This window comes from Mycobacterium sp. (assembly GCF_025965855.1).
Lineage (GTDB): Bacteria > Actinomycetota > Actinomycetes > Mycobacteriales > Mycobacteriaceae > Mycobacterium.
This window is the reverse complement of record NZ_JAOPWB010000338.1, coordinates 1-47385: the sequence shown is the minus strand read 5'-3', so window position 1 is coordinate 47385 and position 47385 is coordinate 1. Positions and strand designations below refer to the sequence as shown.

The following is a 47385-nucleotide window of genomic DNA, read 5'->3' as shown; positions in this document are numbered from 1 at the left end:
TGGCATGCTGCGCTGAGCGACCGCGCCACCCATGTCAATAACCACCGGATGCCTGTCAGAGAACAGTGACGGCAGCTCACGCCTGCGGGCCAAGTCGTGGCCCGATTGGTGGGTCAGGGTGTTTTTTTGTCGGCCTGGAACCGTGCCTGTCAGAAGTTCCCGAGATCCAGCTTTTTCGCCTCGTCGGCGGCGCGCTGGGTCGCGGTTGCTTTGGTGTAGCGGTCGATCATTTCGCGCCGTGACCATCCGGCGACCGACATGAGGCCGCCTTCGGTTCCGCCGGCCCGCAGCCATCGGGTTGCGTATGTGTGGCGAAAGCGGTGTGGGTGGCAGTCGGTGATTCCGGCGAGGCGCGCGCGGTAGGCGATGGCACGGTAAAGCGCGGTGTAGCCGAACGTCGTGTCTTTGCGGCCGCCCAGCCACAGCGCCGGTCTATCGGCCAGGGTGTGTTCGCGGCGTGCACGTAGGTATCGGTCGAGGGCTGCGGCGGTTTGTTTCCCGAACGGTACTTCGCGGCCTTTGGCACCTTTGCCACGGCGGACGATGGCCTTGCCGTGTATCAGGTCCACGTCTTGGGTTGTGAGGGCGGCGCATTCACCGGCGCGCATGCCGGTCTCGGCCATGAGCCTGATGATGGCTTGGTCTCGGCGGTCCCGAAAAGTGTTGCCGTCGCACACTTTGATCAGGTCGTGCAGCTCGGCGTCGGTGAGTGGGTTGGTGATCTTCACGTCGAGTTTGGGCGGTGTCATGTCCTTGAAGATGTCGGCGGGTAGCTCGCCCTGTTTGTGCAGCCAAGCCGAGAACCGCCGCAGCGCAGCATATCTGGCCCGCGCCGTACCGGGTTGCGCACCATTGGCCAGCAGCTCGGCCATCCATGTTTGGATGTTTAGCTTGGTCAATTCCGGTGTGACGCCGTTGGTTTCACACCAGCGGATGAACATTCTGCTGCCTTCGACGTAGTGCTTGATGGTTTTGGGTGATTTGTTTTGGGCGTCGAGGTCGAGCTGCCAGGAGGTGAGGAGGGCGGCAAGGTCAGGGGCCTTTCCCTTTACCTTCGTTTTGGTGGTCATGGTGTCCGGTCCTCTCACGTTGGGGAATTTTCCCCAACGTTCAGCTAACTTGGCCGGGTAACTCGCGCCACCGAGAAGTTTACGCTTTTGCATCGCACTCGGCGCGGAGCTGGTATTATCGCAGGTGATCGGGCTAAATGGCCTGGTCAGCTAGGGAAGATAATGTCCGAGAAGCTGCCGCAGACAGCATGGGGACCCTGATCGCCGACAGGTCGGGAGCCAGCGAGCGCCAGAAGTCGTCGCGCAGTGGATGCTCGTCTTGCATCGGCCCGAGGGTGTAGCTCTGGCGGGTGTCGCGACCGATGTTCCTCGACCACAGCCGGGTGAAGCCGGTCTCCCGGATTCCGCCCGGAAAGGTGAGGTCGCGATACGCGTCGGTGAACCCTTCCCACGGGCAGATCGCGCGTAGCGCCGGCGGCTGCAGGGCGGCGACGGCGTACTGGCTGATGGCAAGGTACGACACCCCGAGCATGACCACGTTGCCGTCGCACCATGGCTGGCCGGCGATCCACTGCACGAGGTCGTAGGTGTCCTCGGCCTCCTGGCGCGACAGCAGTTTTCCGGTGCCCTCGGAATGACCGCAGCCGCGCGCGTCGGCATTCACCACGGTGAAGCCCTGCGCCGTCCACCACACCGGATCCGGTGCCTCCCACCCGGTCAGGGCCGAGAAGGTCACCGCGTGCGGCTGACGCAGGAGGCGGTATTGCACCGAGAACGTCCACTTCTTGCCGCGCCGCACCGGCAGCTTGTCCTTGCCGTAGGGATGGATGCTCAGGATGACCGGCCGCGCGGCGCCCCGGTCCTTCTGGAAGACGTTGATGCGCAACACCGTTCCGTCGCGGGTGGCGACGCTGACATCGCGATCGACGACGATGCCGGCCGGCGGATCGGTGACGGTTACCGGCGGTTTGGCGATGGCGCGAATCCGTTTCTAGCGCGTATCGAACAGCGCCGGGACGTCGCCACGGCCGGTCCAGGGCAGGTGCCGGATCGCTGGCCACGCCGATACCCTAAGCCGTGTCGGCTCGCTGTCACCACACGTAGGGCATCAACCGGTAGCGCACCCGCTGGCCGTACGCGGAGTACCCGGCCAATTCCTCGGCGAGCAGCTTCTCCTCGTCGAGGATGCGGAAGACGAGCACCAGGATGCCCGGGATGAGACCCAGTAGCCCCCAGTAGGAACCCAGTGCCAGGGGTATGCCCACCATCAAGATCACGTCCCCGGAGTACATCGGGTGTCGCACCAGCTTGTACAAACCGCGGGAGGCCAGTTTCTGACCTTCCTCGACCCTGACGGTGGCGGCCGCATAGCTATTCTGGATGACCACCAGCATGGCGGTGCTCAGCCCGGCCACCACCAGGACGTCGCCGATCACGCACACCACCGCGGGAACCGACGACCAGCCGAACCGATGGTCGAGCACGCTCAAGACCATCATCCCGAAGATCCCCAGAAAGGCCCCGATGATGATGAACTTTTGCGCGGTTCTGCCTTCAGCCAGCGGCCCGCTGCGCATGCGCCGCCGCAGAGCGGCCGGATTCGTCCGGGCCAGATAGAGACTCGGGACGATCGTCGCGACCGTGAAGCTCGCGATGAAAACCCATGCCTGCCAATAATTGAACGTGCCGGCTGGATAGAACAGGATGAAGCCGAGGAAGCCAAGCCCAATAATGCTCGATGCCACCAACTTAACGGCGGTTTTCATCATCGTGCCCTGCCTAGCAACGTAGATCACGCCGTCGAAAAGCCATGGCTCCCACAATGATCAGCGCCGCGTCGATGGCCAGCAGCCACAGCAGCGGCGTGGCGGTGAAGTCGGTGCCGACGCGGGGAATGTGCGCGAACGGTTCCAGGTCTTGCACCCACTGCGGGAACCGGGCCAGCGAACCGATCAGATATACGGCGACAAACCCGACCAGCACGCCCCAAGCCACGGGGGAAAACCGCGGGGCCAGACCGAACACCGCGACGGTGACGGCGGCGAGCAGCCAGACGGCGGGGAGCTGGACGGCCGCGGTGCCGACGACGACGGCCAGCTTGCCGCGGACGTCACCGGCCGCGATGCCGTAGACGAGGCCGCCGGCCGCGCCGCTGGCCAGCATCGCGACCGCGGACCCGACGAGTGCGGCCGCCAAATGGCTTGCCAGCCAGTGTGTTCGGGAGACCGCGCCGGCCAGCGTCGTCTCGGCGCGTTGGCCGGATTCCTCCTGATGCAGGCGCAGGGTGAGCGAGATGGCGAACGCGCCGGCCACCATGCCCATCATGGCGAACGCGACCGCGATGAACGCCTCCTCCAGAGCGCTGGTGCCGCCCATCCGCGCGACGATGTCGCGCGCGACCGTGCTGTCGCCGAGCTCGTCGCCGATGCCGTGCACCACGCTGCCCATCAGCAGGCCGTACAGACACAGGCCCACGGTCCACAGCAGCAGCGCGCCACGGTCGAGCCGCCACGTGAGGCCGTCGACGCCGCCCAGCCGCGGACCGGCCCGGCCGGGACCGGGGCGTTCGGCGATCAGTCCGGCGCCCACGTCGCGGCCGGCGAGCAGTCGGTAGGCCACCAGGGTGAGCGCGGCCGTCGTCGCCAGATGCAGCAGCAGCACCCACCAGCGATCGCCCGCGTACGGCCGGACCTGCAGCGACCACCCCAGCGGCGAGAGCCACGACAGCGTGCCGTCACCGGCGTCACCGATGGCGCGCAGCGTAAACGCGGTCCCCAACACGGCGAACGCGGTGCCGCGGGCGAACCTGGCGCTCGGCGACAGCTGCGCGGCCACCGCGGCAACCGCGGTGAAGACCAGGCCGGAGCATGCCAGCGCCGCCCCGAAGGCGAGCGACCCGCCGGGCGGGATGTCGGTGGTGAGCAATCCCGCCGCGCCGATCGCGCCGGTGGCGATCGACGCCCCGAACGACAACAGCAGCGCCGCGCTCAGGCTCGCGTACCGGCCGACCGCGGTCGAGTCCACCAATTCGGTCCGGCCGGCCTCCTCCTCGGCGCGGGTGTGCCGGATCACCGTGAGGATGACGGCCACCGCGATCAGCAAATGGAACATCCCGGCCTTCCAAATGCCGACGGCGCCAACGCTGTGGTTGTAGACCTGCCCGTAGAGCGCACGCTGGGCCGGGCTGGCCATGATGGAGGCCGCGAGCCCGGCGCGGGCGGCCTCGGTGGGGTAGACCTTCAGGACGCTGCCGACGTAGACACTGGCCAGCGGCACCGACAGCAGCAGTACCCACAGCGGCAACGAGACCCGGTCTCGGCGCAGGTAGAGCCGCAGCATCCCAAGCGTCCCGGAGAAATTCGAACCGGCCCGAGGCGCCGGGTGCGCCGGGTGGCGGGGCCGATCCAGGGTCGCGGTGCTCATCACGCCGAAACCTTCCTCTTACCGTCCGTGGTGTCGTAGTGGCGCAGGAAGAGTTCCTCAAGGGTCGGGGGCTGGCTGACGAGGCTGCGCACGCCGGCGTCGCCGAGGGCCCGGATGAATTCTCCCAGGCTTTCGCTGTCGACCTGGGCGCGCAGCGTGTTGCCGTCGATGCTGACGTCCTCGACACCCTTGATTCGCCTGAGATCGCCCGGATCGCCGATCATTTCGGCCTTGATCGAGGTGCGGCTGAGATGCCGCATCGACTCCAGCGAGCCGCTCTCGATGGTCTGGCCGGCGCGGATGATGGTCACCCTTTCACACAGCGCTTCCGTTTCGGCCAGGATGTGGCTGGACAGCAGGACGGTCGTACCGCGGTCGCGCGCCTCGCGGACACACTGCTGAAACACGTGCTCCATCAACGGGTCCAGGCCGCTGCTCGGCTCGTCCAACAGGAGCAGCGTGGCGCGCGACGAGAAGGCGGAGATCAGGGAGACCTTCTGCCGGTTGCCCTTCGAGTAGGTACGCGCCTTCTTGTGCGGGTCGAGATCGAAGCGCTCGATCAGCTCGGCGCGACGGCCTTCGTCGATGCCCCCTCGCATGCGGGCCAGCAGGTCGATGGTCTCGCCGCCGGTCAGTGAGGGCCACAGCGTCACGTCGCCCGGCACGTAGGCAATTTGGCGGTGCAGCTCGACCGCGTCGGTCCACGGGTCGCCGCCCAGCAACCGGACGCTTCCGCTGTCGGCCTTCGCCAGGCCCAGCAGGACGCGGATGGTCGTTGACTTCCCGGCCCCGTTCGGCCCGAGGAACCCGTGCACCTCTCCCTCACACACCGTCAGGTCGAGGCCGTCAAGCGCGCGCACCGCGCCGAAGTTCTTGGTCAGGCCGCGGATTTCGATGGGTGCGACATTGTCAGCCGGCATGGGATTCTCCTTGATCTTCTGCTGCCAGGAATGCGTCGTACATCGTGCGGTCCGCCATCAGGCCCTCGGTGTAGATCTCGAGGGCGGGCAGAACCATGTCCCGGGCGTAATCGCGCAGGACGGCACGCAGATCGGTTGGCGTGTCATGCATTTGCAGGTACAGCAGGAAGCCCCCGCCGCCGGTGATGCCGAGATATTTGGCCCTGGCCTGCGGATCGCGGCTGGGCTTTATCGTCCCGGCCCGCACGCCTTCTTCCATGTACTCCGCGGCGTTGTCAATCATCCTCTGCCACAACATCTTCGCCAGGTCGCCGCCGGCCTGCATGCTGCGCACCAGGTAGGCCATCAGCGGTGCGTATTCCTCGATCTCGGCCATCTGCGCGAACCAGGTGGCGGGGTCGTTGGACTTCAGCGCCTCCGACTTGCTGCTGCGGATCTCTTCGGCGATGTTGTCGTCGCAGGCCTTGCGCAGGCCGTCCTTGGATCCGAAATGGTGGATGACCAGCGCGGCGCTCACCCCCGCCGCCTCGGCGATCGCTCGCAGCCCGACGTCAAAGCCGTGTTCACCGAATTGCTCGATGGCCGCGTCACGGATCCGGGCGGCGGCGGTCAGGTCGGCTGAACGCATGTTCAGTACACTAAACGCGCGTTCAGCCGGGCGTCAAGGAGGCTCCCCGTCAGGAATACGTAAAGGTTTTGTCCCGGTCCCGAACTAGTCCCGGACCGCGGCCAGCAGCCCGTCGCCGAGCGGCACCAGCGCGGGGGTGAGCCGCTCGTCCTCGGCGATGAGCCGGGCCGCCTCGCGCACCGCGGTCACCTCGGCGTCCCGGGCCGCGGGATCGCCCGCCCGGCCGCCCAGTGCGGCGCGGTGCACCACGATGACGCCACCGGACCGCAGCAGCCGCACACCCTCGACGACGTAGTCCGGCTGGTCGATCGGGTCGGCGTCGATGAACACCAGGTCATAGGACTCGTCGGCCAGCCGGGTCAGCACCTCCTGGGCACGGCCGCCGATCAGCCTGGTGCGCGACGGTCCGACGCCGGCGTCGGAGAACGCCTGCTTGGCGATCCGCAGGTATTCGGGTTCGATATCGATCGTCGTCAACACGCCGTCGTCGCTCATGCCCGACAACAACCAGAGGCCGCTCACCCCTGCGCCGGTGCCCACCTCCGCGACGGCCTTGCCGCCGCTGAGCTTTGCCAGCAGGCTCAACAGCGCCCCCACCGCGGGCGTCACCGCCCCGGCGCCGATCTCCACGGAGCGTTCGCGGGCGGCCGCCAGAAGCGCATCCTCCGATATCGACCCCTCGGCGTGCGCGCACAGCGATTCGGCTCGACTGGGGGCCGCCTGGGCGGGGGTTGCCGGGGTTTTGGTGTCGCTGGCTTCCATGCCCCGCAGCGTATTCCAATTTGCGGCGCGGTCGGGCAGGCGCGCCTTAGCCGGACCGCCAGGACACGCCCGGCACGCGCGGGGCGACGAAGCTCACGCACGGACGGATCCGCGCTGTTCAACGCTTGTAACGATCTGGTTTCTCAGCCAAACCTCAGATTGCTCCTATGCCGCGCATACTCCGATGGGCGACGGTATGCCTATGGAACGCGGGGTGAGGGGCACCGGGAATCGAAATGCCCGGAATGGGACTGCCCGGAATAGGACTGCCCGGAATGGGAATACACCGTGGCAGCTCCGCGTTGACGCGGTCGACGAAATGCCGAACTTAGACGGCAAGCCAAACCTGGAGGATCCAATCACCTCAGCGCTTTTGAGCCCGAGCACCATGTCTCACGCCCAAGAATGCCGCGACGACGAATGGGCGGAAACGACGGACGCGTTGCATGGCACCGCAGTGTTCGACGCGACGGGGGACAAGGCGACGATGCCGTCGTGGGACGAACTCGTGCGGCAGCACGCCGACCGCGTGTACCGGCTGGCCTACCGGCTGTCCGGCAACCAGCAGGACGCTGAGGATCTGACCCAGGAGACCTTCATCCGGGTTTTCCGCTCGGTGCAGAACTACCAGCCCGGAACCTTCGAGGGCTGGCTGCACCGCATCACCACCAACCTGTTCCTCGACATGGTGCGCCGGCGCGCCCGCATCCGCATGGAGGCGCTCCCCGAGGATTACGACCGGGTGCCCGCCGACGAGCCCAACCCGGAGCAGATCTATCACGATTCGCGGCTCGGGCCCGACCTGCAGGCCGCGCTGGATTCGCTGCCCCCGGAGTTCCGCGCCGCGGTCGTGCTGTGCGACATCGAGGGCCTGTCCTACGAGGAGATCGGCGCCACCCTGGGCGTCAAGCTGGGCACCGTGCGCAGCCGCATCCACCGCGGGCGTCAGGCGCTGCGCGACTACCTGGCCGCGCACCCGGAGCACGGCCTGCGCGCCGACGCGCTGCGCACCAAATCGGCATAGCACTGCCCGACCGCTGAACGGCTTGATTCACAACCTAATAACACCGTTGGAGCGAAAATCCAACGGTGTTTTCGCGCTGTGGGCGCGGTGTCAGGCCCACCTCGCGCTACATTCGAGGATGGGCGACAAAGAAAGGGACTGGTGATGGCCGACCGCGGAGAGGTGTTTCGCCGCGCGTTCTCCTGGCTGCCCGCACAGTTCGCCTCCCAAAGCGACGAACCCGTCGGCGCTCCGCGCCGGTTCCGTTCCACCGAGCACCTGTCCATCGAGGCGATCGCGGCGTTCGTCGACGGTGAGCTGCGGATGAATGCTCACCTGCGGGCCGCGCACCACCTGTCGCTGTGCCCGGAATGCGCGGCCGAGGTCGAGGATCAGAGCCGGGCGCGTGCCGCGCTGCGTGATTCCCACCCGATCCGTATCCCCAGCAACCTGCTCGGGCTGCTGTCCGAAATCCCGCACCATCCGTCGGACGACGACACATCCGAGCGCGATACGCGCGACCAGCGTAAGCGCCGGTAGCTTGACGGCTCCGCTGCTGCGCGTCGGCCGCGCGCGCGTTCATGCCGACCACACCGCACTGTGGATACTAGGGTGGACACGGACAACGCCGGCGCGGCGCAAATCGCCCGGTAAGCGGCCTGTCTCGAGCGCTCAAGAAGAGGATCCAAAGGGGTAACGTGACCTCCGACGACGGTAAAGACGGCGGCAACACTGGCGGCAACCGCCTGGCGCCGCGTCCCATCTCACGGCCACCGGTCGACCCCGCGTCGCGTCAGTTGTTCGGCCGTCCCGCCGGGCAGCAGGGCTCTTTCGTGGCCGAGCGCGTCCGCCCGCCGAAGTACCGCGACCAGTCCGGATTCGCGCCGCACGATCAACCGGCCGACCCTGTCCTCGAGGAGGCCTTCGGCAAGCCCGTCGGAACCGCGGACACGCTGCAGCGCCACCCGATCGATGCCGGCGCGCTGGCGGCCGAGCACGACGGCGCCGAGGCGGAAGGACCCGAAGACCCCTGGCGCGATCCCGCCGCGGGTGCCGCCCTGGGCACCCCGGCGGTGGCCCCGGAACCGCCGCGGGGTGTACCCGGCTACGGCGGCAAGCTCGGGGTCCGCGACGTGCTGTTCGGGGGCAAGGTGTCCTACCTGGCACTGACCGTCCTGCTGCTGATCGCGCTGGTCGTCGGCGTGATCGGCGGTGTGATCGGGCGCAAGACGGCCGAGGTCGTCGAAGCGTTCACCACCTCGAAGGTGACCCTGGCGACGAATGGCAACGGTGAATCGCCGGCGGGCCGGTTCGCCAAGGTGGCGGCCGCGACCGCCAACGCGGTGGTGACCATCGAGTCGAAGAGCGACCAGGAGGGCATGCAGGGCTCCGGCGTCGTCATCGACGGCCGCGGGTACATCGTGACCAACAACCACGTGATCTCGGAGGCCGCCAACAACCCGAGCCAGTTCAAGACGACCGTGGTGTTCAACGACGGCAAGGAAGTGCCCGCCAACCTGGTGGGTCGCGACCCGAAAACCGACCTGGCCGTGCTCAAGATCGACAACGTCGACAACCTGACCGTCGCCCGGCTCGGTGATTCCGACAAGGTGCGTGTCGGTGACGAGGTGCTTGCCGCGGGTGCGCCGCTGGGGCTGCGCAGCACCGTGACCCACGGCAGCATCAGCGCGCTGCACCGCCCCGTCCCGTTGTCGGGTGAGGGCTCGGACACCGACACCGTCATCGATGCGCTGCAGACCGACGCCTCGATCAACCACGGCAACTCCGGCGGCCCGCTGATCGACATGGATTCCCAGGTGATCGGCATCGACACCGCGGGTAAATCGTTGTCCGACAGCGCGAGCGGACTGGGCTTCGCGATCCCGATCGACGAGGCGAAGCAGGTTGCGCAGACCCTGATCAAGGACGGAAAGATCGTGCACCCGACGCTCGGGGTCAGCACCCGGTCGGTGAGCAACGCGATCGCCTCCGGCGCCCAGGTCGCCAACGTCAAGGCCGGAAGCCCCGCGCAAAAGGGCGGGATCCTGGAAAACGACGTGATCGTCAAGGTCGGCAACCGCAAGGTCGCCGACGCCGACGAGTTCGTCGTCGCCGTCAGGCAGCTGACCATCGGCCAGGACGCCCCGGTGGAGGTGGTCCGCGACGGCCGGCACGTCACGCTGACGGTGAAACCGGATCCGGATGGCGGTTAGATGTTCGCGAACCTGAGCTGGGAGCACATCCTGGTCCTCGTCGTGGTGGGGCTGGTGATCCTTGGGCCCGAGCGCCTACCCGGTGCCATCCGCTGGACGTCCACCGCGCTGCGGCAGGCGCGCGACTACCTCAGCGGCATGACCAACCAGCTGCGCGAGGACATCGGACCCGAGTTCGACGACCTGCGCGCCCCGCTCGGTGAGCTGCAGAAGCTGCGCGGCATGACGCCGCGCGCCGCGCTGACCAAGCACCTGCTGGACGGCGACGACTCGTTCCTCACGGGGAATTTCGACAGGCCCGACAGGTCCCTTAATGGGGCTGCGGCGAAGCCGGTGGAGTCGGCCGCGCCCGCGGCCGAGCAGCACGCTTCCGGCCCGGCGCCGTTCGACACCGACGCGACCTAGTACGTCGCGCCGAGACTGCAACCAGGCAGAGGATCCCCGGCGCGTCGTCGCCGTAGTTTCAGTGTCGAAGAAGATGTCGAAGGAGATTCAGCGGCGCGTTGGGTCCAGCCCCAGCGACACGCCCGCCAGCCCCCGCCGTCGCGACGACAGGCTGTCGGCGATGCCGCGCAGTTCCTTACCGACCGGCGAGTCCGGCGCGCTCAGCACGATCGGGATGCCGGAATCGCCGGCCGCCACCAGCGCCGGATCCAGCGGGATCTGACCCAGCAGCGGCACGTCGGCGCCGACCGCCCGGGACAACCGCTCGGCGACCTGCTGGCCGCCGCCCTCGCCGAACACCTGCATCTTCGTGCCGTCGGGCAGCGTCAGCCCGGACATGTTCTCCACCACGCCGACGATGCGCTGGCGGGTTTGCAGCGCGATGCTGCCGGCCCGTTCGGCGACCTCGGCCGCGGCCAGCTGTGGCGTGGTCACCACCAGGATCTCCGCGTTGGGGATCAGCTGCGCCACCGAGATCGCGACGTCGCCGGTGCCGGGGGGCAGATCGAGCAGCAGGACGTCCAGATCGCCCCAGTACACGTCGGCCAGGAACTGCTGCAGCGCCCGGTGCAGCATCGGCCCGCGCCACACCACCGGGGTGTTGCCCTTGGTGAACTGGGCGATCGAGATGACCTTCACCTCGTGGGCGATGGGCGGCAGGATCATCGACTCGACCTGGGTGGGCCGGTCGGTGCTGCCCATCATCCGCGGGATGGAATGGCCGTGAATGTCGGCGTCCAGCACGCCGACCGACAGCCCACGGGCGGCCATCGCCGCGGCCAGGTTCACCGTGACCGTGGACTTCCCGACCCCGCCCTTGCCGGACGCGACGGCGTATACCCGGGTCAGGGAGCTGGGCTGGGCGAAGGGGATGACGGGCTCGCCCGCGTCCCCGCGCAACTGCTTGCGCAGCTCGGTGCGCTGCTCGTCGTTCATCACGTCCAGGGTGACCTTGACGGCCCCGGTGCCGGGAACGTCGGCGACCGCGCTGCTGACCCGCTCGGTGATTTCGGTCTTCTTGGGGCAGGCGGCGGTGGTCAGGTAGATCGCCACGTGCACGCCGCCGTCGGCGTCGACGTCGACGCTCTTGACCATCCCGAGTTCGGTGATGGGACGGCGCAATTCGGGGTCGATCACCTTCCCCAGTGCGGTGCGGATGGCGGCGCTGAGGTCGGCGGTCTCATGACTGGACATCACCGCCGAGTGTAGGCGTGCGCGATTGGCTGCCGGTCAGCCGGCCGGGCCGGGCTTGGGCGACCCTGACGCCCGGGGCCCGGCGGCGGGCCCAGCCGGCGGGCCGGCGTCGGCGGGAGACGGGCCAAACGCCGGCTGCCCGAAGGGCGGGGGCACCGGGTTCTGGGAACCGATGCAGATCACCGTGCAGCCGGGCAGTTGCGTCGGGGCCTGCTGTGGCGTGGCTCCCATCCACGGGTACATCGGCTGCGAACCGACGGGCGGGGTTCCGCTCAAGTCGATCAGCGGTGTCCGCGAGAACGGGTCATCCGTCGGGAGGCCGATGGCGTTCATCGGCAGCCCGGGCCCGAGTCCCTCCGGATTCTCGTCGTGCGCGTTGCCGAGCGGCGGCGGCGGTCCGGTCATCGGCGGGAGGTCGACCGGGACCACGCCGGTGGCGTACGCCGCGGCCCAACCCAGCACGTTCTGCGCGTAAGCCACCGAGTTGTTGTACCGCAGGATCGCGGACATGACCTGCGACGGGTCGCGCAGGTTGAGCCCGCCGCTGCACAAGTACCGCGCGGCGGCCAGCGCGGAGTCGAACAGGTTCTGCGGATCGGCCGTTCCGTCGCCCTTGCCGTCGGCGGCGTATCGCGCCCAGGTTCCCGGCAAGAACTGCATCGGCCCCATTGCGCGCGCGTACGTGGGCCGATTGCCGACCCGGCTTTGCAGGATGACCTCGTTGCCGGGCAGCGTGCCGTCCAGCGACGGGCCGTAGATCGGGACGACCGCGGTGCCGCGCGCATCGACGGCCCCGCCGCCCGCGTGGCCTGACTCGATGCGCCCGATCCCGGCCAGCAGGTTCCAGCTGACCCCGCAACCCGGGACGGCGGCGGCCATCTTCTCTTCGGCGCTGCGGTATGCGGCCAGCGCGATCGACGGAATGCCAAGCGCGCCAGGCGCACTCACGACCATCGGGGGCGGGGGCGCGGAAGGAGCGGCCTCGGCGATGTGGAACGCGGTCGGCGCCCGGTCGATGGAGATGACCACCGGCCCGGAGGTGTCGGGGACGGTCGGCGAGACCGCTGCCACCGGAAAAATCGCGGCGCCGCGCACCGGCACGACCTGGCTGTGCACCGGTGGGGCATGCCCGGGAAATATGGGAGCCGCGCCCCCGACCGCTCCGGCGAATACCAGGGGAGTGATGACGGCGACGCCGAATGCCGGCGATTTCGTCAGGCGTGCTCGCGGCCGCACGGCCGCGTCGGCCGGGCGTGCACCCCAGCGTCCCCCAATGCGCACTCGACCGTCCTAAGGTCGGGAAACTACCTGCTTAGCTTCGTGAACCAGATCACAATACATAACCCCCGTGACGGGAGCGGCGCAATGGTGGATTTGGTAATTACCGCGATTTCTTAGCGGTCCGCTCCCAGTCGTCACTCGCCCCCACGGCCTCCCCGTCCGCACCTTCCGGCTGCAACCGGGCCAGCATAGTGCGCAGGTCTTCCAGCTCGTGACGGAGGTACTCACGCGTCACGACCTCGCCCACGGCCAGCCGCAACGCCGCCAGCTCGCGGGCCAGGTACTCGGTGTCGGCCTTGGTCTGGGCGGCGCGGCGACGATCCTCTTCGAGGGTGACGCGGTCCCGGTTCTCCTGGCGGTTCTGGGCCAGCAGGATCAGCGGCGCCGCGTAGGCGGCCTGCGTCGAGAAGGCCAGATTGAGCAGGATGAACGGGTAGGGGTCCCAGCGCAGCGCGGCCGCGAACACGTTCACCGAGATCCACACCAGCACGAGGATGGTCTGAATCAGCAGGTAGCGGCCGGTGCCGAAGAAGCGCGCGACGGATTCGGTGATCTGCCCGACGGACTCGGGGTCGACGCGGGGTGAATACCGGCGCGACGTTCGGGGGGTGTAGAGCCGTCGCGGTGCCGTGGATTTGCTCACCCGGAGCCTCCCAGTCGTCGTTCGATTCGGCCGGTGGTGTCCAGCTGCTGCACGTCCACGCGCCAGTCGTGCGGGAGCAGGTGATCGAGGAGGTCGTCCACGGTCACCGCTCCCAACAGGTGGTTCTGGTCGTCGAGCACGGGTCCGCACACCAGGTTGTAGGCGGCGAGGTAGCGGGTGACCGCGCCGAGCGGTGTCTCCGGCGTCAGGGTGAGCAGGTCACTGTCGACGATCCCGCCGACCAGCTCGGCCGGCGCTTCGCGCAGCAGCCGCTGCAGCGGAATGCAGCCCAGGTAGCGCCCGGTGGGGGTGGCCGTCGGCGGGCGGGCCACGAACACCATGGACGACAGCGCGGCGGTCAGGTCGGGGTCGCGGACCCGGGCCAGGGCCTCGGCGACCGACGTGTCCGGGGTGAGCACCACCGGGTCCGAGGTCATCAGCCCGCCCGCGGTGTCGGGTGAATGGGTCAACAGCCGGCGCACCGGTTCGGATTCGTCGGGGTCCATCCGGGTCAGCAGCATCTCGGCGTCCGTCGGATTCAGCACGCCGAGCAGGTCGGCGGCGTCGTCGGGATCCATCTCCTCGAGTACATCGGCCGATCGGTCGGTGCCCAGCTGCGAGAGCACGTCGGCCTGATCCAACTCGGGCAGCTCCTGCAAAACATCGGCCAGCCGGTCGTCGTCGAGCGCCTTGAGCACCTCGTAGCGCCGCTTGGGCGGCAGCCCGCGGATGACGTCGGCGACGTCGACCGCCCTGCGGCCGTCGAACTGGGCGAGCAGCTGCGCCACCCCCTGGCCCGGCAACGCCAGCGCCGACGGGGTCAGTCCCTGCACGTTCTGCCAGTCCACGACGTGCACGGGGCCGCGCCGTCCCAGCCTTCGCTGCGGGCGGACGGCGACCCTGGTGACCAACCAGTCTCGTGTCCGGATCTGTTCGATCCCCAGGTCGGTGACCACGACCTCGAGGCCGGCCAGCTCCGGTAGTTCGGGATCGTGGACCTTGACGGCGGTGTCGAGCACCTGGCCCATCGCCAGCACCTCGCCGGGCCGCTGCTCGAAGCGGCGCAACGACACGCTGCCGGTGTTGAGCGTCACCGCGTTGGGCTCGATCGCGGCGACCCGCAGCATCGGGATGAAAATGCTGCGGCGCGTGGCCAAATCGACGACCAGTCCCAGGACGCGGGGCTGTTGGCTGACGATGCTGATGCTGATCACGACATCACGGACGCGGCCGAAGTTTTCGCCGAGGGGACCCAACACCAACATTCGTGGGAGCCGCGCGACGTAGACCCTGTTGACCGATCCCATGCAAGAGAGCCTATTCAGCCGCCGCCCGGATGGCAGGCTGCGATGCCCGCCTTTCTGGTCAGTCGCCCTAATGCGAACGGATGCTGAAGATCGCGATGATCAAAAACACCAGCAGGGTGCCGACGCCGATCACGATGCCGGTGACCGCCAGGCCGTAGCCCTCCTGGCGAGTCTCCTTGATCTGGTTCATCGCGATCACGCCCAGCACGATGGCCACGATCGAGCCGATGACGCAGCAGAAAAAGCCGGTGAACGACGAAACGAGCGACGCGATCGCCAGGCCGTTGGTCCCGGCCTTCACCTGGTAATCCGGCGTCGCGTGGTAGCCACCGGGATATCCGGTGGGACCGGTGGGATAGACAGGCGGCACGTAGCCGGGCGGCGGGGCTCCGTATTGCGGCGTCCCCGGCGGGTAGGGCGGGCCGCCATAGCCCCGCGGCGGCCCGTATCCGGGCGGTGGAATCGGCGGTGGGTATTCGGCCGGATAGCCGGGCGGGTAGCCGGGCGGCGAATACGCCGGATACCCGGCCTCCGGCGGATCCCAGGGCGGCGTCCAATCATCCCGGCCGCCGGCTTGCGGCGGGTGGGCCTCGTCGCCGTGGGCACCCTCGCCGAAACCACCGGCGTCTGACATGGAATTCAACGTAACCTATGCGCCCCGGCCGGGCCGCCGCGAATCGACGGCCCGCGAGGCGGGCAAAACGGCGCGTCCGGACCCCGAGCCTGGGCGCCCGGGAAGGCCCGAGATGAGAGGATGGCCGAGGCGGAGGAGAATGAGCACCGATGACTAGTCCTTTCCAGCCCGGACAGGTTCCCGGCACCACGCCCACAGGCGCGGCGGCCGCTCGGCGCGGTGTGCCCTCGCTACCGACACCGCCCAAGGGCTGGCCGGTCGGCTCCTATCCCACCTACGCCGAGGCGCAGCGCGCCGTGGACTACCTGTCCGATCAGCAGTTCCCGGTGCAGCAGGTGACGATCGTCGGCGTCGACCTCATGCAGGTCGAACGGGTGACCGGCCGGCTGTCGTGGCCAAAAGTGCTCGGGGGCGGCGTCATCAGCGGGGCCTGGCTTGGCCTGTTCATCGGGTTGGTGCTCGGCTTCTTCAGCCCCAATCCGTGGGCCGCGCTGGTCACCGGCCTGGTCGCCGGGGTGTTCTTTGGCTTGATCACCTCCGCGGTCCCGTACGCAATGGCCCGTGGCACAAGGGATTTCAGCTCGACTATGCAATTGGTGGCGGGCCGCTACGACGTGCTCTGCGATCCGCAAAACGCCGAGAAGGCGCGGGATCTGCTGGCGCGCCTGGCGATCTGAATTGGTGGTGAGTCGTCGTGGGCGCGCACGCCGAACAGGCGCAATCGTCCTGGCGACGGTCATCCTCGCATCGGCGTTGTCGGCCTGCGGGGCGGCCGACAGGGGGCTGGCGGTCAGCTTCTACACGCCGGCCACCGACGCGGCCACGTTCACCGCGGTCGCGCAGGAGTGCACCAGGCAAATGGGGGGCCGGTTCGCCATCCGGCACGTGAGCCTGCCAAGGGGCCCCGGCGAGCAGCTGGCCCGGCGGCTGAGCGCTCACGACCGCGGCCTGGACGTGATGGCGCTGGACGTGGTGTGGACCGCGGAGTTCGCCGAGGCCGGCTGGGCGCTGCCGCTATCCGACGACCCGGCGGGGCAGGCCGATGCCGACGCCACCGTCGATACCCTGCCGGGCCCGCTCGCGACGGCCCGTTGGAAGCAGCGGCTGTATGGCGCACCCCTGACGACCAACACGCAATTGCTTTGGTACCGACCGGATTTGGTGAACCCACCGCCGGCGACATGGGACGGCATGGTGGCCGAGGCCGCCAGGCTGCACGCCGCGGGCCGGCCCGCGTCGATCGCCGTGCAGGCCAACGAGGGCGAGGGCCTGGTGGTGTGGTTCAACACGCTGCTGGTGAGCGCGGGCGGTCAGGTGCTCTCCGACGACGGCCGGCGGGTCACGTTGACCGACACGCCCGCGCACCGGGCCGCCACCGTCGACGCGCTGCGGGTCCTCAAGTCGGTGGCCACCGCGCCCGGGGCCGACCCGTCGATCAGCCGGACCGACGAGGGCACCGCGCGGTTGGCGGTCGAGCAGGGCAACGCCGCACTCGAAGTCAACTGGCCGTATGTGCTGGTGTCGCTGCTCGAGAACGCCGTGAAGGGCGGCGTGCGCTTCCTGCCGCTGAACCGCGACCCGGCGCTGGCCGGCAGCGTCAACGACGTCGGGACGTTCGTGCCCACCGATGAGCAATTCCGCATCGCCTACGACGCCAGCCAGAAGGTCTTCGGTTTCGCGCCCTACCCCCGGGTGGCGCCGGGCCGCCCGGCCAAGGTGACGATCGGCGGCCTGAACCTGGCCGTGGCCAGCACCACCCGCCACCGCGCGGAGGCGTTCGAAGCCGTGCGCTGCCTGCGCAGTCTGCAGAGTCAGAAGTACGTATCGATCGAAGGCGGCTTGCCCGCGGTACGCACCTCGCTGTATTCCGATCCGCAATTTCAGACCAAGTATCCGATGTACACCGTGATCCGCCGGCAGCTCACCGATGCGGCCGTGCGTCCGGCAACGCCGGTGTATCAAGCGTTGTCGCTGCGGCTGTCGGCGGCGCTGAGCCCGATCACCCAGATCGACCCGGAGCGCACGGCCGACGAGCTCGCCGCGCAGGCGAAGAAGGCCATCGACGGGAAGGGGCTGCTGCCGTGACCCGCGCCGGCGACGATGCGCTGCGGGTACCGCCCACTTGCGGGGGACGAAGCGATGGGGAGGCGCGGCGCTCATGACCGTAGCGGCTCCCGAACGGCGGCAAGCCTCGGTCGCGCAGCGCCCGCGCACCCGAAACCGGCTGTCAGAACAGCGACTCGCCTTCATGCTGGTGGCACCGGCGGCGATCCTGATGCTCGCGGTGACGGCGTATCCGATCGGCTACGCGGTGTGGCTTAGCCTGCAGCGCAACAACCTTGCCACGCCCAACGACACCGCGTTCATCGGGCTGGGCAATTACCAGACGATATTGACCGACCGGTACTGGTGGACGGCGCTGGCGGTGACGCTGGGAACCACGGTGGTTTCGGTGTCGATCGAGTTCGTGGTGGGCCTGGCGCTGGCGCTGGTCATGCACCGCACGCTCGTCGGCAAGGGCCTGGTGCGCACTGCGGTGCTGATCCCCTACGGCATCGTCACCGTCGTCGCGTCGTACAGCTGGTACTACGCGTGGACGCCGGGGACCGGCTACCTGGCCAACCTGTTGCCGCAGGGCAGCGCGCCGCTGACGCAACAGATTCCGTCGCTGGGCATCGTCGTCCTCGCCGAGGTCTGGAAGACCACGCCGTTCATGTCGCTGCTGCTGCTGGCTGGGTTGGCGCTGGTGCCCGAGGACTTGCTGAAAGCCGCGCAGGTCGACGGGGCCGGCGCGTGGCGGCGGCTGACCAGGATCATCTTGCCGATCATCAAGCCGGCGGTGGTGGTCGCGCTGCTGTTCCGGACGCTGGACGCCTTCCGCATCTTCGACAACATCTACGTGCTGACCGACGGCGCCAACAACACCGACTCGGTGTCAATCCTGGGCTACGACAACCTGTTCAAGGGCTTCAACGTGGGCCTGGGCTCGGCGATCAGCGTGCTGATCTTCTGTTGCGTGGGCATCATTGCGCTCCTTTACATCAAGGTTTTCGGCGCGGCGGCCCCCGGTGGTGACGGCGATGGCCGCTGACGCGGTGGGCGCGCGGCGCGCCACGCTCTGGGCCGTGATCGACACGCTGGTCGTGATGTACGCGCTCGTCCCGGTGTTGTGGATTCTGTCCCTGTCACTCAAGCCGTCGTCAACGGTCAAGGACGGCAGGCTGTTTCCGTCGTCGGTGACCTTCGAGAACTATCGTGGCATCTTCCGGGGCGAGCTGTTCAGCTCGGCGCTGATCAACTCCATCGGGATCGGGTTGATCACCACCGCGATCGCCGTGGTGCTGGGCGCGATGGCGGCCTACGCGATCGCCCGGCTGAACTTTCCCGGCAAGCGGCTGCTGATCGGTGCGACGCTGTTGATCACCATGTTCCCGGCCATCTCGCTGGTCACCCCGTTGTTCAACATCGAACGCTGGCTCGGCCTGTTCGACACCTGGCCGGGCTTGATCCTGCCCTACATCACTTTCGCACTGCCCCTTGCCATTTACACGCTGTCGGCGTTCTTCCGGGAGATCCCATGGGATCTGGAGAAGGCGGCCAAGATGGACGGCGCGACGCCGGGTCAGGCCTTCCGCAGGGTGATCGTTCCGCTGGCGGCGCCCGGCCTGGTGACCGCGGCGATCCTGGTCTTCATCTTCGCGTGGAACGACCTGCTGCTGGCGCTGTCCCTGACCGCCACGAAGGCGGCCATCACCGCGCCGGTGGCGATCGCGAATTACAGCGGCAGCTCGCAGTTCGAGGAACCTACCGGATCGATTGCCGCCGGTGCCGTCGTGATTACCGTCCCCATCATCGTATTTGTTCTAATTTCCCAACGACGAATTGTCGCCGGGTTGACCTCTGGCGCTGTGAAGGGATAGCGCGATGGCCGAGATTGTGTTGGAGAACGTCAACAAGAGTTACGCCGACGGCGCCGCGGCGGTCAAAGACCTGAACATCACCATCGCCGACGGGGAATTCCTGATCCTGGTCGGGCCTTCCGGCTGCGGCAAGACCACGACGCTGAACATGATTGCCGGGCTTGAGGATATCTCCTCTGGCGAGCTGCGCATCGACGGCGAACGGATGAACGAGAAGGCGCCCAAGGACCGCGACATCGCCATGGTGTTCCAATCTTATGCGCTCTACCCGCACATGACCGTGCGGCAGAACATCGCGTTTCCGCTGACGCTTGCCAAGATGAAGAAGGCCGAGATCGCGCAGAAGGTGGAGGAGACCGCCAAAACCCTTGACCTGACCGAGCTGTTGGACCGCAAACCCTCCCAACTTTCCGGTGGGCAGCGGCAGCGGGTCGCGATGGGCCGGGCGATCGTGCGCCATCCCAAGGCGTTTTTGATGGACGAGCCGCTGTCCAACCTCGATGCCAAGCTGCGGGTGCAGGTGCGCGGCGAGATCGCCCGGCTGCAGCGCAGATTGGGCACCACCACCGTCTACGTCACCCACGACCAAACCGAGGCCATGACGCTGGGGGACCGCGTGGTGGTGATGCACGGCGGCGTGGCGCAGCAGATCGGCACCCCCGACGAGCTTTACGAGCGTCCCGCCAACCTCTTCGTCGCGGGGTTCATCGGCTCGCCGGCGATGAATTTCTTCCCCGCGGACCTGACGACGACCGGGCTGACCCTGTCGTTCGGCGAGGTGATGCTGGCGCCGGAGGTTCAGCGGGTGATCGAGCAGCACAAGAAGCCGGAGAACGTCATCGTCGGGGTGCGGCCCGAGCACCTGGCCGACGCCGCATTGATCGACGGGTATCAGCGCATCAGGGCGCTGACCTTCGAGGTGAAGGTCGACCTGGTCGAATCGCTGGGTGCCGACAAATACGTGTACTTCACCACCGCGGGCCCGGCCGTGCACTCCGCTCAGCTGGACGAGCTGGAGGCCGAGGGCGAGGTGCACGAAAACCAGTTCGTGGCAAGGGTTCCCGCGGAGTCGAAGGCGACCATCGGGCAGTCGATCGAGCTGGCACTCGACACGGCGAAGGTGGCCGTTTTCGACGCCGACTCCGGGGCGAACCTGACCATCGCGCCGGCTGCCGCCGAGTGACACAGACCCTGGACCTCGTGCGCGCGCATCTGCGCGGCCGCTTCGGAGGCGACGAGCCCGATTCGGCGAGCGTCACTTTCCTGGGCACCGAACCGATCGAGGTGCTGCGATTTCGCGGCGGCGGATTGGTTCATTACGTGTCCCTGGGCTGCTCGCGCCACCCGATGACCGATCCGACGGAGGTCGTCGCCGACCCGTTGCGCGGCCCGCGCGCCGAAATCGTCTTGCGCCTGCGAGATCCCGGGCCCGCCACCGGCATCGTCCGCAGCCTGGCGGTACTGGCCGCGACGCCGGCCGTCGACGGTGTGGTGCTGGTCCCCGACGCGCTGATCGACCTCGGCTCGCCGCTGTGGGCGTGGCCGACGGGGCGGGTGCCGTTCACCGCGGTGTTGTTGGGCGACAGCGACATCCCGGATCTGCCGCTGGACCCGCCCCGCGACCCGGTGAAGTTCCTGTCGGCGACGCCGACCACCGCGACCGAGGCGGCCTGGGTGCGGCTCAAGGGCGCCGAGGCGATGCGGCAGGCCTGGATCAACGACGGCGTCGACGTGCTGGACCCCAAACGCCCCGCGGCGCAACCCCGCTGACTGCCAACGTGTGCACCCGTTGTTGAGTGTGTGCCCAGGGCGGGCGAATCGCGTCAAATTCCCGCCCTCGATGCACGCCCGAAGCCGTCAGCGCACACTCGGCGCGAAGCGCGCTACACCGCTAGCGCTTGGCGCAGCACCGCGATCTTCTCGGCCTGCTCGCGCTTCGAGATCGCCGCGTCTTGGATCAGCATCGAGCCGTGGAAGGTCCCGGGGAACAAATGCAATTCGACGCTCACGCCCGCGGCAAGCATGGCCAGCCGCTGAGTGCGCGTCCTGGGCTTTGAGTGTGCGCCAACGGCTTTGAGTGTGCGGCAACGGCGGGCGAAACGCGAATTCCCGCCCTGGATGCACACGCAAAGCCGTCAGCGCACACTGATGCGTCTAAAGCCAGTTGTTGCGCCGGAATTGGAAGTACAGGACCAGGCAGAAGAGGGCCATAAAGGCCATGATCCCCGGGTAACCCCACGTCCAGTTCAGCTCGGGCATGAAATGGAAGTTCATGCCGTAGATGGCGGCGACCATCGTGGGCACGGCCAAGATACCGGCCCAGGCCGCCATCTTGCGCATGTCGTTGTTCTGCTGCATGCCCACGCGGGCCAATGCCGCTTGGATGAGCGAATTGAGCATGTCGTCGTAGCTGTTGATATGGTCCGCGGCCTCGGACTGGTGGTCGGCGACGTCGCGCAGGTAGCGCCGCACCTCTTTGGAGATGACGTCTTTGTTTTCGACCTGCATGCGATGGAATGCGCCGGACAGCGGGCTGACGCACCGGCGCAGTTCGACGACCTCGCGCTTGAGCAGGTAGATCGGTTCGACGTCGAGCTTGCGCCCCGGGGCGAACGCCACTTCCTCGATGCTGTCGATATCGGATTCGACCAGGCGGCTCACCTCGAGGTAATGGTCGACCACGTTGTCGGCGATGGCGTGCATCACCGCGAACGGTCCAAGGCGCGTCTGCTCGGGGTCGGCTTCCAGGCCCTTGCGCACCTCGGACAGCCCGCCGTGTTCACCGTGGCGGACGGTGACCACGAAATCCTTGCCGACGAAAACCATGATCTCGCCGGTCTCGACGATCTGGCGGGCCGCCGTCAGCGATTCGTGCGGAACGTAATTGACGGTCTTCAGGACGAGGAACACCGTGTCGTCGTATCGCTCCAGCTTGGGCCGCTGGTGCGCGCACACGGCGTCTTCGACGGGCAGCGGGTGCAGCCCAAAGACGTCCGCCACGTCCTGCATCTCGGCCGGATTGGGCTCGCGCAAGCCGACCCAGACGAATGCCTCGTGCCCGAGCAGTTCGATCTGCCGCACTCTATTGAGGGCGGCAGCGTAGGTGAACTTCCCAGGCAGCCGCTGGCCTTCGGCGTAGACGGCGCAGTCGACCAGGGTCTCGTTGGGCGACTGCTGGACGGGGTCCGCCTGCGGCTCGTGCGGCTCGTGCGCGAGCGGTCGCAGCACTTCGGGCAATGCGTCAGGTCCGGGAAACACCGTCACCTCCGATCGCGGCGCAGGTCAGGCAAGCGGTGCTCAATGCTACGCGTCCTGGTGAAACGCGACGTGACGACTCCGCGGGGCCGTGGACCGGAGGTTTCGGGCCGATCGGGGTGCGCTAGTTTCGAGCACGACACAAAATCCCGATCTTCTCCATAAGGAGCACACCGAAGTGAGCGCAAGTCCTGTCAAGGTCGCCGTCACCGGCGCCGCCGGCCAGATCGGCTACAGCCTGTTGTTCCGCCTGGCAAGCGGGGCGCTGCTGGGGCCCGATCGCCCGATCGAGCTGCGTCTGCTGGAGATCGAGCCGGCGCTCAAGGCGCTCGAGGGTGTCGTGATGGAGCTCGACGACTGTGCCTTCCCGCTGCTGGCGGGCGTCCAAATCGGCGCCGACGCCAACAAGATCTTCGACGGCGTGAACCTGGCCCTGCTCGTCGGCGCCCGCCCGCGCGGCCCGGGCATGGAGCGCGGCGACCTGCTGGAGGCCAACGGCGCGATCTTCACCGCGCAGGGCAAGGCGCTCAACTCGGTGGCCGCCGATGACGTGCGCGTCGGCGTGACCGGCAACCCGGCCAACACCAACGCGCTGATCGCGATGAGCAACGCGCCCGACATCCCGCGGGAGCGGTTCTCCGCGCTCACCCGCCTCGACCACAACCGGGCGATTTCGCAGCTGGCCAAGAAGACCGGCGCCGTCGTCACCGACATCAAGAAGATGACGATCTGGGGCAACCACTCGGCCACCCAGTACCCCGACGTCTTCCACGCCGAGGTCGGTGGCAAGAATGCTGCGGAGGTCGTGGGCGACCAGGCGTGGATCGAGAACGACTTCATCCCGACAGTCGCCAAGCGCGGCGCGGCGATCAGCGACGCGCGCGGCGCCTCGTCGGCCGCCTCCGCCGCCTCGGCGACCATCGACGCCGCCCGCGACTGGCTGCTCGGCAGCCCGGAGGGCAACTGGGTTTCGATGGCGGTCCTCTCCGACGGTTCCTACGGCGTGCCGGAGGGCCTGATCTCCTCGTTCCCGGTGATCACGAAGGACGGCAACTGGACGATCGTCACCGGCCTGGAGATCGACGAGTTCTCCCGCGGACGGATCGACAAGTCGACCGCGGAGCTGGCCGACGAGCGGAACGCGGTCACGGAGCTCGGGCTGATCTGAGGGCTGGTCAGTATTTCACTGGCACAGAGACATGTGGCCGTCGCCGCGCGGAGGAAGAACAACAGGGTATCCGTTAGAACGGAGGGGGCTGGCCCACACGCGTGGCGCCCGTGCTGGCCGCCACCCAGATTCCTGTCGACAGGGGCTAATTGAAGATCTGAGCGATGTGTCGACCGCAGTTCACATCACCCGACGTTTGCGTTGTCCGTTCCGGCAACCCGACTGGCTCGAGCCGGTCGGCGCCGCCATTGGCGCACCGCTGCTGTCGCTGTCTTGAGCCCACGGTGGCGCCCTGTCACCAGATCGGTCATGGCGAAACCGGGCTCCAATTCGGCGAACATCCGCTCGCTGCGGGTTTCCGGCGCGTCGTCCGCGGTGTCGCGTAGATACTTGTTCGGCAGCGACAGTTTGGCGATGGTGCGCCACGTCTTGCCATACTGCATCAGGAAAGAGCCTGTGGTATAAGGCAAATCGTACTTGTCGCACAGCGCCCGTACCCGCACCGAAATCTCGTGCAACCGGTTGCTCGGCAGATCGGGAAACAGGTGATGCTCGATCTGATGGCACAGGTTGCCGCTCATGAACCGCAGCACCGGCCCGCCCTCGAAGTTGGCGCTGCCCAGCATCTGGCGCAGATACCACTCACCCTTCGTTTCGCCGATCATGTCGGTCTTGGTGAATTTCTCTGCGCCATCAGGGAAATGCCCGCAGAAGATCACCGCGTTGGCCCAGAGGTTGCGGATAACGTTGGCCACCACGTTGGCCTTCAGCGTCGATTTGAAGGTCGCCGCCGGCGACAGCGAGGTGAGCGCCGGGAACGCGACGTAGTCCTTGACCACCTGCCTGCCGGCCTTGATCGAGAACTCGCGCGCCTGCTGAATGGTGAAGTCGCGCTCCGGGCCGGCCTTCAAGATCTTCTCGAAATCGATGGTCTGCAAGCCAATTCCCCACTCGAATCCAAGCGCGAGGACGGCATTGAACAACAGGTTGCCGATGTTGAAGCGCTCCCAGGGCTGGTCACGCGTGACTCGCAGGATGTAATAGCCCACATCGTCGTCCATGCCGAGGATGTTGGTGTACTTGTGGTGCTGAAAATTGTGGGCGGAAATCCAGTGTTTTGACGCCGCAGTCATGTCCCACTCCCACGTCGTGGAGTGAATCTCGGGATCGTTCATCCAGTTCCACTGACCGTGCATGACGTTGTGGCCGATCTCCATGTTCTCGATGATCTTGGCCAGACTGAGGGTCACGGTTCCCGCCCACCAGGCCGAGCGTTTCGAGCTAGCGGCCAGCAGGAGCCGGCCGGCTACGTCGAGGGCACGTTGCGCGGCGATGGTGCGGCGGATGTAGCGGGCATCGCGCTCGCCAAGGGAATCCTCGATGTCCAGCCGGATCGCGTCCAGCTCGACGGCAAGATTCTCGATGTCGGCGTCGGTTAAGTGGGCGAAGGCCGGAACGTCAGTGACCGCCATGGTTTCCTTCCTTGGACTGCTATGTCGGGACCTCGGCGTTCACATGCCATTGGCAGGTGCCCGATCGACGGATCAGGCCGCTCCCTCGATCGTTTAACGCGGCTAAAGGTTCTGCGGTTCCTTCTGGGTGGCGGGCTTACGTGTTTCTCATGTCTGCAGGTGCAGCCGGCTCGTTTGCGCGTCGACACGCTCTGGATGCTCCGGGCCGCCCCTGGTGTCACCACCCGGCCAGGGTTATATCTGTCGGTGATAAGAGGTCGCCGGCGCTAGTCCACCGGTGGGCCGCTGAGTCCGGTGAACGGTAGCACGGTCTGGTGCTCGAGCCCGCGGGAGGGCGCCGCGATCGGCGACTGACACCATCGCGCCCGTGTCGCAAACCGTTCAGTACCCTGATGCGGTGCCTGACAACGTGCATCCGCAGATGGCCATCGCAGACGACGAGATCTTCGAGGCGCACGCGAGCGGCAAGCTTTCCGTAGCGCTGGACGCCGGGGCCCGCCGGATCACCGAAAAGATGATGGCGGCCGCGGCCGAGGCGATCTTCTCGGTCGTCAGCGACGACCTCGCGGTCGACCGGATCGTCCCGAGCCCGCTGGACGCGCGTGTCGGGGACGCCGTGGCCGCCGCCGTCGCGATCGCTTCCGACGACTGCGTGTGATCCGGCTGGCCGCGCTGCTGCTGGCCGCGCTGCTCGCGCTGGCGGGCTGTGGCGACCGCCGTCCCGCTCCGGAATTGGTGGTCGGATCCCGGCCCGACCGCGAGTCGATGCTGCTAACCGGCGTCTACGCGGCGGCGCTGCGGTCCTACGGTTTCGCCGCGCGAGCCGAAACCGCCGCCGACCCGATGGCGAAGCTGGACTCGGGCGCGTTCACCGTCTTCCCCGCCTTCACCGGCCAGACATTGCAGCTCTTGCAGCCCGGTGCGGTGGCGATGTCCGACGCCCAGGTCTACCGCGCGATGATCGCGGCGCTGCCCGAGGGCGTCCTGGCCGGCGACTACACCACCGCGGCCGAAGACAAGCCCGCGCTGCTGGTCACGCAGGCCACCGCCAAGGCCTGGGGCGGCCATGACCTCACCGCGGACCTGAGCACGCTGCCGGCGCACTGCGACGGGCTGGTGACCGGGGCCGTCACCGGGTTTCAGGCACCCGCGGCGGTGGGATCCTGCCGGTTGCCCGCGCCGCGCCAATTCCCGGACGAGGCAGCGCTTTTCGCGGCGCTGCGGGCCGGGCAGCTGACGGCGGGATGGACCACTACCGCCGATCCCGGCAGCCCCGGCGACCTGGTCGCGCTGGCCGATCGCAAACCCGCGCTGATACAGGCGGAGAACGTGGTGCCGTTGTATCGCCGCAACGCGCTGAGCGATCGGCAGCTGCTGGCGATCAACGAAGTGGCCGGCGTGCTGGACACCGCGGCGCTGGCCGACATGCGCCGGCAGGTGGCCGGCGGCGCCGACCCGCAGGCGGTCGCGGGCGGTTGGCTCGCGGAACGCCCGCTGGGCCGCTGACGGTCTTTCGTCGGCCGTCGAGCCTGCGCTCAGCGCGAGCTTCGGCGAGGATTGGGCGCGCTGAGCGCAGTCTCGGCGCGGCGTCAGGGTTTGGGCATCAACCGGCCCATCACGGGGCCGAACAGCTGCTGGTAATACGGGCCGGCCACCCGAACCATCAGGTCCATGACCTTGGCGTCCGTGCCGACCAGCACCCGGGCCTTCTTCTTGCGAACCGCGTCCAGGATGACCTGGGCCGCACGCTCCGGGCTGGTCCTGGCGAGCCGCTTGTCGAACAGCTTGGCCAGCTCGTCGCGGTCGAGGCCCTCGGCGGCGGTGGCGTTGCGGGCGATCGCGGTCTGGATACCGCCGGGGTGCACCGTGGTCACCGCCACCGGGTGACGGGCCAGGACCATCTCCTGTCGCAGCGCCTCGGTGAAGCCGCGGACGGCGAACTTGGCCGCGTTGTACGCCGCCTGCCCCGGCACCGAGAACAGCCCGAACACGCTCGAGACGTTGATGACGTGGCCGTCGCCGGAGGCGATCACGTGCGGGAGAAACGCCTTGGTGCCGTTCACGACGCCCCAAAAGTCGACGTCCATTACCCGCTCGATGTCCTTGAACTGGCTGACTTCGACGTCACCGGTGAAGGCGATGCCGGCGTTGTTGTAGATCTGGTTGACCTTGCCGAAGTGCTCGTTGACGGCGTCGGCGTAGGCCAGGAAGGCCTCGCGCTCGGTGACGTCGAGGCGGTCCGCTTTGACCGGCGCACCGATCCTCTTCAGCTGTTCCTCGGTCTGCGCCAGGCCTTCGAGGTCGACGTCGCTGATGGCCACCTTGGCGCCCGAGCGGGCGAGCTCGACGGCCAGCGCCTGCCCGATGCCCGAACCGGCACCGGTCACCACGGCGACCTTCCCCGCGAATCCCTGCATGAGCACCCTCCCTGTCGGTTGGCTCGTTGGGTCGAGGCTAACCGGTACCGCCGGTCCGGGTTGCACAGGGTTCGAGCCAGCGATATGCGCGCAATCCGCCGTCGATGTGTGCGGGTCCGGGATATTCTCGGCCCCTAGCGATCCGCGATCCCGGATCGCGGGCCGACGTCAAGGAGCCACCATGAACGACGATCCGGGCACCGACGTCGTCACTCGACAATACGAGCGGTGGAAGTATCCGCGTCCGATCGAGGACCTCGAGGGATGGATCGACGGCAATTGGGAATGGTTCGACCCGGTCCACGCTCATCGCATTTTATGGCCCGACCGGGATTACAAACCTGACCTCGACATCTTGATTGCGGGCTGCGGCACCAACCAGGCGGCGATTTTTGCGTTCAACAATCCCGCCGCCCGAGTAGTGGCGATCGATATCAGCCAACCGTCGCTGGACCATGAGCAATACCTGAAGGACAAGCACGGGCTGTGGAATCTAGAGCTGCACCGGCTGCCGATCGCGGAAGTGTCGACGCTCGGGCTCGAGTTCGACCTCATCGTGTCGACTGGCGTCTTGCATCACCTCGCCGACCCGCTGGCGGGCATGGAAGCGCTGGCCGGGTGCCTGCGCAACGACGGCGTCATTGCCGTCATGCTGTACGCGAAGTACGGCCGAATCGGAGTGGAACTGCTGGAATCTGTCTTTCGCGACCTGGAGCTGCAACAGGACAGCGCGTCGGTCCAAGTGGTCAAGGACACGATCTCGGTGCTGTCCCAGGACCACCCCGTGCAGAGCTACCGCCGCATCGCGCGGGATCTCGAGTCCTCCGAGGCCGCCCTGGTGGATACGTTCCTGCACGGTCAGCAGCGCAGCTACACCATCGAGGAGTGCCTCGAACTGGTCGCCTCGGCCGGGCTCGAATTCCAGGGGCTACTGCTGAAGGCGCCGTATTACGCGCACGATCTGTTCACCCCGTTCAACGAGTTCTATCGAGCCGTCAAAGACATGCCCGAACACACGCTGTGGTCGGTGATGGAACGAGTCCAGCCGTTGAACGGCTGCCACTTTTTCATGGCCAGCCGCCCCGAACGCCCCAAAGACAGTTACAGCATTGATTTTTCGATGCCCGCCTGCCTCGACTACGTTCCGATGATGCGCATGCGTTGCGGTCTGTCCGGCAACGAGATTTTGCGGCCGGACTGGCGCGCGACGCTCAACGCGGCCCAGTTGCCTTTTGTGCAGCAGGTCGATGGTCGTCGCACGATTCGCGAGATCGCCGCGTGCGTGGCGGAGAGTGGGCGGTCACCGCGGGCGGGCGCGACCGACCTCGAGGAATTCGGCCGCAAGCTTTTTCAGTCGCTGTGGCGTCTTGATTTCCTTGCGATGGCGCTGAACGCGAACGGAGGCAGCGCGCAAATATGATGGGTCGACGCGAACACCAGATCTGCTGGGTCGTCGTCGAAACGATCTGCCCGGAAGCTGCTCGAAGTGATTTTCGCAGGATGACTCGGTTGGGAGGCCTGCGATGTCGTTTGTGATGGCGGCGCCGGAGGCGCTGGCGCTGGCGCTGGCGCTGGCGCTGGCGGCGATGCCGCTGGAAGTGCCAACTCCTTCGCTGAAAATGTGGCCATCGGGGACAACGGCGCCACCGGCGGCACCGGCGGCACCGGCGCTACGGGTGGTTCCGGCGCAAACGGCTGATTGCCCGGCTCCTCAATCGCGCCGTTCCGGCAGGCCCGCGCCGTTCCGGCGTGCCGTCGCCGGGCTAGCCGAACGCCGTGTCGAGGATCTCCTGCTGCTCGACGGCGTGCACCTTCGACGACCCCGACGACGGCGCCGACATGGCCCGGCGCGAGATGCGCTTGAGCCCGGTCAGCTTGTCGGGCAACAGTTCGGGCAGCTCCAGCCCAAATCGCGGCCACGCGCCCTGGTTGGCCGGCTCCTCCTGCACCCAGAAGAATTCCTCGGCGGCCGGGTAGCGGTCCAGCGTCTCGTTGAGCCGGCGCTTCGGCAGCGGCGCGAGCTGTTCGATGCGCACGATCGCGACGTCGTCGCGGTTGTCCTTGGCCTTGCGCGCCACCAGCTCGTAGTAGATCTTCCCGCTGGTCAGCAGGATCCGCCTCACCTTGCTGCGATCGCCGATGCCGTCCTCGTAGGTGGGTTCCTCCAGCACCGAGCGGAACTTGATCTCGGTGAAGTCCCGGACATCACTGACCGCAGCCTTGTTGCGCAACATCGACTTCGGCGTGAACACGATCAGCGGGCGCTGGATGCCGTCGAGGGCGTGGCGCCGCAACAGGTGGAAGTAGTTGGACGGTGTCGAGGGCATCGCGATGGTCATCGAACCCTCGGCCCACAGCTGCAGGAAGCGCTCGATGCGGCCGGAGGTGTGGTCGGGGCCCTGCCCCTCGTGCCCGTGCGGCAGCAGCAGCACCACGTTGGACCGCTGGCCCCACTTGGCCTCACCGGAGCTGATGAACTCGTCGATGATCGACTGCGCGCCGTTGACGAAGTCGCCGAACTGCGCTTCCCACAGCACGAGCGCGTCCGGGTTGCCCACGGTGTAGCCGTACTCGAAGCCCACGGCGGCGTACTCCGACAGCGGTGAGTCGTAGACCAGGAACTTGCCGCCGCTCGGGGTGCCGTCGAGGTTCGTCGCCAGCAATTGCAACGGCGTGAACTCCTCGCCGGTGTTGCGGTCGATGATCACCGAATGCCGCTGGGAGAAGGTGCCGCGCCGGGTGTCCTGCCCGGACAGCCGCACCAGCTTGCCCTCGGACACCAGCGAACCCAGCGCCAGCAGCTCGCCGAACGCCCAGTCGATCTTGCCCTCGTAGGCCATCTCGCGGCGCCTTTCCAGCACCGGCTGCACGCGGGGGTGCGCGGTGAAGCCGTCGGGGACGGCCAGGAACGCGTCGCCGATGCGGGCCAACAGTGACTTGTCCACCGCGGTGGACAGCCCCGCGGGAACCGGTTGGTCGGCCTCCACCGACTCGCTGGGCTGCACGCCGTGCTTCTCCAGGTCGCGGACCTCGTTGAACACCCGCTCCAGCTGGCCCTGGTAGTCGCGCAGCGCGTCCTCGGCTTCCTTCAGCGAGATGTCACCGCGGCCGATCAGGGCTTCGGTGTAGCTCTTGCGGGCCCCGCGCTTGGTGTCGACGACGTCGTACATGGACGGGTTGGTCATCGACGGGTCGTCGCCCTCGTTGTGGCCGCGGCGCCGGTAGCACAGCATATCGATGACGACGTCCTTCTTGAACCTCTGGCGGAAGTCGACGGCCAGCTTGGCCACCCACACGCAGGCTTCCGGGTCGTCGCCGTTGACGTGAAAGATGGGCGCCCCCACCATCTTTGCCACGTCGGTGCAGTATTCGCTGGACCTGGAGTACTCGGGCGGGGTGGTGAAGCCGATCTGGTTGTTGACGATGATGTGGATCGTGCCGCCGACGCGGTAGCCGGGCAGGTTGGCCAGGTTCAGCGTCTCGGCGACGATTCCCTGCCCGGCGAATGCGGCGTCGCCGTGCATCATCATGGGCACCACGGAGAAGGCCTTTTCGTCGCCGTGGTCCTCGGCGCCCCGGTCCAGCAGGTCCTGCTTGGCCCGGACCAGGCCCTCGAGCACCGGGTCCACGGCCTCCAGGTGCGACGGGTTGGCCGTCAGCGAAACCTGAATGTCGTTGTCGCCGAACATCTGCAGGTACACTCCGGTGGCGCCCAAGTGGTACTTGACGTCGCCGGAGCCGTGCGCCTGCGACGGGTTGAGGTTGCCCTCGAACTCGGAAAAGATCTGCGAGTAAGGCTTGCCGACAATGTTGGCCAGCACGTTGAGCCGACCGCGGTGCGGCATCGCGATGACCACCTCGTCGAGGCCGTGCTCGGCGCACTGGTCGATCGCCGCGTCCATCATCGGGATCACGCTTTCCGCGCCCTCAAGCGAAAACCGTTTCTGTCCAACGTATTTGGTCTGCAGGAACGTCTCGAAGGCCTCGGCGGCGTTCAGCTTGCTCAGGATGAACTTCTGTTCGGCCACGGTGGGTTTGACGTGCTTGGTCTCGACCCGTTCTTCCAGCCACCGCTGCTGTTCGGGTTCGAGGATGTGCGTGTACTCCACACCGATGTGGCGGCAGTAGGCGTCGCGCAGCAGGCCCAACACGTCGCGCAGCTTCTTGTATTCGCAGCCGGCGAAGCCGTTGACCTTGAAGACCCGGTCGAGGTCCCACAGCGTCAGGCCGTGGGTCAGCACCTCGAGGTCGGGGTGGCTGCGGAACCTGGCGCCGTCCAAGCGCAGCGGATCGATGTCGGCCATCAGGTGCCCGCGGTTGCGGTAGGCCGCGATCAGCTCCATCACCCGGGCGTTCTTGTCGACGATCGAATCCGGGTTGTCGGTGCTCCAGCGCACCGGCAGGTACGGGTTGCCCAGCTCGCGGAAGATCTCGTCCCAGAAACCGTCCGAGAGCAGCATTTCGTGGATGGTGCGCAGGAAGTCGCCGGATTCCGCGCCCTGAATGATGCGGTGGTCGTAGGTCGACGTCAGGGTGATCAGCTTGCCGATGCCCAGGTCGGCGATGCGCTCCTCGCTGGCCCCCTGGAACTCGGCGGGGTATTCCATGGCGCCGACACCGATGATGGCGCCCTGGCCGGCCATCAGCCGCGGCACCGAGTGCACGGTGCCGATGGTGCCGGGGTTGGTCAGCGAAATCGTCACGCCGGCGAAGTCTTCGGCGGTCAGCTTGCCGTCGCGCGCCCGGCGGACGATGTCCTCGTAGGCGGTGACGAACTGCGCGAACCGCATGCTTTCGCAACGCTTGATGCCGGCCACCACCAACGAGCGCTTGCCGTCCTTGCCCTGCAGGTCGATCGCCAGGCCAAGGTTGGTGTGCGCCGGGGTGACCGCGGTCGGCTTGCCGTCGACCTCGGCGTAGTGCCGGTTCATGTTCGGGAATTGCTTGATCGCCTGCACCAGCGCGTAGCCCAGGATGTGGGTGAAGGAGATCTTGCCACCGCGGGTGCGCTTGAGCTGGTTGTTGATGACGGTCCGGTTGTCGATCAGCAGCTTGGCCGGAACGGCCCGGACGCTGGTCGCCGTCGGCACCTCCAACGACGCGGACATGTTCCTGACGACGGCGGCAGCCGCGCCGCGCAGCACCTGCACCTCGTCACCCTCGGCCGGCGGGGGAGCGGCGGACTTGGCCGGTGCCGCCGGGGCCGGCACCGAGGCGCCGTTGCCTCCGGTGGGCGCGGGCGCCGGCTTCGTCTCCGGGGCGGCGGGCTTTGCTTCCGGGGCGGGGGAGGCCTGTCCGTCGGGCGAGGCCGCCGGGGCGCTGGGGGCCGCCTCGGCGGTGGGCTCGGGGTTGTAGTCGACCAGGAACTCGTGCCAGCTCGGGTCGACCGAGGAGGGGTCATCGCGGAATTTGCGGTACATCTCCTCGACCAGCCATTCGTTTTGACCGAATGGTGAAATGTTGCTCACGGCCGCTGTTCGCCTCAATTCTCTTGTCCTGCAGGCGCTGTAGGCGCTGTTGCGCGGCGCCTGCCACTTTCCGTGCCCCGATGGGTGGGGCACCTCACACCCGCGTCGGTCCTGGAACGTTTCCGCCCCAATAAAGGCTATCCTTTTGCCAGCAATACGCGAGCGTGACCGGGTGAGGTGGCCGCTAGCCGGCTTCGTGGATCGACGGCAATACCCGCAACGTGCTCGGCCAGCCGGTGGGCGGGGCGCCGAACGCGTCGCGGGCGTTGCGGACGATCTTTTTGCCCACCATCCGGTTGCCGGCGCCGCCGACCACGGCTCCGATGCCGACCGGCAGCATCTTGCCGAACATCAGGGCGCCCTTCCGCAGCGTGTAGCGCTTGACGAAGTAGCTGAGCATCCGGGTGTTCAACCGCGACAGCGTCGGCAACGGGAGCGAGGCCATGCCCTCGGCCAGCCAGCCGCCGTTGGTGCGGCCCGGCCCGATCAGCTCGCCGATGGCGCGCTTGCTGTCGTTCCCGACCAGGACGGAAAGCACCAGCGCGCGGCGCCGCTCCCGGTGGTCGGCCGGGATGTTGTAGACCACGGCCTTCGCCAGCACGAACAGGGCGGTGGCCTCGATGAAGAAGACGGTTTCCCCGGCGCCCGCGGATACCGCCGTCAACGTCCCGACCCCGGGCAACGTCGCGGCCGACCCGACCGCGGCGCCGCTGGCCGTCAGCGCGGCCAGGTAGCGCTTCTCCAGCTTGGCGTCGATTTCGGCGGGGCCCGCGCCCGGATGAGCGCGCCGCAACCTCGCCACATAGGCCTGCGCTGCGGGGCCGTGTACGCGCGTGCTGCGCTCGATGACCTGCGCCAATGCCCGCGCCGACGCCTTGGGCCGGCCGCCGGCGCCGGGCGCCGCCTGTTCCGCCTTTGACATGTGTGACGCTCTGTTTCGTCGGGCCCGCATACCGCTCATCCTGGTGGTGCTCCTGCCAATGTTCCTTTCAGGCTAACGCGCGGTCACCGATCCGCGGCCGCGCGGCGCATTTGCCGAATCGGAATAATGCAGGTTGGGTGACGATCAGGCCGTTGGCGCGAGGGTGTGAGGGGGCAAGCCACATGAACACGGCGACGCCCCGGTCGCCGGGGGGGACCCGGCGCGCGGGGCCGAGCGACCTGGTGAAGCGCTGGAACTCCTTGCTCGTGTCCGGCCCACGGAATCCCTGGAACGCGCTCGCGGCGATGATGGTCGGCTTCTTCATGATCATGGTCGACTCGACCATCGTGGTCATCGCCAACCCGACCATCAAGATCGACCTGCACACCGGATACTCCACCGTGGTCTGGGTGACCAGCGCCTACCTGCTGGGGAACGCGGTGGTGCTGCTGGTGGCCGGGCGGCTCGGCGACCGGTTCGGCACCAAAAACCTCTACCTGATCGGCCTGGGCGTGTTCACCGCCGCGTCGATCTGGTGCGGGCTGTCGGGCAGCGCCGCCATGCTGATCGCCGCCCGCGTGGTCCAGGGCGTCGGCGCCGGCGTGCTCACCCCGCAGACCCTGTCGACGATCACCCGGATCTTCCCGCCCGAGCGGCGCGGTGTCGCGGTGAGCCTGTGGGGCGCCACCGCCGGCGTGGCCACCCTGGTGGGGCCGCTGGCCGGCGGCGCGCTGGTCGACGGGCTGGGCTGGCAGTGGATTTTCTTCGTCAACGTCCCCATCGGCGTGGTCGGGCTGGCCCTGGCGGTGTGGCTGGTGCCGGTGCTCCCCACCCAGGCGCAGCGCTTCGACCTGGTGGGCGTCGGGTTGTCCGGGGCGGGCATCTTCCTCATCGTCTTCGGGCTGCAGGAGGGCCAGGCCGGCCACTGGCAGCCCTGGGTCTGGGCGATGATCGTCGCGGGTGCCGGATGCATGTCGGTGTTCGTCTACTGGCAGGCCGTCAACACCCGCGAGCCGCTGATCCCGCTGCGCATCTTCGCCGACCGCGACTTCAGCCTGTGCAACGCCGGGGTCGCCGTTACCGCGTTCGCGACGACAGCGATGATGCTGCCGCTGCCGTTCTTCTTGCAGGCCGGGTGCGGGCTGTCGCCGACGCGCTCGGCCCTGGTGATCGCGCCGATGGCGGTCGCCAACGGCGTGCTTGCGCCGTTCGTGGGCGTGATCGTCGACAGGTACCACCCGCGCCCGGTGCTCGGTTTCGGCTTCTCGATCATGGCGATCGGGTTGACCTGGCTGTCGTTCGAGATGTCGCCGTCGACGCCGATCTGGCGGCTGCTGTTGCCGTTCGCCGTGATCGGCGTCGGGAGCGCGTTCGTGTGGTCGCCCCTGACGGCCACCGCGACGCGTAACCTGCCCGCGGATCTGGCCGGGGCGGGCTCCGCGGTGTACAACTCGATCCGGCAGCTCGGGGCGGTTCTCGGGAGCGCGGGCATTGCCGCGTTCATGACGTGGCGGATCGGTGCCGAGATGCCGTCGCCCGCGCCGTCGGCGGAGGACACCACCGCCCTGCAACTGCCCGCGTTCCTGCGCGAGCCGTTTGCGGCCGCGATGGCGCAGTCGGTGCTGTTGCCCGCGTTCATCGTCTTGTTCGGCATCGTCGCGGCACTGTTCGTGCTCGGGTTCGTGCCTTCGGCGCGCGCGGGCCGCGACCTGCCGGATGATGGCGACGTCGTCGACGACGGCTATGACGACGACGACTACGTCGAGTTCGTCCTGGTCCGTGAACCCGCCGCCAAGCCCCCGCCGCGCCCCGAGCCGCGGCCGGCGCAGGCCGGACCGACCGGCTTCGCGTACAACGGGTCTCGCGTCGACGGCGGCAAGCGGCTGCGCCCGATGGCGTCACCGGGCCGCCGCTACCGTCCGGATCCGGACGACGATCCCACCGGCTACGGCCGGCACTCGTCGGGCGCGTAGCCCTGCGTCAGCGCGAGGAATGCGCCCAGGTCGATCAGGCCGGCGGGCGTGCCGGGGAGGTATTCGGTCAGCAGTTGCGAGCGCACGATCACCACCGCGTACTGCGCCCTACTGATGGCGACGTTGAGCCGATTCCTGTTGAGCAGGAACGACATTCCGCGGGGCACCACGTCGGCCGACGAGGCCGTCATCGACATGAAGACCACCGGAGCCTGCCCGCCCTGGAACTTGTCGACGGTTCCGACCCGGACCGCGCCGAGCCCGGCCGAGCCCAGCCACCGACGGATCAGCGTCACCTGGGCGTTGTAGGGCGCCAGCACCAACACGTCGGAGGCGGCCAGCGGCCGGGTGCCGCGCTCGTCGGTCCACGCCCGGCCGAGCAGCTTCCCGATCTGCGCGGCGATCGCGTCGGCCTCCTCGGGGCTCTCCGTCGAATTGCCTTGGTGTGCTACGGCGCTGACGTGCACGCCGGGCTCTTGTCCGTCGAGGTGCCGCGCTTCGGTGCACTCGTGGGACTGCAGCCTGCCCTCGTAGGCCAGCGCTGAGACCGCGGCGCAGACCGCCGGATGCATGCGGTAGGAGCGGCCCAGGAAGTAGCCGCGTTGGTCGGGCAGCGTGCGCCGGCCGTCCACCAGCCAATCCAGCGCCGACGTGTCGACCGGTTCCGGGTGGGTTCCCTGGCTGACCTGGGGCAGCTGCTGGGGGTCGCCGAGCAGCAACACGTTGGCGGCCGCAGGTGCCACGGCGATGGTGTTGGCCAAACAGAACTGGCCCGCCTCGTCGATCACCAGCAGGTCCAGGCTGCCCGGCGGTACCCGGTTGGCGTTGGCGAAATCCCAAGCGGTGCCGCCGATCACGCAGCCGGCGGTACCGGCAATGAAGGCCGCGTACTCGCTGGATTCGATCTCCTGCCAGCGCGGCGCGTCATGGTCGTAGCGCTTCTTGGCGACTCGGCCCGGATCCAGTCCGGCGTCGATCACGCAGCCCAGCAGGTTCTCCACCGTGGCGTGGGATTGCGCCACCACGCCGACGCGCCAGTCATGGTCGACGACCAAGCTTTTGATCACCCGGGCGGCGGTGTGCGTCTTGCCGGTGCCGGGCGGCCCGTGCACCGCCAGGTACGACTCGTTGAGGTCGAGTGCCGCGGCGGTGATGTCGTTGACGGTGTCACCGCTGCGAGGGAGCGGGGCGCCGCGGCGGGTGCGGGGCGCGCGGCGCAGCAGGATGTCCAGTATCGCGCTGCGCGGCAGTCGCGGCAACCCGGCGGCCACCGCGGCGGCGGTCGTCTCGATCGACTCCCTCAGCGCCGTGGTGGGCACCGGTGGCCCCGGGGCGAGCGCGAACGGCAACTGGTGAAAAGTGTTGCCGTCATTGCCGACTCGCTCGACGATGATCACCTCCGTGGGCACCGCCGGATCGTCGACCGCTATCACCTCGGCGCGACCGGCCGCGCGGCGGTCGGGGTTGTCGGTCATGCTCGGCGGGGCCGGGGGCTCGTAAAGCGCGAAGACGTTCGTCATCAGGTCGCCGCGCGCCAGCTCTCCCGTTAGTTGCACCCGTCGCCGGGGCTTGCGCGCGCGGGGCGGGGTGTGCCAGTCGGCGTCGACCGACGCCTCCTCGGCGATGAAGACGTCGGTATCGTCGGCCCACTCCTCGACCGGGAAGTTCAGCCGGTCGAAGTGCGCCCACCAGAAGGGTTTGTCCTCGCGCCGGTGGTACCCACGCGCCGCGGCCACCAGCGCCACCGCCGTCCGGTCGGGCGTGCGCTCGCCGACCCCGGCGTCGCCGGTGAACGCCGACAACGTCATCGCCAGCCGGTCGCGGTCCTCGACGGTGTTGCCCTGCGGAACCGGTTGGGCGCCAATCGGTACGACGCCGGACTCGTAGGCGCGCAACATCAGCCAGTTGCGCAGTTCCCGCGTCGACCGGCAGTCGTAGTGGTTGTAGTCCTCGATCTCCTTGAGCACGGATGCGGCGTCGTCGAGCTGGCCCGCCGCTCGCAGCTCGCAGTAGCGGGCGTAGGAGGTGATCGATTCGGCGGCCGTGGTGACGTCGCCGGCGCGCAGCTGCGCCCCCATGTAAAGCGGCTCGAGCGCCTTGAGGCTGAACGATTCCGCGCCCACCCGAATGCTTTTGCGCACCAGGGGATATAGATCGACCAGCGTCCCGCTGCGCAGCAGTTCGTCGACCTCGTCCTCGCCGACTCCGTATCGCCCGGCGAGCCGCAGCAGCGCGGTCTTTTCGTAGGGTGCGTAGTGGTAGATGTGCATGTTGGGGCGCCGCCTACGGCGCTTTTTCACCATCGCCAGAAAGTCGGTGAGCGCCTTGCGCTCGTCCACCCGGTTGTGCGCCCAGAGCGGGTGGAAATTCCCTGCGGCCTCCAGGACGCCGAACAGATACTCCAGGCCCCAGTCGTGTCCGTCGGCCGTCCACAGCGGGTCGCCTTCGAAGTCGAAGAACAGGTCACCGGGGTCCGGGTCGGGCAGCAGTGTGAGTGGCTGCGGGTCGACGATCTCGAATTGCGGGGTCCCGGTGTCGCGTTGGCGGACTTGCAGTTCGGCCTGCGCGGTCAGTTTGTTCAGCGCGCTGGGCGCCAGGTCGGGAACCGGACTCTTGTGGTCGGCCAGCTCGGCGACGGTGCTGACGCCGGCGTCAATGATCTTGTCGCGCTGGGTTACTCGGATACCGGCGATCAGCAGCAAATCGTCGGTGGCGCGCAGCTGCTCGGTGCACAATGGGCAGCGAAAGCACGCGTTGACCTCCTGGTCCTCCCAGCGCACGGGCGTCCCCGCGGCGTGGTGCTCGTCGAGCAGCCGCTGCGAAAGCGCGCGCTGGGAACGGTAAACCGGGATCAGGTCGCCGACGCGGTAGCGCACGACGGTGCCGTCGCCCAGTTCCAGCTCGGCCTCCGGCGCGACCGCGACGCCCGCGCCGGCGAGCGCGTCGGCGTAGGCGGCCAGCTGTAGCAACGCGGGAACCTTGGCCGAGCGGGCCAGCTTGGTGTCGGTCACCCGGTACTGCTCGCCGTCGAGCACGAGAAAGTCGGCGAATCCGACGAATCGGCCGTCGAACATCGCGGCCTGATACACCACCGGGGCGCGGTTGGCGATGGCGCGCCGGGTGGCTTCGGCGGCGGCCGTCAGCCCGGCGAGCGTGTAGGCCGGGCGGCCGATGACGGCGACGCCATCCCCGAACTCGTCGCGGTATTGGTCGAGGCGGCGTCGTTCGTGTTCGGTGCCGAGGGCGGCGGTTCGCGCGAGCAGCTCGTCCTCGACAGAGACCGCGGGGCCCCGGCCGAGTTTCGTGTCGAAATCCCTCAGCAAGGCGTACTCGCAGCGGGCGGCGGCGGCGAGATCCGACGCGCTGTAGACGACGCAGTCGCCGGTGACGAACACAGCTGCAACTGTAGGCGAGGGGGCCGACACGGTTCGGCTAGCCGCGCCCCGGTCGTGTTGGTGATCGAGACGGCTGGCGAGAAACGGAATTTCGCTCGTGGCCGCATTCTGTGGTCATCCATGCCGCCGGAACAAAGCGCGGCGAGGGACCTGGCCAACTCCCACGCGCAGCTGCGTCGGGTCCCTACCCCGAGCCCGTGGTCATGCCGATGAGGCGGTAGCTTCGGCTTGGTGATCGTCACCGGAGCCTTCCTCGCCGAAGCGGCCTCGGTGGTCAATAACAAGCTGAACGTCAACGGTGGCGTGTTGTCCCGATTCGTCGTCGGGCCGGACCGGTGGGCCAGGTTTCTGCTGGTCGTGCTGACACAGTCTGAGGCCGGTGATCCGGACCACCGGGTTGACGTTGAGATCTGGCCCCCGACGGGTGACGACCTGCTCCGCATTGCCTACGAGATGCCCGAAGGAGCCATGCTCGGCGAAATCGGATTCGCCTACTTCCCGGTCGAGATCACCATGCCCGTCGATGGCCGTTGGGTGATCGTCGTCGCCGGTGGTCCCGGCGTGATCTCGCTTCCGCTGATGGTCAGCGGCTGACGCAGTGCAGCCCGTGCCGCAATCTGAGCGCGGCCAGAACCGTCAGGTCGCGCGAACAGGAACGGCGCGTCAGTGGCCCGGATTGTTACCGATCAGCTCGACCCCGTTGCCGTTCCAATGGAACCGCACATCGGTGTTGAGGCCGTTGATCCCGCCGGGATACGTCAACGCCACGGTGTCGCCGGTGGTTTGCGACGCGTCGATGCCGTTGAACCCGTAGGTGTCGGGTACCCCCTGCGGGATGAACTGGCCGAGATGGAACAGCACCGCCCGGGTGGTCGGACTGACGGCGTTGGTGTTGGCCTTGATGATCACTGCCGACAGCTGGGCGCACTCGTTGTAGTTGCCGCCCAGCGGCTCGGGGTTCCAGGGCTGCTGGCTGCGCGGATCGCGCGGCAGCTCGGAGACCACCTTCGCGATGGTGGGGGAGGCGAGGTTGACCGCGCACGGATCGGGCGGCGCGCTACCGGGCGCGGCCATCCCGGACGTCGCGCTCGGTGTGGCGGGGGCGGTGATCGACGCGGTCGCTGTTGTCGTCGTTACCTGCGGTGTCTTGGCGACGGTGGAGTCTCCGGAACCGCAGCCGCTCAAAGCAATGGAGGCCGACGCGACAACGGTCGCGCCCGTCAGCGCACGGCAAGCTAGCAACCACACATCGCGAAACCGTACCGTCATCCGGCCGATGGATGCGGCAGGCGTGGCCGCGCGGTGCCGGGTGCACCCGGCCTCACAAATCACCACTAGACTCCATGTCCTGATGACCTCCCCGGACAGCCCGCCCGAGGCTGCCTCTCCGACGTTCGCCGACCTGCAGATTCACCCTGCGGTCCTGCGGGCGACCGCCGATGTGGGTTACGAGTCGCCGACGGCCATCCAGGCGGCGACGATCCCGCCGCTGATGGCGGGCACCGAAGACGACGGGCTGGCCCCGACCGGCACCGGCAAGACCTCGGCCTTCGCCATCCCGAAACTGTCCAAGATCGACGTCACCAGCAAAACAACTCAAGCGCTGGTGCTGGCCCCCACCCGCGAGCTGGCCCTGCAGGTGGCCGAGGCGTTCAGCCGCTACGGGGCCCATCTGCCGCAGATCAACGTGCTGCCGATCTACGGCGGGTCGTCGTACGGCGTGCAACTGGCCGGGCTGAGGCGCGGCGCGCAGGTGGTGGTCGGCACGCCCGGCCGGGTCATCGACCACCTCGAACGCGGGACACTGGACCTGTCGCGGATTGACTACCTGGTGCTCGACGAGGCCGACGAGATGCTCACCATGGGTTTCGCCGAAGACGTCGAGCGCATCCTGTCCGACACTCCGGAATACAAACAGGTGGCCCTGTTCTCGGCGACCATGCCGCCGGCGATCCGCAAGCTCACGAAAAAGTATCTGCACGATCCGTTCGAAGTCACCTCCAAGGCGAAAACCGCTACCGCCGAGAACATTTCGCAGCGCTACATCCAGGTGGCCGGTCCGCGCAAGATGGACGCACTGACCCGCGTGCTGGAGGTCGAGCCGTTCGAGGCGATGATCGTCTTTGTCCGAACCAAGCAGGCCACCGAGGAGGTCGCCGAAAAGCTCAGGGCCCGAGGGTTTTCCGCGGCCGCCATCAACGGCGACATCCCGCAGGCCCAGCGCGAGCGGACCATCGCCGCACTCAAACGCGGCGGCGCCAAAGGCATCGACATCCTGGTCGCCACCGACGTGGCCGCGCGGGGGCTGGACGTGGAGCGCATATCGCATGTGCTCAACTACGACATCCCGCACGACACCGAGTCCTACGTGCACCGGATCGGACGCACCGGCAGGGCCGGGCGTTCGGGAGCCGCCCTGTTGTTCGTCTCCCCGCGGGAACGCCACCTGCTCAAGGCGATCGAAAAGGCAACCCGGCAAACGCTCACCGAGGCCGAATTGCCGACCGTCGAAGACGTCAACGCGCAGCGGGTGGCAAAATTCGCCGATTCCATCACCGACACCCTCGGCGGACCCGGCATCGACCTCTTCCGCAAGCTGGTGCAGGACTACGAACGCGAGCACGACGTTCCGATGGCCGACATCGCCGCGTCGCTGGCGTTGCAGTCCCGCGACGGAGCGGCGTTCTTGATGGCGCCCGAACCGCCGCCCGAACGGCGCGAACGTCAGGAACATCATGAAAAGCCAAGACAGACAAGAGCATTCAGTACCTATCGGATCTCCGTGGGCAAACGGCACAAGATCGGTCCCGGCGCGATCGTCGGCGCCATCGCCAACGAGGGGGGCCTGCATCGCAGCGATTTCGGCCACATCGCCATCGGGCCGGACTTCTCGCTGGTGGAACTGCCGGCCAAACTGCCCAAAGCGACACTGAAGAAGCTTGAGCAGACACGCATCTCGGGCGTGCTGATCGACCTGCGGCCGGACCGGTCACCCAACAAGACCAAACCACGCCGGAAACACGCCGAATGACCCTCTCCGAGGAACGGGACGCCCAAGGCGGACTGGAGCAGGTCGCCCACGTCGACCGCGTCTCATCGCTGACCGGTATCCGCGCGGTCGCCGCGCTAACCGTCGTCGGCACCCATGCGGCCTACACCACCGGCAAGTACACCCACGGCTATTGGGGCCTGGTCGGCTCCCGGCTGGAGATCGGCGTGCCGATCTTCTTCGTGCTGTCCGGTTTCCTGCTGTTTCGCCCCTGGTTGAAATCGGCCGCCACCGGCGGCCCGCCGCCGTCGCTGAGCCGCTATGCGCGGCACCGGGTTCGGCGCATCATGCCCGCCTACGTCATCACCGTGCTGTTCGCCTACGTGCTGTACCACTTCCGCGAGGCCGGACCCAACCCCGGGCACACGTGGCTGGGACTGGTGCGAAACCTCACGCTGACGCAGATCTACTGCAACGGCTACCTCGGCAAGTACCTGCACCAGGGCCTGACGCAGATGTGGAGCCTGGCCGTCGAGGGCGCCTTCTACGTGGCGCTGCCGTTCCTGGCATACCTGCTACTGGTGGTGATCTCCCGACGGCGATGGCAGCCGAATTTGATGCTGGCCGCCCTGGCCGCGATGATGCTGATCAGCCCGGCGTGGTTGATCCTGGTGCACGCCGATCACTGGTTCCCCGACGGCGCGCGGCTGTGGCTGCCGACCTATCTGGCCTGGTTCCTGGCGGGCATGGCGCTGGCCGTGCTGCAGGCGATGAAAGTGCGCTGCTACGCGTTCATGGCCATACCGCTGGCGATCATCTGTTATTTCATCGTCTCCACGCCGATCGCCGGCGCTCCCACGACGTCGCCCGCGACGCTGAGCCAGGCCATATTCAAGACCGTTTTCTATGCCGTGATCGCCGCGCTCGCGGTGGCGCCGCTGGCGCTGGGTGATCACGGTTCGTATTCGCGGTTGCTGGCCAGCCGGCCGATGGTCTGGCTGGGCGAGATCTCCTATGAGATCTTCCTGATCCATCTCATAACAATGGAATTCGCGATGGTGTATATCGTCCGGGCGCACGTCTACACAGGCTCGATGGGGTACCTATTCGTCGCGACGATGGCAGTGACCATCCCGCTTGCGTGGCTCTTGCACCGTTTCACGCGGGTCAAGGACGGCTAGGTGGCGGCCGCCGAAGGGGATGGCGGGACTCCTGCGGCTGACCTTTTGCCTGCCTCTCAGCGACAATTCGGGTGTGCGGCACCAACTCGGCTGATTGTCGCTGAGAGGCGGGCGCAACGGATTGTGGTCCTGTCCGGAGACTGGTGTGGCAGATGTGACGAACTAGCCCCGGGCGGCGACCGGCGTCACGATCGGGACCACGAAGTCCTCGATCATCGCCCGCTCGTCGGCGTCGTCCCGGCCGGGGTACATCAGCAGCGACGTGAGCACCCGCACCACCCAACGGGCCCGGCGCTCGACGACGGCGGCGTCTTCCGGGCCGAGCGAGTGGACGAAGGCGGCGGCCATCGCGGTGATCACCTCGGAGTGTTCGGCGAGCTCGCCGCCGATCGGCGGCCGGCTGACGGCGAACCATGCTGACAGCGCCGGGCTTTCGCGAACCATCCGCAACGCGGCGGTGACGCTTACGACCAACCGTTCGCGCGGGTCCTCAGTGCCGTCGATCTCGTCGGCGATCGCGCGGCTGAGCCGGCGCGTCTCGCGGTGCACGTAGGCGGTCCGCAGCGCCTCACGGTTCTCGAAATACCGGTACAGCGTCGCGCGGGAACAGCCCGCGGCCCTGGCTATCTCGTTCATGCCGATGGAGGCCTGGTCCCGCCGCGTGTAGAGCTCCTCGGCCGCGTCGAGTATCCGGTCCACCGCCACCTCGCCGCGGCGCGCGGCCAGCCAGTCATTACCGGGCATCAGGAATTCACTCGTATCGGCACCGACAGCGGCCGGCGCACATAGCTGCCACCCGACCAGACGATCCCGGACTCATCCACCTCGAAATCCGGGCAACGGGACAGCAATTCGGTCAGCGCGACCCGCGATTGCATCCGGGCCGCGGCCGCCCCCAGGCAGTGGTGTGCGCCGTGGCTGAAGGTCAGGATGTTACGGGGGCAGCGCCTCACGTCGAGTTCGCCTGCATCCGAGCCGTATTGGCGTTCGTCACGGTTGGCCGACCCGTACAGCAGCAAGACCTTGCGACCGGCCGGGACGGTGGTGTCGCCGATCGTGACGTCGCGGGTGGTCGTGCGCGCCAGGCCCTGCACCGGCGACGTCAGCCGCAGCAGCTCCTCGACCGCGTCGGGGATCAACCCCGGGCCGTCAGCCATAAGCCGTCGCTGATCCGGCCGCTCGTACAGCAAAGGCACTGAGCCGCCGAGCATTCCGGTGACGGTGTCGTTGCCGCCGGTGACCATCGTGAACGTGAACGCCAGCACCGACAGCGTCCCGCTGACGGTGTCGTCAGCGACATCCCTGCCGCCCACTCCGGCCGCCACCAAATGCGAGATCGTGTCGTCCTCGGGTTCGGTTCGGCGCCGCTCGACCAGCCCGGTGAAGTAGGCCATCATCGATCCGACCGCATCGCCGGCGGTTCCCAGCGCGCCGCCAACGCCGCCGTCGGCCGTATTCGCAGCGACGATCGCCTGCGTCCAGCCGTCGAACTGCGCCCGGTCTTCCTCGGGCACACCGAGATAGTGGGCGACGACCATCGACGGCAGCGGCTTGAAAAGCTCGGTGACGATGTCGCCGCCGCCGTCGGCGCGCAGCTTCTCGATGCGCTCGACGACGAACTCGCGCACCTTGGGCTCTATCGCCTCGACCTGACGCGGCGTGAAACCGCGCGACACCAGCTTGCGAAATTCGGTGTGCACCGGGGGATCCTGCATCACAAACGGTGGATTGTCCTGCAGCCCAATGATCTCCAGCTCGCCGTACTCCACGGTCAGCCCCTGCGCGGAGGAGAACGTCTCGTGGTCGCGCGCGGCCGCCCAGACGTCGGCGTGCCGGGACAGCACGTAGTAATCGCGGTCGGGCCGGCCATCGGGGACGACGTGGTGCACCGGGTCGTGGTCGCGCAGCGCGCGATACATCGGCCAGGGATTGGGCCAGGTCTCGGCCGCGGCCAGCCGAAAACCGTGAGACGTTGCTGGCAACATGTCTTATGTCTAAGGCATTTCAGCGGGGATGTCAACCGTGGGTCAGGGCTGTCGTACATTACGTTCAGTTCCATTTGTCGATTCACACCGGTTGTCAAAGCTGTTGTTGCGGCACGGGATCGTCTACTGCGGCGGCGAGGCGTGGAGCAAGAAACACGAACTATGGCTTCGGATGCACCGGTTCGACAGTGCTGGTTTACAGCTGGCCTACGATGCTGCCTTTGATGCGATGCTGGCCACCGTTGACCGCCGCGACCGCCTCGATGAGGCGATCGTCGAGATGGCCGCCGATTCAGTGTTCACCCCGGTGGTGACCCGGTTGGGGTGCCTGCGGGGGGTTTCGACGCTGACGGCGTTCGGGCTGGCCACCGAGATGGGCGAGTGGCAGCGGCTGTCGGGCCGCTCCATCGGCGCCTATCTCGGGTTGGTGCCCACCGAGTGCTCCTCGGGGGCAACCCGCTCTCAGGGTGGGGTTACTAAGACCGGCAACAGCCATGCCCGCCGACTGCTGATCGAGGCGGCCTGGCATCACCGGCCGCCCTATCGACCGGGGCGCCATTTGCGGCGACGGTGGGAAACGGCGTCCCCGGCAGCCCGAGGGCGGGGGCAGGCAGCCAACCGGCGACTACATGCCCGGTGGGCCCGTTTCGACGAGCGCAAGAAACGTTCCGTGAGCGCCAACGCCGCGATCGCCCGTGAACTCGCCGGCTGGTGCTGGTCGTTGGCCGTCCTCGACGAATAGGTGCCCATAGATGTCCAGATGACATCACCGAGGTGTCGGCAAGCGTCTGGGAGTGACCCGCGTCCGTTCTATGAGCAATCACGTTGCCCCGCAACCGATAACGCTCGATCCCTAGACCAGCGGTCCGCTCCGACTCGAAAGTACCGTCCTGCGGTAGCCAACCCGCGAATATCAGAACTGACATGCGTCGATACGACACGCTCGACATCCCCACCGACTCATCTGGTCAATGAAGCGGCGGCCCAGCGACGGTTGTGGCCGCCGCTTCACCCTGCCCACTTGACAGAATGCTCCCCATATCAGAACGTAAGTTGCGTTCTAGAGTGGCCAGACGTCGTATGTGATGTTGTCGACCGACATCTGCCGTCGAGGCTCTGACCCGGAGGCCGCCTTGAAACCCTTTAGGACGGAGGCCTTTAGCTGTCGAAGGTCTTGAGCGCTGTCCGTCCAGAATAAGCGCGGCCCCCGCCACATCGATTGGTCCTCGGTCGCGCGTAATGGCGGCTTCCATCCGCTCGATGAGTTCGGATCCCCCGCAGTACGGAATGTCGTCTTCGAGCGAGACCACCACCGAGGTTTCCGACAACACAGGTCAGCCAATCGGCAGCCTGGAACACCTCGACCCTGCTCTGCTCGAGATCGGCATTAGCACCCATCGCATCTCTTAGGCTCAATTCGCGCTGGTCGGAGAGTACAGGACGCGTTGCGACGGAACTGGACCCACCCGGATGGATACTGTCTAAACCAGATGCATGTCACCGATCCCGACGTGGGCTCGGCCGGTCTGCCCGATGCCTACATGGCGTTCGGGAAATGCTCTTCGACCAATCGACTCGTCTCAACGACGAGGGCATCGATCATGTGCTCGCCACAGTCTCGGCGCGCGACACAACCGCCGCGGCGCTGTCGGACACCTCGCTTGACCCGCTCGTGCGGCGATCGCAGAAGGCGGGGCAACAGGCCCTCGGCGAGACTGGGGACAGCCCCATCGTGCGTGTCAACAAACCTGGCACGCCGTGAGATCACCGTGGTCTCC

Annotated in this window: 40 protein-coding genes and 3 pseudogenes; 21 read left to right on the top strand and 22 right to left on the bottom strand. The window is 67.6% G+C overall.

Translation table 11 applies throughout. The annotated features are described in order from the left end of the window. Positions 1-149: 149 nt before the first annotated feature. The 7 genes and pseudogenes from JWP83_RS29260 to JWP83_RS29230 all read right to left on the bottom strand — a co-directional run bounded on the left by JWP83_RS29260 (position 150) and on the right by JWP83_RS29230 (position 6743). On the bottom strand, positions 150-1070 hold the full coding sequence (locus JWP83_RS29260) for a tyrosine-type recombinase/integrase (RefSeq protein WP_297738569.1): 921 nt from the start codon (positions 1068-1070) through the stop codon (positions 150-152). A gap of 164 nt (positions 1071-1234) precedes the next feature. Next, positions 1235-2071 (bottom strand): annotated as a pseudogene (locus JWP83_RS29255) (CocE/NonD family hydrolase); the annotation flags it as partial. A gap of 30 nt (positions 2072-2101) precedes the next feature. After that, entirely contained in the window at positions 2102-2776 is a 675-nt protein-coding gene (locus JWP83_RS29250; RefSeq protein ID WP_297738567.1) for an isoprenylcysteine carboxylmethyltransferase family protein, read from the bottom strand. A gap of 13 nt (positions 2777-2789) precedes the next feature. After that, positions 2790-4433 (bottom strand): ABC transporter permease, encoded by a 1644-nt coding sequence (locus tag JWP83_RS29245; RefSeq protein ID WP_297738565.1) that lies wholly within the window; start codon positions 4431-4433, stop codon positions 2790-2792. Beyond that, positions 4433-5353 carry an ABC transporter ATP-binding protein gene (locus JWP83_RS29240; protein WP_297738563.1) on the bottom strand — a complete coding sequence of 307 codons (921 nt, stop codon included), beginning with the start codon at positions 5351-5353 and terminating at the stop codon, positions 4433-4435. Before JWP83_RS29240 ends, JWP83_RS29245 begins: the two co-directional genes overlap by 1 nt. Continuing rightward, entirely contained in the window at positions 5343-5981 is a 639-nt protein-coding gene (locus JWP83_RS29235; protein ID WP_297738561.1) for a TetR/AcrR family transcriptional regulator, read from the bottom strand. Before JWP83_RS29235 ends, JWP83_RS29240 begins: the two co-directional genes overlap by 11 nt. 84 nt (positions 5982-6065) lie before the next feature. Continuing rightward, entirely contained in the window at positions 6066-6743 is a 678-nt protein-coding gene (locus tag JWP83_RS29230; protein ID WP_297738560.1) for an O-methyltransferase, read from the bottom strand. A gap of 319 nt (positions 6744-7062) precedes the next feature. Between JWP83_RS29230 and sigE the strand changes: the two genes are divergently transcribed. The 4 genes from sigE (at position 7063) to tatB (ending at position 10364) form a co-directional block, all read left to right on the top strand. After that, the gene (sigE, locus tag JWP83_RS29225) at positions 7063-7767 is read left to right on the top strand and encodes an RNA polymerase sigma factor SigE (RefSeq protein ID WP_297738558.1); all 705 of its coding nucleotides are present in this window, start codon (positions 7063-7065) and stop codon (positions 7765-7767) included. Between the two features lie 144 nt (positions 7768-7911). Then, positions 7912-8286 carry an anti-sigma E factor RseA gene (gene rseA, locus JWP83_RS29220; protein ID WP_297738556.1) on the top strand — a complete coding sequence of 125 codons (375 nt, stop codon included), beginning with the start codon at positions 7912-7914 and terminating at the stop codon, positions 8284-8286. Between the two features lie 158 nt (positions 8287-8444). Beyond that, positions 8445-9959, top strand: coding sequence for a trypsin-like peptidase domain-containing protein (locus JWP83_RS29215; RefSeq protein WP_297738554.1), 1515 nt, complete (start codon positions 8445-8447; stop codon positions 9957-9959). Beyond that, positions 9960-10364, top strand: coding sequence for a Sec-independent protein translocase protein TatB (gene tatB, locus JWP83_RS29210; RefSeq protein ID WP_297738552.1), 405 nt, complete (start codon positions 9960-9962; stop codon positions 10362-10364). It abuts the gene before it with no gap. An 87-nt stretch (positions 10365-10451) separates the two neighbouring features. Here the strand turns inward: tatB and JWP83_RS29205 are convergent, their stop codons facing one another. The 5 genes from JWP83_RS29205 to JWP83_RS29185 all read right to left on the bottom strand — a co-directional run bounded on the left by JWP83_RS29205 (position 10452) and on the right by JWP83_RS29185 (position 15471). Then, complete coding sequence (locus tag JWP83_RS29205) at positions 10452-11597, bottom strand: Mrp/NBP35 family ATP-binding protein (RefSeq protein WP_297738550.1); 1146 nt, start codon at positions 11595-11597, stop codon at positions 10452-10454. A gap of 36 nt (positions 11598-11633) precedes the next feature. Beyond that, positions 11634-12878, bottom strand: coding sequence for a lytic transglycosylase domain-containing protein (locus JWP83_RS29200; RefSeq protein ID WP_297738548.1), 1245 nt, complete (start codon positions 12876-12878; stop codon positions 11634-11636). Between the two features lie 100 nt (positions 12879-12978). Continuing rightward, positions 12979-13521 carry a DUF1003 domain-containing protein gene (locus JWP83_RS29195; RefSeq protein WP_297738545.1) on the bottom strand — a complete coding sequence of 181 codons (543 nt, stop codon included), beginning with the start codon at positions 13519-13521 and terminating at the stop codon, positions 12979-12981. Then, positions 13518-14828, bottom strand: a complete 1311-nt coding sequence (locus JWP83_RS29190) for a CBS domain-containing protein (RefSeq protein ID WP_297738543.1) — start codon at positions 14826-14828, stop codon at positions 13518-13520. Before JWP83_RS29190 ends, JWP83_RS29195 begins: the two co-directional genes overlap by 4 nt. Before the next feature lie 67 nt (positions 14829-14895). After that, the gene (locus JWP83_RS29185; RefSeq protein ID WP_297738541.1) at positions 14896-15471 is read right to left on the bottom strand and encodes a DUF4190 domain-containing protein; all 576 of its coding nucleotides are present in this window, start codon (positions 15469-15471) and stop codon (positions 14896-14898) included. A gap of 140 nt (positions 15472-15611) precedes the next feature. Between JWP83_RS29185 and JWP83_RS29180 the strand changes: the two genes are divergently transcribed. The 6 genes from JWP83_RS29180 (at position 15612) to JWP83_RS29155 (ending at position 21152) form a co-directional block, all read left to right on the top strand. Further along, a complete protein-coding gene (locus tag JWP83_RS29180; RefSeq protein WP_297738539.1) occupies positions 15612-16139 on the top strand; it encodes a general stress protein in 528 nt (175 codons plus the stop codon). 4 nt (positions 16140-16143) lie between these two features. Further along, the gene (locus JWP83_RS29175) at positions 16144-17547 is read left to right on the top strand and encodes an extracellular solute-binding protein (RefSeq protein WP_297738537.1); all 1404 of its coding nucleotides are present in this window, start codon (positions 16144-16146) and stop codon (positions 17545-17547) included. Between the two features lie 73 nt (positions 17548-17620). Next, positions 17621-18553 carry a carbohydrate ABC transporter permease gene (locus JWP83_RS29170; protein ID WP_297738536.1) on the top strand — a complete coding sequence of 311 codons (933 nt, stop codon included), beginning with the start codon at positions 17621-17623 and terminating at the stop codon, positions 18551-18553. Between the two features lie 4 nt (positions 18554-18557). Then, the gene (locus JWP83_RS29165) at positions 18558-19382 is read left to right on the top strand and encodes a carbohydrate ABC transporter permease (RefSeq protein WP_297738574.1); all 825 of its coding nucleotides are present in this window, start codon (positions 18558-18560) and stop codon (positions 19380-19382) included. A gap of 4 nt (positions 19383-19386) precedes the next feature. Further along, entirely contained in the window at positions 19387-20565 is a 1179-nt protein-coding gene (locus JWP83_RS29160) for an ABC transporter ATP-binding protein (RefSeq protein ID WP_297738534.1), read from the top strand. Beyond that, a complete protein-coding gene (locus JWP83_RS29155) occupies positions 20562-21152 on the top strand; it encodes a suppressor of fused domain protein (protein WP_297738532.1) in 591 nt (196 codons plus the stop codon). Before JWP83_RS29160 ends, JWP83_RS29155 begins: the two co-directional genes overlap by 4 nt. Positions 21153-21265: 113 nt before the next feature. Here the strand turns inward: JWP83_RS29155 and JWP83_RS29150 are convergent, their stop codons facing one another. After that, positions 21266-21391, bottom strand: a complete 126-nt coding sequence (locus JWP83_RS29150) for a hypothetical protein (protein WP_297738530.1) — start codon at positions 21389-21391, stop codon at positions 21266-21268. 145 nt (positions 21392-21536) lie between these two features. Next, positions 21537-22640 carry a magnesium/cobalt transporter CorA gene (gene corA, locus JWP83_RS29145; protein ID WP_297738528.1) on the bottom strand — a complete coding sequence of 368 codons (1104 nt, stop codon included), beginning with the start codon at positions 22638-22640 and terminating at the stop codon, positions 21537-21539. 175 nt (positions 22641-22815) lie between these two features. On the opposite strand from corA, the gene JWP83_RS29140 reads away from it, so the two are divergent. Next, on the top strand, positions 22816-23805 hold the full coding sequence (locus JWP83_RS29140; protein WP_297738526.1) for a malate dehydrogenase: 990 nt from the start codon (positions 22816-22818) through the stop codon (positions 23803-23805). A 185-nt stretch (positions 23806-23990) separates the two neighbouring features. Here JWP83_RS29140 and JWP83_RS29135 read toward each other — a convergent pair whose 3' ends face one another. Then, complete coding sequence (locus tag JWP83_RS29135) at positions 23991-25277, bottom strand: fatty acid desaturase (RefSeq protein ID WP_297738523.1); 1287 nt, start codon at positions 25275-25277, stop codon at positions 23991-23993. A gap of 478 nt (positions 25278-25755) precedes the next feature. Between JWP83_RS29135 and JWP83_RS29130 the strand changes: the two are divergent. Together JWP83_RS29130 and JWP83_RS29125 are read left to right on the top strand one after the other, a co-directional pair. Further along, positions 25756-25935 (top strand): annotated as a pseudogene (locus tag JWP83_RS29130) (NAD-dependent malic enzyme); the annotation flags it as partial. After that, on the top strand, positions 25926-26783 hold the full coding sequence (locus JWP83_RS29125; protein WP_297738572.1) for a glycine betaine ABC transporter substrate-binding protein: 858 nt from the start codon (positions 25926-25928) through the stop codon (positions 26781-26783). The pseudogene JWP83_RS29130 and the gene JWP83_RS29125, both read left to right, overlap by 10 nt. Before the next feature lie 83 nt (positions 26784-26866). Here the strand turns inward: JWP83_RS29125 and JWP83_RS29120 are convergent, their stop codons facing one another. After that, on the bottom strand, positions 26867-27694 hold the full coding sequence (locus JWP83_RS29120) for an SDR family oxidoreductase (RefSeq protein ID WP_297738521.1): 828 nt from the start codon (positions 27692-27694) through the stop codon (positions 26867-26869). 181 nt (positions 27695-27875) lie between these two features. On the opposite strand from JWP83_RS29120, the gene JWP83_RS29115 reads away from it, so the two are divergent. Next, positions 27876-29114, top strand: coding sequence for a bifunctional 2-polyprenyl-6-hydroxyphenol methylase/3-demethylubiquinol 3-O-methyltransferase UbiG (locus JWP83_RS29115; protein WP_297738519.1), 1239 nt, complete (start codon positions 27876-27878; stop codon positions 29112-29114). A gap of 343 nt (positions 29115-29457) precedes the next feature. Here JWP83_RS29115 and JWP83_RS29110 read toward each other — a convergent pair whose 3' ends face one another. Both JWP83_RS29110 and JWP83_RS29105 read right to left on the bottom strand, forming a co-directional pair. After that, positions 29458-33162 (bottom strand): multifunctional oxoglutarate decarboxylase/oxoglutarate dehydrogenase thiamine pyrophosphate-binding subunit/dihydrolipoyllysine-residue succinyltransferase subunit, encoded by a 3705-nt coding sequence (locus tag JWP83_RS29110; protein WP_297738517.1) that lies wholly within the window; start codon positions 33160-33162, stop codon positions 29458-29460. A 184-nt stretch (positions 33163-33346) separates the two neighbouring features. Continuing rightward, positions 33347-34114, bottom strand: coding sequence for a hypothetical protein (locus JWP83_RS29105; RefSeq protein ID WP_297738514.1), 768 nt, complete (start codon positions 34112-34114; stop codon positions 33347-33349). A gap of 152 nt (positions 34115-34266) precedes the next feature. Here JWP83_RS29105 and JWP83_RS29100 point away from each other — a divergent pair, with 152 nt between their 5' ends. Beyond that, on the top strand, positions 34267-36057 hold the full coding sequence (locus JWP83_RS29100; protein ID WP_297738512.1) for an MFS transporter: 1791 nt from the start codon (positions 34267-34269) through the stop codon (positions 36055-36057). Here the strand turns inward: JWP83_RS29100 and JWP83_RS29095 are convergent. After that, positions 36030-39452 carry a TM0106 family RecB-like putative nuclease gene (locus tag JWP83_RS29095; protein WP_297738510.1) on the bottom strand — a complete coding sequence of 1141 codons (3423 nt, stop codon included), beginning with the start codon at positions 39450-39452 and terminating at the stop codon, positions 36030-36032. The two genes, JWP83_RS29100 and JWP83_RS29095, sit on opposite strands and share 28 nt — an antisense overlap. Positions 39453-39686: 234 nt before the next feature. Here JWP83_RS29095 and JWP83_RS29090 point away from each other — a divergent pair, with 234 nt between their 5' ends. Then, positions 39687-40046, top strand: coding sequence for a hypothetical protein (locus tag JWP83_RS29090; RefSeq protein ID WP_297738571.1), 360 nt, complete (start codon positions 39687-39689; stop codon positions 40044-40046). Positions 40047-40115: 69 nt separating this feature from the next. Here JWP83_RS29090 and JWP83_RS29085 read toward each other — a convergent pair whose 3' ends face one another. Next, the gene (locus JWP83_RS29085) at positions 40116-40721 is read right to left on the bottom strand and encodes an LppP/LprE family lipoprotein (protein ID WP_297738508.1); all 606 of its coding nucleotides are present in this window, start codon (positions 40719-40721) and stop codon (positions 40116-40118) included. 82 nt (positions 40722-40803) lie between these two features. Between JWP83_RS29085 and JWP83_RS29080 the strand changes: the two genes are divergently transcribed. Beyond that, complete coding sequence (locus JWP83_RS29080) at positions 40804-42483, top strand: DEAD/DEAH box helicase (RefSeq protein ID WP_297738506.1); 1680 nt, start codon at positions 40804-40806, stop codon at positions 42481-42483. After that, on the top strand, positions 42480-43622 hold the full coding sequence (locus JWP83_RS29075; RefSeq protein WP_297738504.1) for an acyltransferase: 1143 nt from the start codon (positions 42480-42482) through the stop codon (positions 43620-43622). The genes JWP83_RS29080 and JWP83_RS29075 overlap by 4 nt, the downstream gene beginning before the upstream one ends. Positions 43623-43784: 162 nt before the next feature. Here JWP83_RS29075 and JWP83_RS29070 read toward each other — a convergent pair whose 3' ends face one another. Next, positions 43785-44366, bottom strand: a complete 582-nt coding sequence (locus JWP83_RS29070; RefSeq protein ID WP_297738502.1) for a TetR/AcrR family transcriptional regulator — start codon at positions 44364-44366, stop codon at positions 43785-43787. Further along, positions 44366-45607, bottom strand: coding sequence for a cytochrome P450 (locus JWP83_RS29065; protein ID WP_297738500.1), 1242 nt, complete (start codon positions 45605-45607; stop codon positions 44366-44368). Before JWP83_RS29065 ends, JWP83_RS29070 begins: the two co-directional genes overlap by 1 nt. Before the next feature lie 85 nt (positions 45608-45692). Between JWP83_RS29065 and JWP83_RS29060 the strand changes: the two are divergent. The 3 genes and pseudogenes from JWP83_RS29060 to JWP83_RS29050 form a co-directional block, all read left to right on the top strand. Further along, positions 45693-46349: pseudogene (locus JWP83_RS29060) on the top strand (transposase); the annotation flags it as partial. A gap of 518 nt (positions 46350-46867) precedes the next feature. Further along, the gene (locus JWP83_RS29055; protein WP_297738498.1) at positions 46868-47017 is read left to right on the top strand and encodes a hypothetical protein; all 150 of its coding nucleotides are present in this window, start codon (positions 46868-46870) and stop codon (positions 47015-47017) included. A 145-nt stretch (positions 47018-47162) separates the two neighbouring features. Further along, the gene (locus JWP83_RS29050) at positions 47163-47369 is read left to right on the top strand and encodes a hypothetical protein (RefSeq protein ID WP_297738496.1); all 207 of its coding nucleotides are present in this window, start codon (positions 47163-47165) and stop codon (positions 47367-47369) included. The last annotated feature ends 16 nt before the right edge of the window (positions 47370-47385 follow it).

What these genes read in the sequence shown, in the direction of transcription:
- sigE (WP_297738558.1), top strand. Translation starts at nt 7,063, where the DNA reads ATGCCGAACTTAGACGGCAAGCCAAACCTGGAGGATCCAATCACCTCA.
- JWP83_RS29260 (WP_297738569.1), bottom strand. Translation starts at nt 1,070, where the DNA reads ATGACCACCAAAACGAAGGTAAAGGGAAAGGCCCCTGACCTTGCCGCC.
- JWP83_RS29085 (WP_297738508.1), bottom strand. Translation starts at nt 40,721, where the DNA reads ATGACGGTACGGTTTCGCGATGTGTGGTTGCTAGCTTGCCGTGCGCTG.
- JWP83_RS29075 (WP_297738504.1), top strand. Translation starts at nt 42,480, where the DNA reads ATGACCCTCTCCGAGGAACGGGACGCCCAAGGCGGACTGGAGCAGGTC.
- JWP83_RS29065 (WP_297738500.1), bottom strand. Translation starts at nt 45,607, where the DNA reads ATGTTGCCAGCAACGTCTCACGGTTTTCGGCTGGCCGCGGCCGAGACC.
- JWP83_RS29115 (WP_297738519.1), top strand. Translation starts at nt 27,876, where the DNA reads ATGAACGACGATCCGGGCACCGACGTCGTCACTCGACAATACGAGCGG.
- JWP83_RS29080 (WP_297738506.1), top strand. Translation starts at nt 40,804, where the DNA reads ATGACCTCCCCGGACAGCCCGCCCGAGGCTGCCTCTCCGACGTTCGCC.
- JWP83_RS29135 (WP_297738523.1), bottom strand. Translation starts at nt 25,277, where the DNA reads ATGGCGGTCACTGACGTTCCGGCCTTCGCCCACTTAACCGACGCCGAC.
- JWP83_RS29240 (WP_297738563.1), bottom strand. Translation starts at nt 5,353, where the DNA reads ATGCCGGCTGACAATGTCGCACCCATCGAAATCCGCGGCCTGACCAAG.
- JWP83_RS29235 (WP_297738561.1), bottom strand. Translation starts at nt 5,981, where the DNA reads ATGCGTTCAGCCGACCTGACCGCCGCCGCCCGGATCCGTGACGCGGCC.
- JWP83_RS29100 (WP_297738512.1), top strand. Translation starts at nt 34,267, where the DNA reads ATGAACACGGCGACGCCCCGGTCGCCGGGGGGGACCCGGCGCGCGGGG.
- JWP83_RS29180 (WP_297738539.1), top strand. Translation starts at nt 15,612, where the DNA reads ATGACTAGTCCTTTCCAGCCCGGACAGGTTCCCGGCACCACGCCCACA.
- JWP83_RS29190 (WP_297738543.1), bottom strand. Translation starts at nt 14,828, where the DNA reads ATGGGATCGGTCAACAGGGTCTACGTCGCGCGGCTCCCACGAATGTTG.
- JWP83_RS29160 (WP_297738534.1), top strand. Translation starts at nt 19,387, where the DNA reads ATGGCCGAGATTGTGTTGGAGAACGTCAACAAGAGTTACGCCGACGGC.
- JWP83_RS29170 (WP_297738536.1), top strand. Translation starts at nt 17,621, where the DNA reads ATGACCGTAGCGGCTCCCGAACGGCGGCAAGCCTCGGTCGCGCAGCGC.
- JWP83_RS29055 (WP_297738498.1), top strand. Translation starts at nt 46,868, where the DNA reads ATGAGTTCGGATCCCCCGCAGTACGGAATGTCGTCTTCGAGCGAGACC.
- JWP83_RS29120 (WP_297738521.1), bottom strand. Translation starts at nt 27,694, where the DNA reads ATGCAGGGATTCGCGGGGAAGGTCGCCGTGGTGACCGGTGCCGGTTCG.
- JWP83_RS29205 (WP_297738550.1), bottom strand. Translation starts at nt 11,597, where the DNA reads ATGTCCAGTCATGAGACCGCCGACCTCAGCGCCGCCATCCGCACCGCA.
- tatB (WP_297738552.1), top strand. Translation starts at nt 9,960, where the DNA reads ATGTTCGCGAACCTGAGCTGGGAGCACATCCTGGTCCTCGTCGTGGTG.
- JWP83_RS29230 (WP_297738560.1), bottom strand. Translation starts at nt 6,743, where the DNA reads ATGGAAGCCAGCGACACCAAAACCCCGGCAACCCCCGCCCAGGCGGCC.
- JWP83_RS29105 (WP_297738514.1), bottom strand. Translation starts at nt 34,114, where the DNA reads ATGCGGGCCCGACGAAACAGAGCGTCACACATGTCAAAGGCGGAACAG.
- JWP83_RS29250 (WP_297738567.1), bottom strand. Translation starts at nt 2,776, where the DNA reads ATGAAAACCGCCGTTAAGTTGGTGGCATCGAGCATTATTGGGCTTGGC.
- rseA (WP_297738556.1), top strand. Translation starts at nt 7,912, where the DNA reads ATGGCCGACCGCGGAGAGGTGTTTCGCCGCGCGTTCTCCTGGCTGCCC.
- JWP83_RS29245 (WP_297738565.1), bottom strand. Translation starts at nt 4,433, where the DNA reads ATGAGCACCGCGACCCTGGATCGGCCCCGCCACCCGGCGCACCCGGCG.
- JWP83_RS29050 (WP_297738496.1), top strand. Translation starts at nt 47,163, where the DNA reads ATGCTCTTCGACCAATCGACTCGTCTCAACGACGAGGGCATCGATCAT.
- JWP83_RS29070 (WP_297738502.1), bottom strand. Translation starts at nt 44,366, where the DNA reads ATGCCCGGTAATGACTGGCTGGCCGCGCGCCGCGGCGAGGTGGCGGTG.